Origin of the sequence: Exiguobacterium sp. s133, from assembly GCF_018618595.1 — a bacterium.
GTDB lineage: Bacteria > Bacillota > Bacilli > Exiguobacteriales > Exiguobacteriaceae > Exiguobacterium_A > Exiguobacterium_A oxidotolerans.
Genome location: NZ_JACSMK010000014.1, coordinates 1 through 56,310, shown reverse-complemented (window position 1 = coordinate 56,310; position 56,310 = coordinate 1). Strand labels below are relative to the sequence as shown.

57 protein-coding genes, 10 tRNA genes, 1 rRNA gene, 1 riboswitch and 1 other annotated feature (1 of these 70 only partly in view) are annotated in these 56,310 nt (G+C 47.4%); of the genes, 40 read left to right on the top strand and 28 right to left on the bottom strand.

Annotation, left to right across the window (positions count from 1 at the left end; all coding sequences use genetic code 11):
• Positions 1-1,258, bottom strand: the 5' portion of a protein-coding gene (locus KNP96_RS15420) for a GGDEF domain-containing protein (protein WP_214771711.1). It extends 419 nt beyond the left edge of the window; the window shows 1,258 of its 1,677 coding nt (coding positions 1-1,258); its start codon is at positions 1,256-1,258; its stop codon lies off the left edge, out of view.
• A 129-nt stretch (positions 1,259-1,387) separates the two neighbouring features.
• Positions 1,388-1,608: a binding site (T-box leader), on the top strand.
• A gap of 56 nt (positions 1,609-1,664) precedes the next feature.
• Between KNP96_RS15420 and argS the strand changes: the two genes are divergently transcribed.
• Complete coding sequence (gene argS / locus KNP96_RS15415; protein WP_088838135.1) at positions 1,665-3,347, top strand: arginine--tRNA ligase; 1,683 nt, start codon at positions 1,665-1,667, stop codon at positions 3,345-3,347.
• A gap of 29 nt (positions 3,348-3,376) precedes the next feature.
• A complete protein-coding gene (locus KNP96_RS15410) occupies positions 3,377-3,982 on the top strand; it encodes a hypothetical protein (RefSeq protein WP_088838133.1) in 606 nt (201 codons plus the stop codon).
• A 64-nt stretch (positions 3,983-4,046) separates the two neighbouring features.
• Here KNP96_RS15410 and KNP96_RS15405 read toward each other — a convergent pair whose 3' ends face one another.
• The 3 genes from KNP96_RS15405 to KNP96_RS15395 form a co-directional block, all read right to left on the bottom strand.
• Complete coding sequence (locus KNP96_RS15405; RefSeq protein WP_214771708.1) at positions 4,047-4,640, bottom strand: metallophosphoesterase family protein; 594 nt, start codon at positions 4,638-4,640, stop codon at positions 4,047-4,049.
• A gap of 63 nt (positions 4,641-4,703) precedes the next feature.
• Positions 4,704-5,114: a carboxymuconolactone decarboxylase family protein gene (locus KNP96_RS15400; RefSeq protein ID WP_088838130.1), complete on the bottom strand. Its 411-nt coding sequence runs from the start codon at positions 5,112-5,114 to the stop codon at positions 4,704-4,706.
• Between the two features lie 86 nt (positions 5,115-5,200).
• Positions 5,201-6,085, bottom strand: coding sequence for a LysR family transcriptional regulator (locus tag KNP96_RS15395; protein WP_214771705.1), 885 nt, complete (start codon positions 6,083-6,085; stop codon positions 5,201-5,203).
• Positions 6,086-6,200: 115 nt separating this feature from the next.
• On the opposite strand from KNP96_RS15395, the gene KNP96_RS15390 reads away from it, so the two are divergent.
• On the top strand, positions 6,201-6,983 hold the full coding sequence (locus KNP96_RS15390) for a 3-hydroxybutyrate dehydrogenase (protein ID WP_214771702.1): 783 nt from the start codon (positions 6,201-6,203) through the stop codon (positions 6,981-6,983).
• 48 nt (positions 6,984-7,031) lie between these two features.
• Here the strand turns inward: KNP96_RS15390 and KNP96_RS15385 are convergent, their stop codons facing one another.
• Positions 7,032-7,526: a YajQ family cyclic di-GMP-binding protein gene (locus KNP96_RS15385; RefSeq protein WP_214771699.1), complete on the bottom strand. Its 495-nt coding sequence runs from the start codon at positions 7,524-7,526 to the stop codon at positions 7,032-7,034.
• Between the two features lie 106 nt (positions 7,527-7,632).
• On the opposite strand from KNP96_RS15385, the gene pulA reads away from it, so the two are divergent.
• Complete coding sequence (gene pulA, locus KNP96_RS15380) at positions 7,633-9,642, top strand: type I pullulanase (protein ID WP_214771696.1); 2,010 nt, start codon at positions 7,633-7,635, stop codon at positions 9,640-9,642.
• A 137-nt stretch (positions 9,643-9,779) separates the two neighbouring features.
• Positions 9,780-10,262, top strand: coding sequence for a hypothetical protein (locus tag KNP96_RS15375; RefSeq protein ID WP_029331967.1), 483 nt, complete (start codon positions 9,780-9,782; stop codon positions 10,260-10,262).
• Positions 10,263-10,325: 63 nt separating this feature from the next.
• On the opposite strand, the gene KNP96_RS15370 is transcribed toward KNP96_RS15375, so the two are convergent.
• Entirely contained in the window at positions 10,326-10,499 is a 174-nt protein-coding gene (locus KNP96_RS15370; RefSeq protein ID WP_088838124.1) for a YycC family protein, read from the bottom strand.
• A 108-nt stretch (positions 10,500-10,607) separates the two neighbouring features.
• Here KNP96_RS15370 and KNP96_RS15365 point away from each other — a divergent pair, with 108 nt between their 5' ends.
• The 3 genes from KNP96_RS15365 to KNP96_RS15355 all read left to right on the top strand — a co-directional run bounded on the left by KNP96_RS15365 (position 10,608) and on the right by KNP96_RS15355 (position 14,802).
• Positions 10,608-11,408 carry a hypothetical protein gene (locus KNP96_RS15365; protein WP_214766404.1) on the top strand — a complete coding sequence of 267 codons (801 nt, stop codon included), beginning with the start codon at positions 10,608-10,610 and terminating at the stop codon, positions 11,406-11,408.
• Between the two features lie 68 nt (positions 11,409-11,476).
• On the top strand, positions 11,477-13,585 hold the full coding sequence (locus KNP96_RS15360) for an MMPL family transporter (RefSeq protein WP_214771694.1): 2,109 nt from the start codon (positions 11,477-11,479) through the stop codon (positions 13,583-13,585).
• A 101-nt stretch (positions 13,586-13,686) separates the two neighbouring features.
• Entirely contained in the window at positions 13,687-14,802 is a 1,116-nt protein-coding gene (locus KNP96_RS15355) for an NADH-dependent flavin oxidoreductase (RefSeq protein ID WP_214766408.1), read from the top strand.
• 160 nt (positions 14,803-14,962) lie between these two features.
• Here KNP96_RS15355 and KNP96_RS15350 read toward each other — a convergent pair whose 3' ends face one another.
• The 6 genes from KNP96_RS15350 to KNP96_RS15325 all read right to left on the bottom strand — a co-directional run bounded on the left by KNP96_RS15350 (position 14,963) and on the right by KNP96_RS15325 (position 21,559).
• Complete coding sequence (locus KNP96_RS15350; protein ID WP_214766410.1) at positions 14,963-15,538, bottom strand: 3'-5' exonuclease; 576 nt, start codon at positions 15,536-15,538, stop codon at positions 14,963-14,965.
• A gap of 127 nt (positions 15,539-15,665) precedes the next feature.
• Entirely contained in the window at positions 15,666-17,054 is a 1,389-nt protein-coding gene (locus KNP96_RS15345) for an MATE family efflux transporter (RefSeq protein ID WP_214771692.1), read from the bottom strand.
• A gap of 180 nt (positions 17,055-17,234) precedes the next feature.
• Positions 17,235-18,320 (bottom strand): site-2 protease family protein, encoded by a 1,086-nt coding sequence (locus KNP96_RS15340; RefSeq protein ID WP_088838115.1) that lies wholly within the window; start codon positions 18,318-18,320, stop codon positions 17,235-17,237.
• Positions 18,321-18,419: 99 nt separating this feature from the next.
• Complete coding sequence (locus KNP96_RS15335; RefSeq protein ID WP_371816420.1) at positions 18,420-18,971, bottom strand: maltose acetyltransferase domain-containing protein; 552 nt, start codon at positions 18,969-18,971, stop codon at positions 18,420-18,422.
• A 123-nt stretch (positions 18,972-19,094) separates the two neighbouring features.
• Positions 19,095-19,979: an SDR family oxidoreductase gene (locus KNP96_RS15330; RefSeq protein ID WP_088838112.1), complete on the bottom strand. Its 885-nt coding sequence runs from the start codon at positions 19,977-19,979 to the stop codon at positions 19,095-19,097.
• A gap of 227 nt (positions 19,980-20,206) precedes the next feature.
• Positions 20,207-21,559, bottom strand: coding sequence for an FAD-dependent oxidoreductase (locus KNP96_RS15325; protein ID WP_088838110.1), 1,353 nt, complete (start codon positions 21,557-21,559; stop codon positions 20,207-20,209).
• Positions 21,560-21,980: 421 nt separating this feature from the next.
• Here KNP96_RS15325 and KNP96_RS15320 point away from each other — a divergent pair, with 421 nt between their 5' ends.
• A complete protein-coding gene (locus KNP96_RS15320; protein ID WP_088838108.1) occupies positions 21,981-22,598 on the top strand; it encodes a YitT family protein in 618 nt (205 codons plus the stop codon).
• A gap of 72 nt (positions 22,599-22,670) precedes the next feature.
• Positions 22,671-23,231 (top strand): GNAT family N-acetyltransferase, encoded by a 561-nt coding sequence (locus KNP96_RS15315; protein ID WP_088838107.1) that lies wholly within the window; start codon positions 22,671-22,673, stop codon positions 23,229-23,231.
• Positions 23,232-23,670: 439 nt separating this feature from the next.
• Here the strand turns inward: KNP96_RS15315 and KNP96_RS15310 are convergent, their stop codons facing one another.
• From KNP96_RS15310 to KNP96_RS15270, 9 genes are all read right to left on the bottom strand, one after another.
• Entirely contained in the window at positions 23,671-25,062 is a 1,392-nt protein-coding gene (locus KNP96_RS15310) for a hypothetical protein (protein WP_214771690.1), read from the bottom strand.
• The gene (locus tag KNP96_RS15305) at positions 25,059-25,976 is read right to left on the bottom strand and encodes an FTR1 family iron permease (RefSeq protein WP_088838100.1); all 918 of its coding nucleotides are present in this window, start codon (positions 25,974-25,976) and stop codon (positions 25,059-25,061) included. The genes KNP96_RS15310 and KNP96_RS15305 overlap by 4 nt, the downstream gene beginning before the upstream one ends.
• A 16-nt stretch (positions 25,977-25,992) precedes the next feature.
• A complete protein-coding gene (locus tag KNP96_RS15300; RefSeq protein ID WP_088838098.1) occupies positions 25,993-26,733 on the bottom strand; it encodes a hypothetical protein in 741 nt (246 codons plus the stop codon).
• Positions 26,730-27,461 carry a glycosyltransferase family 2 protein gene (locus tag KNP96_RS15295; RefSeq protein WP_214771688.1) on the bottom strand — a complete coding sequence of 244 codons (732 nt, stop codon included), beginning with the start codon at positions 27,459-27,461 and terminating at the stop codon, positions 26,730-26,732. The genes KNP96_RS15300 and KNP96_RS15295 overlap by 4 nt, the downstream gene beginning before the upstream one ends.
• The gene (locus KNP96_RS15290) at positions 27,458-28,891 is read right to left on the bottom strand and encodes an alkaline phosphatase family protein (protein ID WP_088838095.1); all 1,434 of its coding nucleotides are present in this window, start codon (positions 28,889-28,891) and stop codon (positions 27,458-27,460) included. Before KNP96_RS15290 ends, KNP96_RS15295 begins: the two co-directional genes overlap by 4 nt.
• Positions 28,888-29,751 (bottom strand): lysylphosphatidylglycerol synthase domain-containing protein, encoded by an 864-nt coding sequence (locus tag KNP96_RS15285; RefSeq protein WP_214771685.1) that lies wholly within the window; start codon positions 29,749-29,751, stop codon positions 28,888-28,890. Before KNP96_RS15285 ends, KNP96_RS15290 begins: the two co-directional genes overlap by 4 nt.
• On the bottom strand, positions 29,730-30,650 hold the full coding sequence (locus tag KNP96_RS15280; protein WP_088838092.1) for an NAD-dependent epimerase/dehydratase family protein: 921 nt from the start codon (positions 30,648-30,650) through the stop codon (positions 29,730-29,732). The genes KNP96_RS15285 and KNP96_RS15280 overlap by 22 nt, the downstream gene beginning before the upstream one ends.
• A gap of 24 nt (positions 30,651-30,674) precedes the next feature.
• Entirely contained in the window at positions 30,675-31,859 is a 1,185-nt protein-coding gene (locus tag KNP96_RS15275; RefSeq protein WP_214771683.1) for a hypothetical protein, read from the bottom strand.
• Between the two features lie 153 nt (positions 31,860-32,012).
• A complete protein-coding gene (locus KNP96_RS15270; protein ID WP_088838088.1) occupies positions 32,013-32,546 on the bottom strand; it encodes a type III secretion system chaperone family protein in 534 nt (177 codons plus the stop codon).
• Between the two features lie 205 nt (positions 32,547-32,751).
• On the opposite strand from KNP96_RS15270, the gene KNP96_RS15265 reads away from it, so the two are divergent.
• The 3 genes from KNP96_RS15265 (at position 32,752) to KNP96_RS15255 (ending at position 37,765) form a co-directional block, all read left to right on the top strand.
• Positions 32,752-35,208, top strand: coding sequence for a CoA-disulfide reductase (locus KNP96_RS15265; RefSeq protein WP_214771680.1), 2,457 nt, complete (start codon positions 32,752-32,754; stop codon positions 35,206-35,208).
• Between the two features lie 481 nt (positions 35,209-35,689).
• Positions 35,690-37,135 (top strand): alanine/glycine:cation symporter family protein, encoded by a 1,446-nt coding sequence (locus tag KNP96_RS15260; protein ID WP_088838085.1) that lies wholly within the window; start codon positions 35,690-35,692, stop codon positions 37,133-37,135.
• 168 nt (positions 37,136-37,303) lie between these two features.
• Positions 37,304-37,765 (top strand): hypothetical protein, encoded by a 462-nt coding sequence (locus KNP96_RS15255; RefSeq protein WP_214771677.1) that lies wholly within the window; start codon positions 37,304-37,306, stop codon positions 37,763-37,765.
• 57 nt (positions 37,766-37,822) lie between these two features.
• On the opposite strand, the gene KNP96_RS15250 is transcribed toward KNP96_RS15255, so the two are convergent.
• Positions 37,823-38,635, bottom strand: coding sequence for an aldo/keto reductase (locus tag KNP96_RS15250; RefSeq protein WP_088838082.1), 813 nt, complete (start codon positions 38,633-38,635; stop codon positions 37,823-37,825).
• A gap of 158 nt (positions 38,636-38,793) precedes the next feature.
• On the opposite strand from KNP96_RS15250, the gene KNP96_RS15245 reads away from it, so the two are divergent.
• Positions 38,794-38,994, top strand: a complete 201-nt coding sequence (locus KNP96_RS15245; RefSeq protein WP_088838080.1) for a hypothetical protein — start codon at positions 38,794-38,796, stop codon at positions 38,992-38,994.
• Positions 38,995-39,036: 42 nt separating this feature from the next.
• On the opposite strand, the gene KNP96_RS15240 is transcribed toward KNP96_RS15245, so the two are convergent.
• Positions 39,037-40,344, bottom strand: a complete 1,308-nt coding sequence (locus tag KNP96_RS15240; protein ID WP_214771674.1) for a Na+/H+ antiporter NhaC family protein — start codon at positions 40,342-40,344, stop codon at positions 39,037-39,039.
• Between the two features lie 80 nt (positions 40,345-40,424).
• Positions 40,425-40,528, bottom strand: a riboswitch (SAM riboswitch).
• Between the two features lie 79 nt (positions 40,529-40,607).
• A complete protein-coding gene (locus KNP96_RS15235; protein ID WP_088838076.1) occupies positions 40,608-41,576 on the bottom strand; it encodes a metal ABC transporter solute-binding protein, Zn/Mn family in 969 nt (322 codons plus the stop codon).
• A gap of 169 nt (positions 41,577-41,745) precedes the next feature.
• On the opposite strand from KNP96_RS15235, the gene KNP96_RS15230 reads away from it, so the two are divergent.
• Entirely contained in the window at positions 41,746-42,705 is a 960-nt protein-coding gene (locus tag KNP96_RS15230) for an alpha/beta hydrolase (protein ID WP_088838074.1), read from the top strand.
• A 46-nt stretch (positions 42,706-42,751) separates the two neighbouring features.
• Positions 42,752-43,327, top strand: a complete 576-nt coding sequence (locus tag KNP96_RS15225; protein WP_088838073.1) for a histidine phosphatase family protein — start codon at positions 42,752-42,754, stop codon at positions 43,325-43,327.
• A gap of 3 nt (positions 43,328-43,330) precedes the next feature.
• Here the strand turns inward: KNP96_RS15225 and KNP96_RS15220 are convergent, their stop codons facing one another.
• A complete protein-coding gene (locus KNP96_RS15220; protein WP_088838072.1) occupies positions 43,331-43,822 on the bottom strand; it encodes a YwpF family protein in 492 nt (163 codons plus the stop codon).
• 143 nt (positions 43,823-43,965) lie between these two features.
• Here KNP96_RS15220 and KNP96_RS15215 point away from each other — a divergent pair, with 143 nt between their 5' ends.
• Positions 43,966-44,295: a hypothetical protein gene (locus tag KNP96_RS15215; protein ID WP_088838070.1), complete on the top strand. Its 330-nt coding sequence runs from the start codon at positions 43,966-43,968 to the stop codon at positions 44,293-44,295.
• Between the two features lie 100 nt (positions 44,296-44,395).
• Here KNP96_RS15215 and KNP96_RS15210 read toward each other — a convergent pair whose 3' ends face one another.
• Together KNP96_RS15210 and KNP96_RS15205 are read right to left on the bottom strand one after the other, a co-directional pair.
• Complete coding sequence (locus tag KNP96_RS15210; protein ID WP_088838068.1) at positions 44,396-45,847, bottom strand: nicotinate phosphoribosyltransferase; 1,452 nt, start codon at positions 45,845-45,847, stop codon at positions 44,396-44,398.
• A 16-nt stretch (positions 45,848-45,863) separates the two neighbouring features.
• Positions 45,864-46,397, bottom strand: coding sequence for a cysteine hydrolase family protein (locus KNP96_RS15205; protein ID WP_029331926.1), 534 nt, complete (start codon positions 46,395-46,397; stop codon positions 45,864-45,866).
• A gap of 164 nt (positions 46,398-46,561) precedes the next feature.
• Between KNP96_RS15205 and KNP96_RS15200 the strand changes: the two genes are divergently transcribed.
• The 3 genes from KNP96_RS15200 to KNP96_RS15190 are packed head-to-tail and all read left to right on the top strand — an operon-like array spanning position 46,562 to position 47,611.
• Positions 46,562-46,837, top strand: a complete 276-nt coding sequence (locus KNP96_RS15200; protein WP_029331924.1) for a 4a-hydroxytetrahydrobiopterin dehydratase — start codon at positions 46,562-46,564, stop codon at positions 46,835-46,837.
• Positions 46,827-47,324: a hypothetical protein gene (locus tag KNP96_RS15195; protein ID WP_214766433.1), complete on the top strand. Its 498-nt coding sequence runs from the start codon at positions 46,827-46,829 to the stop codon at positions 47,322-47,324. The genes KNP96_RS15200 and KNP96_RS15195 overlap by 11 nt, the downstream gene beginning before the upstream one ends.
• A 23-nt stretch (positions 47,325-47,347) precedes the next feature.
• Positions 47,348-47,611: a hypothetical protein gene (locus tag KNP96_RS15190; RefSeq protein WP_088838065.1), complete on the top strand. Its 264-nt coding sequence runs from the start codon at positions 47,348-47,350 to the stop codon at positions 47,609-47,611.
• Positions 47,612-47,679: 68 nt separating this feature from the next.
• On the opposite strand, the gene KNP96_RS15185 is transcribed toward KNP96_RS15190, so the two are convergent.
• A complete protein-coding gene (locus tag KNP96_RS15185; protein WP_214771671.1) occupies positions 47,680-48,426 on the bottom strand; it encodes a rhomboid family intramembrane serine protease in 747 nt (248 codons plus the stop codon).
• A gap of 68 nt (positions 48,427-48,494) precedes the next feature.
• Between KNP96_RS15185 and acpS the strand changes: the two genes are divergently transcribed.
• The 20 genes from acpS to KNP96_RS15085 form a co-directional block, all read left to right on the top strand.
• Positions 48,495-48,875 carry a holo-ACP synthase gene (gene acpS / locus KNP96_RS15180; protein ID WP_088838061.1) on the top strand — a complete coding sequence of 127 codons (381 nt, stop codon included), beginning with the start codon at positions 48,495-48,497 and terminating at the stop codon, positions 48,873-48,875.
• Entirely contained in the window at positions 48,853-49,929 is a 1,077-nt protein-coding gene (gene alr, locus KNP96_RS15175) for an alanine racemase (protein ID WP_214766435.1), read from the top strand. The genes acpS and alr overlap by 23 nt, the downstream gene beginning before the upstream one ends.
• Positions 49,930-50,068: 139 nt before the next feature.
• Positions 50,069-50,293 carry a hypothetical protein gene (locus tag KNP96_RS15170; RefSeq protein ID WP_012371670.1) on the top strand — a complete coding sequence of 75 codons (225 nt, stop codon included), beginning with the start codon at positions 50,069-50,071 and terminating at the stop codon, positions 50,291-50,293.
• 3 nt (positions 50,294-50,296) lie between these two features.
• On the top strand, positions 50,297-50,647 hold the full coding sequence (locus KNP96_RS15165; protein ID WP_029331914.1) for a type II toxin-antitoxin system PemK/MazF family toxin: 351 nt from the start codon (positions 50,297-50,299) through the stop codon (positions 50,645-50,647).
• Positions 50,648-50,846: 199 nt separating this feature from the next.
• Positions 50,847-51,173, top strand: a complete 327-nt coding sequence (locus KNP96_RS15160; RefSeq protein ID WP_088838058.1) for an STAS domain-containing protein — start codon at positions 50,847-50,849, stop codon at positions 51,171-51,173.
• Entirely contained in the window at positions 51,170-51,652 is a 483-nt protein-coding gene (gene rsbW / locus KNP96_RS15155; protein WP_029331912.1) for an anti-sigma B factor RsbW, read from the top strand. Before KNP96_RS15160 ends, rsbW begins: the two co-directional genes overlap by 4 nt.
• Positions 51,618-52,415 (top strand): RNA polymerase sigma factor SigB, encoded by a 798-nt coding sequence (sigB, locus tag KNP96_RS15150; RefSeq protein WP_012371666.1) that lies wholly within the window; start codon positions 51,618-51,620, stop codon positions 52,413-52,415. Before rsbW ends, sigB begins: the two co-directional genes overlap by 35 nt.
• 63 nt (positions 52,416-52,478) lie before the next feature.
• Positions 52,479-54,599: a Tex family protein gene (locus tag KNP96_RS15145; protein WP_214771668.1), complete on the top strand. Its 2,121-nt coding sequence runs from the start codon at positions 52,479-52,481 to the stop codon at positions 54,597-54,599.
• Positions 54,596-55,036, top strand: a complete 441-nt coding sequence (locus tag KNP96_RS15140; RefSeq protein ID WP_088838056.1) for a SprT family protein — start codon at positions 54,596-54,598, stop codon at positions 55,034-55,036. The genes KNP96_RS15145 and KNP96_RS15140 overlap by 4 nt, the downstream gene beginning before the upstream one ends.
• Positions 55,037-55,185: 149 nt before the next feature.
• Positions 55,186-55,260 (top strand) — tRNA-Asn (locus KNP96_RS15135).
• A 9-nt stretch (positions 55,261-55,269) separates the two neighbouring features.
• Positions 55,270-55,361, top strand: a tRNA-Ser gene (locus tag KNP96_RS15130).
• Positions 55,362-55,410: 49 nt separating this feature from the next.
• Positions 55,411-55,485 (top strand) — tRNA-Glu (locus KNP96_RS15125).
• A 4-nt stretch (positions 55,486-55,489) separates the two neighbouring features.
• Positions 55,490-55,565, top strand: a tRNA-Val gene (locus KNP96_RS15120).
• A 33-nt stretch (positions 55,566-55,598) separates the two neighbouring features.
• A tRNA-Asp gene (locus tag KNP96_RS15115) sits at positions 55,599-55,674 on the top strand.
• Between the two features lie 4 nt (positions 55,675-55,678).
• Positions 55,679-55,750, top strand: a tRNA-Gln gene (locus tag KNP96_RS15110).
• A 7-nt stretch (positions 55,751-55,757) separates the two neighbouring features.
• Positions 55,758-55,833: transfer RNA gene (locus KNP96_RS15105), tRNA-Lys, on the top strand.
• 17 nt (positions 55,834-55,850) lie between these two features.
• Positions 55,851-55,936: transfer RNA gene (locus tag KNP96_RS15100), tRNA-Leu, on the top strand.
• A gap of 4 nt (positions 55,937-55,940) precedes the next feature.
• Positions 55,941-56,017 (top strand) — tRNA-Arg (locus KNP96_RS15095).
• A 19-nt stretch (positions 56,018-56,036) separates the two neighbouring features.
• Positions 56,037-56,113 (top strand) — tRNA-Ile (locus KNP96_RS15090).
• A 134-nt stretch (positions 56,114-56,247) separates the two neighbouring features.
• Positions 56,248-56,310: ribosomal RNA gene (locus KNP96_RS15085) — 16S ribosomal RNA — on the top strand; the annotation flags it as partial.

Sequence of the window (56,310 nt, the reverse complement as noted above, 5' to 3'; positions counted from 1 at the left end):
AGTGTTCGGAAGCAAACTGGCGTGCCCCCTCTTCATAAAAAGCACGGCTGTTCGGGAGATCGGTCAAGGCATCCGTCCGGCTTTCGGCATACAATTGAAAGTTTTCTTGGGAACGCTCGAGTACGCGGCAAAATGTCCGAAGCAGGCGATAAATTTCATCCGCTTTTGCTTCATCATAAGCATCAGCGATTTGATGAAATAAAACGATTGAGACATCGACTTCTCCACTTGTGATGGAAGGAATCGCGAGCATCGAATGCCGATCGACGGGAAGCGAGAGTTGGACATCATTTCCCCAGTCGAACCGAAGGCCATAGAGAATCGGAGTCCGCAGATCATTCGCTGATAACGTATGAAATAAAGGTAAGACATCAACTGTCTTTTTTGTCCGAATGTCATAGATGATTTGTTTTCGTTGCTGCTGAATAGAAAGCCAGCCGTCGGAGAAATCAATTAGATGAGGTAAATCAATCAGTAAGGATTCAATCGCTTCCCGTTCAAAGCGTGAAACGAGCAACCGTTCCTTCGCATCGTCGAACCGTTTAGCGTTGTGTGTAGCTTGTAAGGATGCGCCACGCTGTTGTAGGAGTTGCTTGAATAAGAATAAAATTAAAGTCGAGACAGTCGCAGCAACTAACGGGTTTTCATCATAAAACCAAATCCCGAGAAGCGCGCTTAAAATACTGATTCCGTAAACGAGTGTCTGAAGTCGGATGAGGCGGGTCCAGTCATACTTTAAGTTTAAGAAACGATTGACGAATCGACATTGAAGATAGGAAATAAGAAAGACACCCACCAGATAACCGATAAACGGGATAAGTGATTCGGTATAAGTAAAGCCCGGGCCGGTCGGACCTCCAAGTAGCAAGTAAACGGAGGCGGGAACTGAGATATAGACGATGTCGAATAAGACGTTGACGGGGTACAGGTAGATGAATCGTTTTATCCGAATTTCTTTTTTATGCGAAAATAATTGGAAAATCAGGACACCGAGTTGACTCAAAATGACGGCAATCAATAAACCGTAATTAAGAAAAATGAATAAAATAATACCTTCTTGAAATGTATAATAAATCCCACCACGGCGGATGTTATCGAATTGGAAGAGGAGGACTAAAATGAGAAGATAACTTGCATTTCCAAGCGATATCGCTGGGTTCATATGGACGGGAAAGGCAAGCGATGCAAGAAACAGCAAAACAACAGTAAGTGCTAAAGTGATCCAGCTCATACGTGCTACTTTTCGATAGTAAACCATAGCGGAATAGACCCCTCTCTGTGGCGATCCTTCTGTATCTATACCCGATTTGTGGAAATTATGATAAGTGATTTACAAAAAAATAAGGTTGAGAGAAATCGAGTCATTGCGTATAATGTGAAAGATATCAAATCGTCGATGACGAAGAAAGTAACGGTTTTATCTTGTCAGCCAGCGAATCAGGAAACGGTGGAAGCCTGAATGGACAAAGAAATCGTGAAACGCACTTCAGAGACGCTATCCGAATCGTAACGATCAGGCGTAGCCGGGGGAACCCCGTTATCCCCAATTAAGGTGGGTGTCGAAAACGACACCAAGAAGAGTGGTACCGCGGTCATTCCGTCTCTTTGCGAGTTGCGCAAAGGGCGTTTTTTATTGGAAAAAATAAACTGTTGGAGGTAATACAATGAGCTACAAACAACAATATGCTGAAGTTTTACAAGGAGTCATCGGAGACGCATTGACACTTGAACAAATTGAGCAACTGATTGAACAACCGAAACATGAAGACCACGGAGATCTCGCATTCCCTTGCTTCTTGTTGGCGAAAGCATTCCGCAAAGCACCCAACATGATTGCAGTAGATGTCGCTGAAAAAATCGATAATCCACTCTTTGCGAACGTTCAACCAGTCGGACCATATGTCAACGTCTTCTTGAACCGTGAGGTCGTCTCGCAAGAAATCGTCAATCGTGTCTTAAACGAAAAAGCGGACTACGGATCAAGTGAGTCGAATGGGAAGACGATTGTCACTGACTTCTCTTCACCAAACATCGCAAAACCGTTCTCGATGGGACATTTGCGTTCGACGGTCATTGGAAATGCGTTGAACCAAATTTCACGTAAAAAAGGATATGAGGTCGTTGGGATCAACCACTTAGGTGATTGGGGCACGCAGTTTGGTAAATTGATGGTGGCTTACAACATGTGGGGTAAAGAAGAAGATGTCCGGGCTGAGCCAATCAAAGAACTATTGAAACTCTATGTCCGGTTCCATGAAGAAGCAGAAAGTAAGCCGGAACTTGAAGATGAAGGTCGGGCCTGGTTCAAAAAACTCGAGCAAGGTGACGAACAGGCAACCGTTCTTTGGAAATGGTTCCGTGAAGTTTCACTCGTCGAATTCAGCCGTGTTTACGACATGCTTGGTGTACAGTTCGACAGCCTGAACGGAGAAGCCTTCTATAATGACAAAATGCAGCATGTCATTGACTTATTAGAAGAAAAAGAACTGCTCGTCGAGTCTGAAGGCGCGATGGTCGTTGATCTTGAAGCAGAAGGTATGCCACCTGCGCTAATCAAGAAAAAAGATGGCGCGACGCTTTACGCGACACGCGACTTGGCAGCTGCGGTCTATCGTCTCGAGACGTACCGTTTCGAACAAGCATTTTATGTTGTCGGCGGAGAACAAGCGCTCCATTTCAAACAGTTGTTTGCGGTTTTGAAAAAGCTTGGTTTTGATAATGTTGACGGCATGCACCATGTACCATTCGGTCTGATCATGAAAGATGGCAAAAAGATGTCGACGCGTAAAGGGCGGATCGTCTTGCTTGAGGAAGTCCTTCAAGATGCAATCAACGTCGCAAAACAAAATATCGCCGAGAAAAATCCGAACCTTGCGAATGCCGACCAAACAGCACAACAAGTCGGCGTCGGCGCAGTCATCTTCCACGACCTTAAAAACGAACGCATGAACAATATCGAGTTTGATCTCGAGCAGATGTTGAAATTCGAAGGGGAGACGGGTCCATACGTTCAGTACACAAATGCCCGTGCCAACTCGTTACTCCGTAAAGGCGGCTATGATGGTGCAGCCTTCGACGGAAGTGCTGACGATTATGCCTGGGGGGTCGTCTCGATGCTTAACCAATTCTCGGCAGTCATTGACCGGGCGTTCGTGCGTCGTGAACCATCCATCATCAGCCGTTATGTCCTTGATCTCGCACAAAGCTTTAACAAATATTATGGTCAAGTACGTGTCCTTGAAGAGGATGCGGCAAAACAATCTCGCCTTGCACTCGTGAAATCGGTTACGATTGTATTGACGGAAGGTCTACGCCTCCTCGGTGTCGGCGCTCCAGAAGAAATGTAATAAAATTAAATTAAAGATGGGGTTAGCATATGAATAAAGAAACAAACGAACGGTTGCAGCAGGCAGCAGAACGAATCAAGAACGAAGACATGAAAGAAGCGATTGCGTTCATCGCTGATTTTCACGGGAGAGTGGCAACATGGTTGCCTGGAGAGTCTGTCGACTTCATCTTTGATGTCGTGACAGCACCAGGTGCCGATCTAATCGCACCCGTTAGTGGAGATGCACTCGAAACGAAAGTGAACTTCGAATTTTTCATGGGTAAAAAACAAACGCGTAAAAAATTAGGTGAACTTTTAGCGCTTTGGAAAGCACCACGTTCGAAGGAAACACTCAGTGAAATCGATGCGATTGGTCTTAAAAAATGGTTGGCCCGGAATGAATTCCGGTCGGAAGACAAGCCATGGGACTATCTCAACCGTCTCCACGTCTTATTGTTCCTCGATTCGATGACAACCGTCATCGATGATCATCAATTGACGACGTTATACGAACAACTTGTCGGCAAAACACCGGTCCCGACAAGCTTCGTCCGTCGTCAAGGAGAAGTACGTCGTGTCGTCGATAAATTCGTCGAGAAACATGAATTAACGCAGGTCGATTTAGTGAAAGCTTCACTCGTCCGTTACCTGTAATCAGAAAAGACCCTCGGATGAAAGCATGGAGATGACTCCAGCTTTTAACCCGAGGGTCTTTTTATCATGCTTGGCGGTAGACGATGGATTCTTCCTGTGTGTCGTAGAGCAACCATTCTCGCTCGACGAGAACAGGACCGACATTGACAGCATACCGTTCTTGTTTGATGGAAATCGGAACGTCCAGTTGCGTCGACAACCGGCGTCCGTCGCGAAACAAACCACGTTGATGACTATGACCGAAAAACAATAGTCGTTGTTCGAATTGGGAGGTGTTCGGTATTAACGTATAACTCCACTCGAACTGATCACCGTGTAAAAACAGGACATCGTGACCCACTTGCTTTGTCCGGGGGACCGACCGGAGTCGGTCAAGCAGTCCGGATACGCCGGTTGGGACGATTGAAAAAATCCGTTCTTCTTGGTTCCCGAGTAATGTTTCGAAATCAAGTAGCGCAACATAGTCGAAATCAAGCGTCACGACATCAGAGATGGACTCAAAAGTATGACGACGCGCTCTCTTTTTGCCGATATGGCACTCATGGACGTCGCCGAGCGAAAAAATCGTCGCTTGTGGAGCACGTTTACGGATATCCTGTAGCACGGCGCGCGTATCTGAAAATGAACTATGCAAATCGGCAATCAGTGCATATTGCATCTAGCATCTCTCCCTTATAATAGGATTATACCCTGCCAGATGCATTGTCCATCCTCCGTTCGCTTAGTCCGTTTCGACCGTGATACCACGTTCTGCGAAAACAGTTTTTGCGACTTCAAGGGCATTTAAGACACGAGGGAAACCTGTATAGGGCACGAGGTGCATGATGGCTTCGACGATTTCATTTCCTGAGAGACCGGCTGTTAACCCCGTGTTGATGTGTAAGGCAAGTTGCGGTTCTGTTCCTTGTGTGACGAGCGTCGAGATTGTGACGAGTGCACGGTCACGGTTCCCGAGTCCGGTGCGACTATACACTTCACCGTAAGCAAAATCTGTAATCCATTCGCCGACGGCAGGTGCGATGTCTTTTAATGACTCTGAGATTTTATCATGTGTGGATTGAGCTGAATTCGCATCTGTGAACTCACTTAATTTTTTGAGACCGACTTCGTGACGTGTTTCATGCGTTGACATAGTAAATAACTTCCTTTCTGAAGTAACGATACATTCCATCATAACGAAAGAAAAATCATGCTACAAATACATGGTTTTTATACATATCATTCTTTTTGTGAATAAGAATCTTGGACGAAACGAATCCACTCCCGTGTGACATACGACTGATAACGTCCGGTCGGGACAGCGACACCTAATTGCCAGGGTACGCGAGTTTCTAACGGAACTGTTTTGACCCCGTTGACTTGAATCCGGTTTGCGAGCGAACGGGGGAGAAGTGTCACGGCATTTTCTTCTGCGACGAGCAGACAAAGGAAATCCCACTGCGAACTGACATGTGTAACAGTCGGTTCAAAACCAGCCGTTCGGCAGGCGTTTAAAACGACGTTATGGAGAGAGAAGGTTTCATTAAACAAAACGAACGGCATCTGTGAAACTTCTTCTAACGCGATGGAAGCGCGTGAAGCGAGCGGATGGTGTTCCGGTAAAAAAAGGTGCAGCTCTTCTTCCATAAAGGGGTAAACGGTTAAGTTTTCATCTGCAGGAAAGACGGTCGCAATTAAATCGACGTCACCCGCGACGACGGCTTTCTCTAAGGCGTGACCGCCGGCCTCGACGATGTCGATTGTTACCATCGGGTACTGTTCTGAAAATTGATGCAACAGACGGGGGAAAAAGAGTGAACCGATTAACGGAGGAAGGCCAATCCGGATGGTTCCTTTTGTTAAGTGCATTACGTCATAGAGATGAGAGGGGAGATCAGAAAGTTGACGTAAGATTTTTTCACCTTCAAGAAGGAGTGTTTCACCAGCGTCTGTCAAAACGATTTGCCGTTTACTGCGATCAAATAGTGCAATATCGAGTTCTTCTTCAAGACTGCGGACCATCTTACTTAAAGTCGGTTGCGTGACATGAAGATAATCGGCAGCACGCGTGAAACTTTTAAACCGGGCGACTTCAGTAAAATATTCGAGTTGTCGAAAATCCATCGTATTTCCTCCTATTCCTAATGGTTATACATAGCATAATAAGGATTCATTTTTATTATTGTTTTTGCAAGCGTACAGTAAAAGAAGTGAAACCGTAAAGAAGGAGTAGATGGAAATGAAACAACTTGAAGGAAAAGTAGCGTTAATTACTGGAGCAGCTAGTGGAATCGGTCTTGAAATCGCTGAAGAATTTGCGCAAGAAGGCGCTAAGGTCGTGATTGTCGACTTGCAGGAGCAGGCAGCGAAAAATGCAGCAGAAGCACTGACGGATAAAGGATTTGACGCTTTTGCGGTCGCGGGTGACGTAACGAGTGAAGCAGCGATTAAAACAAGTATCGAACAGACGATGGCACATTACGGAAAAATTGATATCGTCATCAATAACGCCGGCATGCAACACGTCTCACCCATCGAAGACTTCTCGACAGAGACGTTTGATTTGATGCAAAGTATCATGTTACGGGCACCATTTCTCTATACGAAATACGTGTTCCCGATTATGAAAAAACAAGAATTCGGACGGATTCTTAACATGTCATCCATTAATGGTTTGATTGGCTTCGCCGGGAAAGCTGCATACAACAGTGCGAAACATGGCGTGATTGGCTTAACGAAAGTAGCAGCACTTGAAGGTGCGACATCCGGTATTACGGTCAATGCGATTTGCCCGGGTTACGTCGATACACCACTCGTCCAAAAACAATTGTCTTCACTCGCTGAAACGCGGAACGTACCACTTGAGTCTGTCTTAGAAGAAGTCATCTACCCGCTCGTCCCACAACAGCGTTTGTTGCAAGTGAAAGAAATCGCAGATTATGCAATTTTCTTATCAAGTGATAAAGCAGCTGGCGTGACAGGTCAAGCCGTCGTCCTTGATGGTGGATATACAGCGCAATGAGCATAAGTAAATCCCTTCCTCCGACTTGGAGAAAGGGATTTTTGCTGCTTAACGGAAATTGATGAACTGAACGTCGACAGATAATGGTAACTCACGGACGATCTGCATGACTTGTTGCAAGTCATCACGCGATTTAGCCGTGACACGGATTTGGTCATCTTGAATTTGCGTTTTGACTTTTAATTTGGATTCTTTGACGGCATTGTTGATTTTTTTCGCATCATCACGGTCGATTCCGCTCTTTAGGATGACACGTTGACGGACTGTGTTCCCGGCTGCCTGTTCGACTTTTTCATACTGTAAGTTCTTTGTCGGGACTTCGCGTTTAATCAACTTCGTCGTCAAGACGTCTTTGACTTGATCGAGTTTAAAGTCGTCATCCGAGATGAGGATTAAATCCTCTTTCTCAAGTTTCATGTCACTCTTCGAACCTTTAAAATCAAAGCGGTTCGTAATTTCCTTCAGTGCGACTTGCATCCCGTTTTTGACTTCCTCGATGTTGATTTGTGACACGATATCAAATGAATTATCTTTTGCTGCCATATGGCATCTCCCCTTTCGTTCTATTCTCTATTTTAGAGAGGAACAGGGGAAGCGTCCACCACTTTGAAATTTTGTTATAATGAATACCATGAAATGAAAGGGGTGCATGGCTTTGAAACAAACAGCAGATATGTTGACGCTCACGCCAAAGGAGATGGATGAGCGTTATGCCTATAGAGGAATGGACTTGGGTGCGACTTTTGAAGAGACGACGATTCGTGTTCGATTGTGGGCACCGACGGCGGAACGTGTGGTCATCCGTCTGTACCGGACGCTGCGTGCAAGAAAAGTAGAGGAAGTCGAACTGTCAGCCGCTGAACGGGGGACATTCGTCGCAGAACTCGATCGTGCTGTGTATGAAGGTTATTTTTATACATTTCAAGCCATCGTCGACGGTCAGAAAGTCGAAGCGGTCGACCCTTATGCAAAAGCAGTCGGAACGAACGGAAAGCGTGGTGCATTAATCGATCCGTCCAACGTACAACCGGACCGTTGGATTGAGGAGCGACCGATGTTCCATTCGTCACAAGATGCTGTCATTTATGAGTTGCACGTTCGCGACGCGACAAGTCATCCGGCGAGTGGTGTGGTCGAACGAGGTACGTTCCGCGGATTGACGGAAGCAGGTACGCGGACGAAAAATGGTGGATTGACGGGACTCGACTACTTAGCTGATTTAGGTGTGACGCACGTCCAATTACTTCCTATCTATGATTTCGGTTCGGTCAACGAAGCAGCACCAAACGATCCGGATAATTACAATTGGGGATACGATCCGGTCAATTTCTTTGCACCGGAAGGTTCCTATTCATCAAACGCAGATGATCCGAAAGCACGCATCCGTGAGCTCAAAGAATTGGTCCAGGCACTGCATGACCGTGGAATCCGAGTCATCATGGATGTCGTCTTCAACCATACCTATGAAGCAGAAAAGGTTCCGCTTGGTCAGTTCGTTCCGGGTTACTTTTACCGTCAAGCGGCAGACGGAACGCTTTCGAATGGTAGTTTCTGTGGCAATGACACAGCTTCTGAGCGTTTCATGATGCGGAAATTCATCATCGATTGCGTGACGTACTGGGCAAAAGAGTATCATCTCGACGGATTCCGGTTCGACTTGATGGGACTCCACGATATCGAAACGATGAACCAAGTTCGTCATGCACTCGATCGAATCGACCCGTCGATTTTAATCATCGGTGAAGGCTGGGATCTTGATACACCGTTACCGCTCGACCAAAAAGCGAACTATTTCAATGCCCCGCAGATGCCGGGGATTGCACACTTTAATAACGGCTTGCGTGACGGGTTAAAAGGAGATGTCCAAACACCGGAGAACCGCGGCTTTATCAGTGGGGCGTTCGATCGGACGAATGAAGTCAAGCGCGGGATTGCCGGGAACGTTTCATCGCAAGGCTTTGCGGATGAGCCGAACCAAGTCGTCTCCTATGTCGAAGCGCATGACGACTTAACAGTTTGGGACAAGCTCTCTGTCTCACGCCCGGAGGATACGGATGAAGTACGACGTAAGCGTCAAATGCTTGCCAATGCGATCATTTTGACGGGACAAGGGATTCCGTTCCTCCACGCGGGTCAAGAGTTCTTCCGGACGAAGGATGGGATTCGTGATAGTTTCAATGCGGGAGAAGTCGTGAATCGGCTTGATTATGAACGGGCAGAGACATTCAGTTCTTCCGTTGAATATGTCAAAGGGTTGATAGCGATGCGTCGTCAATATCCGATGTTCCGCCTTGAAAATACAGCGATGATTCGCAAACATCTCCGCTTCCTAGAAGAAGGGGAAGGCATCATTGCATATGAGCTGAAGCGGACGTATGAAGGTTACGTCGAGCGGCAACGCGTCTATCATAATGCGACAGATGAAGACGTAACGATTGAATTGCCAAGTGGTGAGTTCGAAGTGCTTGTCGAAAACGGGGCAGTCAAAATTCATGCGCCTCGTCTGCACGAGGAACGGGAATTATTGATTCCGGCACTGACAACGACCGTAGTGGCCGAGCGAAAAGCAGACTATAAAAAGTATGCGGTCGCGGGTGGCGCGGCATTGACGATCATCGGTCTCTTATATGCAGCAAACAAACGTCGAAAAAAAGAGTAACCTAGTATGGCAGTCGCGTTGCGGCTGTCATCTTTTCGTATTAATTCTTTTTAGATAATCCAGTTTTAATTCATCTGATGCGGGAAAATAGATTAAGTAGTATTTAGAGGATTAGTTTTCTGAAAGGGAGCGTCAGCATGTTTGGATTTGATGATATCTGGAAATTTTTCTTATCGTTTTTTCTGTTATTACCGATTGTGACATTAATTCATGAAATGGGGCATTATTTCTTCGCACGATTGTTCGGAGGAAATATGGAAATCAATATTGGGTCAGGCAAGTCATTGGTACGTGTCGGACCGATTCGTTTGAATCGAATTTACTTTTGGGATGGCTGGTGCCAGTATGAGGCACTCCGGCATGAAAATAAATTTACGAACATCATGGTGTACTTGGGTGGTTCGTTAGCGAACGTTGCAGGTATTTTAATCGTCAACGGATTGATTTATGCCGGAGTGTTCGAAGCATCGATCTTTACGTATCAGTTCGCTTATTTCTCCTTCTACTTTGTTTTCTTTTCACTCTTTCCGATTGATCATCCGAATGGATATCCGAGTGATGGGAAAGCAATTGTCAATGTCTTTCGGTACGGCAAGTCGGAGTATAATCCGCAAGCGTAAAAAAAGAGGCCTAGCGCCTCTTTTTTTCGTACGGATTGGAGTGCTGCTTGTCAGAAGTGGAGCTCAGTTTGTCTCCTCATCACTTGATTCAGTTGCAGCATCCGCTTGTTCGCTCTCGAGTTCGACTAACTTTTGGATTAAGATGTGACGCGGCATATGCATCAATTGTTCGAGTGGTACATTCAGACGCTTCGCGAGCTCGACTGCCGTATCAGCAGAAAGTTGTAATGGTTTCATGAAAAATCCTCCTTTTGATGATTGGTTCTAGTATACAAGACATACAACGTGAGCGCATCGACAGTAGCTAGAAATCAAGAAGGTTGATACCGTAGGAGGTAGGAAGTGATGTATATGTATAAACCAGCGGCTGAGCTGTTGCTCCATGAATCGGTATCGTTATTTGAACGAGTAGGAGAGGAATTCGTCTTGTTTCGAGAGCAAGGAGGATTTACGAAATGCGATGCGGATTTAAAAATAGTTTGGGAAACAGCCTGTGCTTATGTTCCATTCACGTGGTACCTCGAACCGAATGGAAGTCGTGCGTTCATCGTCTTCGAAGAAACGATTGTCTTCGGATTACTTGATTTAAAGAATGGTCAGATAACATATATGAATCGCCCGGATATCTGGGCGGATGCTTGGTTTAGTAACCTGTATGAGTGGAGTGGCAATCAACTGTTCTTATACGCAGCGGAAACGGATATCGTCCGCTTTGATTTGATGACGGAAGCAGGAACTTTTTCAGACTATGACGAAGCCCCTTTATTAGGGCGCATCGTCGAGCGTGGATACAATGAACAGTTGACGTTCGAACGATTTATTGCGCCGGCGACAATCATCTCGTACGATCCCGATCAGACGCGATACGTCATTTGGGATGCGGTCAAGCAAGAAGAACAAGTCATCCCGTTCTCGGACTATGAAGAATATTCACTCGTCGATAGTCAGAAACAATTGTTTTCTGTCACGGATGCGACACGATTTTACCTCTATGAGGACAAACAATTAAAGTTTAAATTTGAAGGGTGTCAGTCGTCCGTATTGTTAAAAAGTCTGTTGCTTGACGAACAGGCAAGACGACTAGCAATCGTTTCGACGTCACCGAATTTCGGAAACACGTGGGTTCAAATTTTTCACAAGACGTAAACACATCCTTTGTCGGTCGTACGAAGGATGTTTTTGCTGTCTAAGTAGAAAAAAGGAGGAGTCGACAGATGGAACGTCTTGGTCAGAAGATTGTTCGTTTTCGAAAAAGCATCAGTCTCGTCTGGTTGATTGCACTGATTGTCCTTGGGTATTTCGCCCTTCAGTTACCCGATCAATTGAAAGGGAACGGCTTCACCCGTGATGGGGAATTTCAACAAGTGGAGCAGGTGTTAGAACAAGAATTTAAGCAAGACCCCCATCAAATCATCGTCTTGTTTGAAGGGGATGAACAAACGATTCGCAAAGAAATGACGCGGCATGTCACGTTGTTTCGTGACATCAAAGGAGTCGGACAGGTCGTTGGACCAACCGAAAATCCACAAGCGATTCGGGACGGCAAAGGATATCTTACGGTCGGGACACCGGACATCGAACGGACATGGGCAAAAGCCATCGAAAACAAGCTGGATGTTCCGAGTGATGTAACTGTCCGTCTAACTGGAGAACCACTGATCGTCGACGACTTGAACACGGCCTCGAAAAACGATTTGGTTCGTGCTGAATTGATTGGTGTTCCAGCGGCTTTACTTGTCTTACTTATCGTCTTCGGGACACCCTTGGCAGCTGTCTTACCGCTCATCATGGGACTCGTTACGTTCATCTTCGGTGCCGGGATTCTCTATTTTGTCGCGGGACAACAAGAGTTATCGATTTTCGTTCTAAACGCCGTCGCGATGATCTCACTCGCGCTCGGAATCGATTTTTCACTGCTTTACGTCAATCGTTTTCGAGAGGAACAGGGCAAAGGGTATTCGATTGCGCGGGCAGCAGAAGTCTCTGTCGCGACAGCCGGTCGTTCGATTTTATTTTCTGGGATTTGCGTCTTTGTCGGGCTCGCTGGTCTGTTAGTCATCGATGTCGACGTCTTTCAAGCGGTCGCAATCGGGACACTCGTCTCGGTACTGGGCGCGGTCATTAGTGCCATCACGTTACTCCCTGCTTTACTCGCACTGTTCGGTGCAGGATTAGAAAAAGGACGGATTTTTAAGTCGGGCTCGGATCGTGGTGAACGACGCTGGCGGAATCTGGCGCGCTTCGTCATGAAGCGTCCTGTGGCGATTACGGTATTTTCATTGATATTACTCGTCCCGTGCTTGATTCCATTGCGTGATCTTGAGTTGAACATTCCGCAAGCGAGTGCCCTGCCGGAAGATTATGCATCAAGGCTTGCTTTTGAGTCATGGGAAAAAACGTTTGGGGATGACGGGACCGACGCAGTCGTGTTAGTCGAGGGAGACTTTTCGTCTGAAGCAGGACTCAGTCGTCTCGAGGACGCGACACGACAGTTTCAAACAGATAGCGGTGTGAAAGAAGTAATTTCCGGCGCGACCTTAGCCGAGCAGAACGGACTCGATTTGCAGCAAGCCGTTCAAATCGAGCAGGCGAAACAACAGTTGACCCCTTGGATTGCATTTGACGCGGACGTCGCCCGGGTGAACGTCAATTTAGCCGGTGACCCCGGTGATCAAGCCTCGCAGGACTGGGTCAGGAAAGTCCGGGAAATGGGCTTTACGATTGGTGGTCCTGCCGCATTCAATCAAGAAATCTACGATGAGATTTATGACAAGATGCCGCTTGCGCTCAGTGTCGTGTTACTCGCGACGTTCTTGATTTTATTGATTGCGTTTCGCTCGATCTTAATTCCGATTAAAGCGATTTTGATGAACTTACTCAGTCTCGGTGCGACCTTCGGATTGCTCGTCATTTTATTTGAATCAGGACTCGTTTTTCCGGCAGAAACGATTGGCATTTTGACGCCGGTCTTTATCTTCTCGCTCGTATTCGGTCTATCGATGGACTATGAAGTATTCTTAGTTTCACGGATGGAAGAATATTATGACGAGACGGGTGACAATGACGTCGCGACGGAAATGGGGCTTGCGAAGACAAGTAAAATCATCACATCGGCTGCCTTGATCATGATCGTCGTCACGGGAGCGTTTGCCTTCACGGGTGTCAGCCCGATTAAGCAACTCGGTGTCGGGATTGCGCTCGCGATCTTCATCGATGCGACGATCGTTCGGATGCTGTTAGTTCCAGCCTTGATGAAGTTATTCGGACACTGGAACTGGTGGTGGCCGGGCGGTCGACGGAAACGTCAAACGAAGCTCCACTAAACAAGCGAGCAGATTGGCTAGGCACATCATTAGGCATTTTGAAAAGTCCGAGCGTATACTGACGATATTCAAGTTAAGATTTCAGAGGAGGATATGTTTCAATGGCTAATGAAAAGATGTTTGATACGTTTACACTTCCAAACGGAGTGACACTGAAAAACCGCGTCATGATGGCGCCGATGACAAACTATGCGGCAGAAGAGAATGGTGAAGTTTCGGAAGCGGAACTCGCTTATTATGCAGCACGTTCAGGTGGCGTCGGTGCAGTCATCACAGCTTGTGCCAACGTCACAGCGGATGGACAAGGTTTCCCGAATGAATTCGGCGCAGAGCGTGATGAACTCATTCCAAGCTTAAAACGTCTTGCAACAACGATCCAAGACAAAGGCGCAAAAGCCATTCTTCAAATTTTCCACGCAGGCCGGATGGCACCACCAGAACTCGTCGGCGGGCAGACGGTCAGCGCGAGTGCTGTAGCGCCAGAACGTGAAGGTGCCATGACACCACGTGCACTCGAAGCAGAAGAAGTCGAAGCCATCATCGAAGCATTCGGTCAAGCGACGCGTCGTGCGATGGAAGCTGGATTTGATGGTGTTGAAATTCATGGTGCAAATACGTACCTGATTCAACAATTCGTCTCACCACACTCAAACCGTCGTGATGACAAATGGGGGGGCAGCCTTGAAAAACGTTTGGCATTCCCACTTGCTGTCGTCGATGCAGTCGAAGCGGTCGCAAAACAAGACCCATCGTTCATCGTCGGATATCGCTTCTCACCAGAAGAAATCGAAAACCCGGGGATTACACTAGAAGACACAATGCAGCTCGTTGATGTGCTCGCTAAAAAAGACTTAGACTACCTGCACGTCTCCGTCATGAACTTCTTTGCTGGTTCGATTCGTGATGAAAACGAAACACGTTCACCAATCACACTCGTTCAAGAGCGTGTGGGACAACAAGTTCCAGTCATCGGTGTCGGATCACTCCACACACCAGAAGAAGTCGAACGTGCCTTGACAGAAGTGCCGCTCGTCGCACTCGGTCGTGAATTAATCATGGAACCGAACTGGGTCGAAAAAGTCGAAGCAGGAGACGTCGCGTCGATTCGGACAGAACTTGATCCAACAACACAAGCAGAACTCGTGATGCCGGATGCACTGTGGCAAGGAATTATTAGCCGTCCAGGCTGGTTCCCGATTAAACAAACAACAAACTAAACAACGCGCTTAAAAAAAGGAGGATTCGACGATGTAGTCGAGTCCTCCTTTTAGCATGCAGACGTTTTAAAGCGCGTTCCGTCGTGGATCGCTTCCAAAGCGAAAAGCAACCATGAGCGTCATCTTATTGTATCCGAACAAATCGCCTATCAAATAAGAATTAATAAGCGACTTGTCCCATTCGTACACCACAAAATTCGTGGAGGGTGACGGGATGGTCAAGATTTGTCCGGTCGAGCATATCGTTTAGCAACAATGCGCAAATGTAGGCATCTTCCTTTGCATCGTGGTGTTTAAACGATACACCTAAAAACTCGGCCATCGTGTTCAATTTATGATTCGGCAGCCACGGATAAAGTTTACGGGATAGCTTGACGGTGCAGCCATATCGAAATGCGGGGATTTGATACAAGTCATACTTTTGAATTGCTTTTTGCAGAGCACCCATGTCAAATGCTGCATTGTGTGCAACAATCAGTTCGGCACCGGCAATCAAATCATATAAGCCGTGTTGTTCCATCGCTTCCGGTAAAGCAGGTTCGTTCCAAACGTCACTCGGACGGATGCCATGGACCCGAATATTTCCGGCATCGAATTCTTCTTCTGGATTGATCAAGACTTGATTACTCGTAACGACCTGACCGTTCGCGAGGACAGACCAACCGAATGCACAAATACTGCGACTGTTTCGATTCGCTGTTTCAAAGTCGATGGCTAATGTATAGGGTTGTACCATAATCATCACTCCTTTTCTTAGAGCATACCGTATTCAGACTTAGAATGCATGTTCGTATTTCGGCCCAAGCATCTTTTTTCCTCAAGAAACCCGCTCACATGACATGTGAACGGGACGGCGATGATAATTATTTAGCTTGAACGGCTTCAGGTGCTGGGTCTGTATATTCTTGGGGCTTAAAGAGCATGACCCGGTCGCGATAAGCAAAGACACTCGCAGTCAGGACTGCCATCAAGTCAGCAATCGGAAAGGCGAACCAGACACCGCTGACGCCGAAGAACATCGGTAAAATCAACACGAGTGGAATCGTGTAAAGTGTTTGACGTGATAAAGAAAGGAAAAGCGCGACACGGGCTTTCGCGAGTGACTGATACATGCCGTTAATGATCATCTGAATCCCATAGACAAACGAGACGGCGAAAAGAATCCGCATCGCGGTCGAACCATCATCGAGCAGTGCGGTATCATTCGTGAACATTCCGACCCAGAAGCGTGGGAAGAGTTGAATCAATAACCAAAGTGTAATCGATAATGACAGACCGTACCGCATCGCAAGTTTGATGGCGAGCGACATGCGGTCGAATTGTTTCGAACCAAAGTTGTAGCCGACGATCGGCTGCATCCCTTGGACGATTCCCATGATCGGCATCCCGACGAGCGCCATGAATTTGTTGATGACGGCGAAGGTCGCAAGTTCCGTCGTCCCCCCGTATCGGACGAGCATATGGTTGACGGTGATGAACAAAACGGATTGGGAGACTTGCATGATGAAGGACGACGAACCGATTTGCGACATCCGGACAACGAGCTTTGGTTCAAAACGGAAGGCTTCACGGTCTAATAGGAGACTTGTCTTTTTCTGTTTCGTAAAGAAGAATCGGAAAATCAAGATGGAACCGACGATTTGAGCGACGACGGTCCCGAGTGCCGCTCCTTTAATGCCCCAATCGAATCCGAAGATGAACAAAGGGGTCAGAATCGTATTAATGGCGACAGTTGTCAACATGACACGCATTTGGTAGTTCGCGCGTCCTTCCGCCCGTAACATCGCACTTGATGCCATCGTCAACATGAAGAATGGGGAACCGAACAGCAAAACACGCAAGAAATCGATGCTGTATGGCATGATTTCATCGGTTGCCCCGAAGACACGCAACAATGGCTCGACGAAGATGAAGGCGGAGACGATGGCGAGCATACTGACGACGAACACGACCATCAAGACATTCGCATATGCGCGACTGGCTCCGATTAAATTTTTTTGACCGAGTCGTTGGGAGGCAATCGCGGCACCGCCGATTCCAAGTGAATTAGCAATCGCCATCAAAACGAGTTGGACGGGAAACGCGATTCCGACGGCAGCGACAGCAATCGTCCCAATTCCTTGGGCGACAAAAATCGTATCGACGATGTTATAGAGCGCAGTGACGAGCATACCAATCATCGCCGGGAGCGATAATCCAATCAATAATTTATTGATGGGTGCATCTCCCAGTTGGGCAGTATTCTTATTCATCGGTAGGAGAGCCTCCTTTAAGGTAAGTACGTTGACTTTTACTCAGACTAGTCGCTTGGGTCGGCAGATGCAAGAAATCACTCCAGGCAATGTGCAAAGAGGAACTGTTCTGTCCTTGTGACGAATCGGTATGAAAACAAAAACACTCCGACAAAAGTACAGTGACGGAGTGTTTGCGCGTTAAGAGGGTAACGGTAAATAGCCTTTTGAGTATTCGAAAGCGAGGAAGAGAATCGCTCCGAGTGCCAAATAGGCAACTAACGTAATCGCTTGTTGTTTTTTCGGCATCTGGTGGTACTCAACCGATTTTTCCGCTTCAAGCAACGGTTCGATGCGTTGGTCGAGTCGACGCAGCAAGGCATCGTAATCATTCGCCGAATCATATTGATAGCGTAAGAGTTCGTCAGCAGCTGGTTTTGCTTCTTCCGGACTTGCACTCCGCAGACTTTGCAAGTCATGGCGTAAAGTCCATGCAATCGGATCATAGCTCGATGTAGCGGAGACTGTAGTCTCACCTGAGTCGAGTTGATCGCTCTCAGCCGGTTCAGCGATTGGCTGTTGTTCCTGTTCCGCTTTTGCTTGTAAAACACGGTTGCGGGCTGCCCGGTACAACATCAGGACGGATTGATTGTCTTCGTATTGTTTCGCAAAACGGTACCGTTTCCAGACGGCACTGCCGCCGAGGAAAGCGATCAACAATAAGATGATGCTGAAATGGGTGAGACCGTAGGCAATCAGGGCAGCGAGTCCTGCAATCCAGACGACGATCGGCAGACCAGCTAAAATCCGTCCGCCATCGAGCGGACTGACCGGGAGTAAATTGAATAGATTGAGCAGGGCACCTAAGTGGAAGATAACGAGCCAAAAATCATTTCCTGTCACGGCATATCCAATCAAAAGCGGGATAAGGGAGAGCAGTCCGGCGAGCGGACCCCCGTAGGCTAAGATTGCTTCTTGTTTCGGCGTTCGGAATGTATCTTTGATCCCGATGACGGCCCCCATGAACGGAACGAAAATCGCTGGTCCCGTCTTAAAACCCAGGCGTTTTGCAGCAGCTAAATGTCCCATCTCATGAATGAACAATAGGTAAAGCAAACCAACACCAAACCAAACACCAAAAATTTGGGCATAAAAGAGAAGCGAAATACCGAACGAAATCAGCGTTCCTCCGAACTTCGAAAATTTTAAGAGTGCAAGGACGACCTTTCCTTTCGAGAGCAAAAATGCTCCGGCGACGGCAAGGCCTCCCCAACGTTTTTTATCCATCATGAATTCCTTCTTCCATAAATATGACGTTCTGTCTCTAGTGTACGCCAAATTAAGAAAAAAAGTTTCATTTGCCGCCGGTTCAGTCTGTTTCCCATATCAAATCGTTTTGAGGATCTTAGCAGGGTTTCCACCCACGACCGTATTCGCAGGGACATCTTTAACGACGACGCTCCCGGAAGCGATGACCGCATTATCGCCAATCGTCACACCGGGATTAATGACAGCTCGTCCGCCGATCCAGACGTTATCCCCGATGACGACGGGTTTGCCGAATTCATACCCACTATTTCGTTCGACAGGATCTAACGGATGCGTCGCTGTATAGATATGGATGCCCGGAGCAAGCATACAGTTGTCACCGATCGTAATCGGGCAAATGTCGAGCAGCACACAATCGTAATTAGCATAAAACCGGGCACCAAGCGTGATGTTGTAGCCATAATCACATTTAAAAGACGGTTCGATGTAAAAATCCGTTTGTTCCGTCCGGAAAAGTTGTTGCAGGAGAGATTTTCGGTCGGGCAGCTCTTCGATGCTCAGTTGGTTGAATTGATGACAAAGCATCTGCGCCCGTTTCCGGTCCGCCACGAGCTCCGCATCCCCGGCTAAGTACAACTGACCTTGAATCATCTTTTCTTTTTCTGTCACATGAATCATCTCCTAACGGTATGTATATCTTCATTAGACTAAATCGGACGGGGAGAAGCAACTGATACCAAAAAAAGCGGTTTTGATGTCGCCATCAAAACCGCTTTTTACTCTGGCATTCAATTAAGCAAGTTCAATTCCGCCTGTCACACCATAAATTTGTGCCGTGACATAACTGGCATCGTCAGACGCGAGGAAGACATAGACGCTCGAAAGTTCGACCGGTTGACCACTTCGTTTGAGTGGTGTTTCTTGTCCGAATTCCGGAATGTTTTCGCTCGGTTGACCACCCGAGATTTGAAGTGGTGTCCAAATTGGACCCGGTGCGACCGAATTAACGCGGATGCCTTTTGGCGCAATTTGTTTCGCGAGGCCGCGTGTGAATCCATTGATGGCAAATTTTGTTGAGGCGTAATCAAGTAAGTTCTCACTCGGATTGTATCCTTGAACAGAAGTTGTCGTGATGATCGAAGCGCCTTCTTTTAGAAGTGGGAGAGCGGCTTTAACGACCCAAAACAGCGAGAAGACATTAATTTCATATGTTTTCCGGAGTTGTTCTGTTGACAGATCCATGATGTCCTCGACAGCTTGTTGTTTTCCGGCGACGAGTGCAAGGATGTCGAGTCCGCCAAGTGAATCATGTGCCTCTTTGACAAGTTGCTGACAGAACGATTCGTCACTTAAATCACCTGCGAGTAAGTACGCTTTTTGACCAGCTGCTTCGACAAGTGCTTTTACTTCTTCTGCATCTTGTTGTTCTTCCGGGAGATAGTTCAGGAAGACATCTGCTCCTTCACGGGCATAAGCAATCGCAGCAGCACGTCCGATTCCTGAATCACCGCCTGTAATCAACGCTTTCTTACCTTTTAGTTTACCTGAACCTTTGTAGCTTTCTTCTCCACAATCCGGAAGGGGTTCCATTTTTGCCTGGACAGCCGGTGGCTCCTGATACTGTTTTGGGAAATCATCGTTGAAGTGTTGTGTAAGTGGATTTTTAGACTGTGACATGAACTGATTCCTCCTAGGTAGTGGTTTGATTTGCATAAGAAGTATGTTCCCTGTCATTTCACGTTTAAACGTCAACTTATTAACCAAGTGAAGTTTTTATTAGAGCGAAAAGGCTGCTCGATAAGGCTATAGCAACAAATAACTGAATGCGAACGAAGGGCGAATAAAAAAATCGGAGTCCACAGGTGTGAACTCCGATTTTTACTAAAGATAAGGTGGATGAGCGATCAGACGCGTTCTGCTGTCAGCTCTTTCATCCCTTGTAGAGCTGCTTGATTCAGTAAGTTCCACGGTTTGTTGTAGTGCGGTTGGAAGAAGAAGTCGACGAAGGCCAGTTCTTCAAGCGTCATTTCATTTTGAATCGCGACCGATAACGTATTCATCGCTTGCGTCAAATCGACCTTCGAAATAATTTGGGCACCGACGACGCGATGAGAGTTTTGTTCAAAAACAAGTTTGAGTTGGACGTCTTCTGCAGTCGGCATAAATTCAGGTCGATACGCATCTGTGACGGTTGTACTCATGACTTCTAGTCCAAAGAATGGAGCAGCATCTTCCGTGACGCCGGTCGACGCGATATTTAAGTCATATAACCGGAGACCGGACGTCCCTTGCGTCCCTTGGTAACGAATCGTCGGGGCAAGTAAGTTTTTCCCGACGAGCGTTCCCATACGGACGGCGTTCGTCGCGAGTGGAATATAGGCATGTGTCCGGGCCGGATTGTAGTAGACGGCACAGCTGTCACCGGCAGCAAAGATATTCGGATTACTCGTCCGCATATAGTCGTCGACGATGATGGCACCGTTCGGTAACATATCGATTTGTCCTTTTAAAAGCTCCGTACTCGGACGGAAACCGACACAAAGAATGACGAGATCGGTCTCGAACGTTCCTTTGTCCGTGACGACTTGTGTGACGTTTCCGTCTACGCCGGTAAAGCTTTGAACAGTCTGGTTCAACTCGAGCTGAATGCCGCGATCTGTCAATTCACTTTCAATGATATCCGTGAATGAACGATCGAGGTATTTATTTAAAATCCGGTCGGCACTGTCGATGAACGTCACTTCTTTTCCGTATGCTTCAAACGCTTCAACGAGTTCAGCACCGATGTAGCCGGCACCGACAACTGTAATCCGCCCGGCATCCGTTGCTTTTTTGATGATGGTTTGAGCATGGTGGTAGTTTTTACAAAGTTCGATTTGATTCAGTTCAATGCCCGGTAACATCGGAATGATTGGCCATGAACCTGTTGTCATGATTAATTTGTCGTACGTATCGTGAACGGTTTCACCCGTCAGAAGATTTTTCGCAAGAATCGTTTGGTTCGTACTATCGATTTCAAGGACATCATGTTTCAAGCGCATCGTTGCTCCGAGGTCAGCCAGCTCGTCAGGTGAAGAGTAGAAGAGTGACTCGGCATGCTCAACGACACCACCGACGTGAAGGGCAATCCCGCAAGAGAGAAATGAGACGTTATCGTTTCGTTCATAGACTGTGATTTCAAGGTTTTCGTTCGTTGCCGTAAGCTCTTTGACTGCTGCTGTTCCTGCATGTGTACAACCGATGACTGCTACTTTCATGAGTAAAGTCCCCTTTTTGTTTAATTGTGATATTAATCACATTCGATTTGATAACCTTAGTGTAATACTTCACAATGTCGGTTTCAAGTAGTTTGTTCATAATTGAGCATAGTTTTGTCTGAATTGTGAATTTGTGAACAAAGAGGTAATGACTTATAACGTTTTTGTTAAAAGTCCGTAAAAATGTTTTAGTTTCTGAAGTTCGGGTTATAATAAGATGGAGAACTAAATGAAAGGGTGGAAACCGATGGATACCGAGAGGACCGATCATCTATTTAGCTTACCTGATTTTTAGCATCGCTGGTCTTACGTAAACAAGACAGTAATGGTTAAAAAAATCAGGGAGAGCGAAAATAGATGAATACCCAAACGGCAACAATAAAACCTCTCCCATGGAAGATACGGGAGAGGACAATAAAACATGAAACGAATCGCAACCATCTTAGCAGGAACGTTACTTATGGCGTTCGGCTACTATACTTTGAATGAACAGTTTGGATTAGCAGAAGGCGGATTTATCGGGTTATCTTTATTAGGACGGTATTTCTTTGACATCAATCCATCGATTTCGATGATCGTGCTCGACATTCCATTCTTTATTGGAGCACTTTATTTTAAAGGAAAACGCTTTGTCAGTGAGGCACTTGTCTCAGCAGGTGCATTATCGCTCTTTTATGAGATGTGGCATCAGCTCGATTTGTTCCATTTCCCGGAACAGGCCTGGCCGGCAACGTTAATCGCCGCCATTGCGAGTGGGATCATCACGGGATACGGACTTGGTCTTGTGTTGAAGAGTGGTGCTGCGACCGGTGGTGACGACCTTTTATCAATGGGCCTTAGCAAAGTGACAGGTTTATCGATCGGGACGATTTTATTTAGTCTCGATGCAATTGTTCTTGTCATTTCACTCGTCTACTTGCCAGTCAGTTTGACGCTTTATACGTTACTTGCAGTTGCCATCGCGGGACGCGTCGTCTCAGTCATGACACGCGAACCGGTTACTGTACCAGTAGTTAGACCAGCGCCACAACTGAAATAAATAAAATCCTTCCTGACATCAGGAGGGATTTTGTTTTAGGATAAAAAGAGATAACGAGAAGGGGGCTACCCAATGATTAGACAAGCGACTGCGGAAGACGCCGATCAAATCGCACCATTGATTGAACAGGCGATTCATGAAATTGCCGAGACACTGACCGGAACGCAGGAGAAGGAATTGATTTTGGAACGGCTTGCGCTGTTTGTGACGCAAACGGGAAACCGGTTAAGTCACGAGAACATTCTCGTCAAGGAGCTCGATGGGCGCGTCGTCGGCATCGTCATCGCATATGCGGGAGTGGATGCAGCGCAGTTGGATGAACCGATTAAACGTCAGCTCCTCGCGTGGACAGGTCAAGAGATACAAATTGATCAAGAGACGGAAGGAAACGTCTTTTATCTCGATACATTGTCGGTCGATCCGGCATATGGCGGAAGAGGAATCGGGTCTGAGCTGTTGCAGGCAGCAGCGGACGAAGGGGAGAAGCGTGGATTACGCGCGTTTACGTTAAATGCCGATCAGACGAATGCTGGGGCGCAACGTCTCTATCGACGTCTTGGATTCGTCCCGGTCAAGACGATTGAAATCAGTGGCGGACAATTTGATTACATGGAGCGACCGTATGCAACTTGAATGATGAGTGAAGTACTTTGAATTCATTTCAAGATTCGTTGATACGCAGACAAGACTTCGCTTTCCGCGGGCGAAACGTGAGCCTCCGCGTCGCCTGCGCGACTTACGGGGTCTCACCTGTTCCGCTTTTCCCGCAGGAGTCTTCGTCTTGTCTGCTTCTCAACGACGTTTTGTTAAGCTGTTAAAATCCATCCATCAAGAATCTGAAATCAAAAAATCACTCGCTTCACGCGACTCCTACAGGAAAAAGCGCAAGACGACTTGCGCTGTCAGAGACAAACAAGACCCGATTTTCTGCCTCATGGAGGCAGGAAAACTGGCTTGTGTCTCGCCTGAGGAAAGCGCGTGGAAAAGAGTGATTTTTTACGTTTACTTCAACTAATAGGTTAAGAAGCAATCATTTTCTAATCATCTGAAAAAAATAATGAAAAAAGAATTTTTATCTCGGAGCTTCTTCATTCAAGTTTAACCGGTACAACCGCGCCTCCGCATCCTCCGGTTCAAACCGGGGGTCACTCGTGAAGCAGAAAACCTCCGTCACTTCAATCGATACATCTGCCACCCGCAACTGTTTGAGTAATCGTCCGGTCAGGTAAACTTCCGCTGATTTAGGCTCCGCCCGCCATTTGCTGACAGATCCAATCGGAACGATCGTAGCGTCAGGACGTGCCATCAAAAACTGGCGGTCTTCTTCATCCGTAAAGATGGTCGCTGACGCCGGTAAACCGGTAATGGCATCCGCCAACTGGATAGTTGCCGGTTCAATTGTCGCTTGGCGGTACAAGGCGATACTTCCCATCACCAATTGAATACATAAAAATGGGACGAGCCAACGCACTGACAGATGGCGAACAAGCAGGAAGACGAGCAGTAAGACGAGAGGTAAAACATGGCGTGGTTTATCAATGTTTTGGGCCAACCAGACCCAAAGGAAATAACCAGTACCGGTGACGCTCCACCAAAGAGGAAGCGGACGGATTCGTTGGCAGAATAAGAATAGCCCTGAAGCAAGACCGAGCCAACTTGTAAATCCTAAACCATGCCAAACGATTTGTTTGAGTGTCAATCCAAGTCGTTCAATCAACGAGGCTTCGTCCGTTTGTGCCGTACCGCCCCAGTCCGAAAAGTGACCCGTCACGAAACTGAGTGACAATTGAGCGAAGGACGCGGGTCCCCCGACCGAGAAGGCGACCGGTAACAGCCAGGCAAGTTGTGCCAGGAGTAACGTCGCCAGTTCGGACAGGAGTTGCCAGTAGTCTTTTCGGGTTTGCCAAAGTAAAAAGAGTAACACGATTCCGAACGGCGCATAGGATAATCGTGTTGCCATCAACAGTCCGAATAAGAGGTACGGCAAAAGACGGAAATGACCGTGCCGAGCACGTTCGACACTCCACATGAACCAACAGAGGACACCAAGTGCAAGACCATCCGACATCCCGGTCGCAGAGATGACGACGAGTGAAGCAACCGAGATGACAGTGAAAGCAGCTAGTAAACGTGCCGTATCAAACGACTGACGTTTTAACAGCAAATATAACGGAATCAGTCCGCTCGTGAAGCCAAGCGTCGAGACGATGCCAAGCGCACGGACGGGTTCAAGCCCGAGTCGTGTGAGACCTGTCGCGAGTAAGATGAAAAACGGGTACCCCGGAAAATGTGGCTGCAAATTCGCCAAATCATACTGTCCAACCGCTAACGTAAAGTTGGCGATGTCGTAGCTTGCGACAAACGGGCTGACCAGATAAAGATGAACACCCAGCAATAGTGAGATGGCGAAACAGAGCGTGAAAAAAAGCGATCGTCCAAGTAGACGATCGCTCCGAACGGTCAAGAAACCTCCTGAAGTTTTTTGGCTGCTTTTGGTGTTCGATTTTGACGCATCAGCATGAAACCGGCAAACGCGAAGTAGCCCCACCAGGCGATCACTTGCTCAAGTGATGGATTATGGCTGTAGCCGAACATCGCACCCATAAACGTACCGATTTGTCCGCTGATTAATGTCGGATTGCCTGTATCGCGCAAATATTGAATTTGGTCGATGTAGTGTTCCGGCATAAACCCGACGATGTTATACAAGGCTGCCGGTGTTCCATCGGCATTCGTCAACAGGCTTCCGAGCAGTCCAAGATCTTGGAAACGTCCAATCGTTTGGACGAGCATGCCGGCAGCAATGAACAGAATCAGGATGCCTGTCACTTGGAAGAAACGTTTGACTGGAATCTTCATCGTTCCGGAAACGAACAGGTAACCGAAAATGAGTGCGAGCAAGAGACCAGACACGGCACCATAACTCGTCAAGACTTTCTCGATTTCACCGCCGGAAATGGCAGCGAAGAAGAAAACCGTCTCGATGCCTTCTCGGACGATGACGAGGAACGAATGGATGATCATCGTGATGGCACTGCCTGTCGAGACCGCCGCCGCGACTTTTGCTTGCGAGGCCTGTTGGTTTTCTTTCGCCTCTTTCCCCATCCAGAGCACCATGTGTGTCAGTAAGATGACGGAGATCATCATAATACCAAGACGCAAGTACGTGTCGCTGCCGAAGCTTGCGAAACTCGTAAAGACGACTTGGAATAAAAAGGCGACACCGAGGCTCGCGAGCAGCGCAAGTCCGACTCCGGCATAGACCCATTTTTTATATTGCGGTGCGTTGAGTCGATCGAGATAGCCGAGAATCAAACCGACGATCAAGACAGCTTCGAGACATTCACGAAGCGTAATTAAAAACGCTTGAAAATCCATCGTCCTTCCTCCCTAATCAGTGATGTTGACGTTTCTTTTTTCGTTGACCGATGATGACGATGACGATTAGAACGATGACAAGACCAATCGCAATCGTTTTCCAAATCTCATCTGTTCCGAAGGATTGTCCGAAAATCGAATCCTCTTCTTCAAATAAACCGGTTTTTTCTTCTCCGGGTAAAACGAATAGTGGTGTAATTGTATCTTCGATTAATGCAATGTTTTGATCAAATGTTTCTTTATCACTCGCTTTTTTCCCGACTCCGAACAGTCCGGGGTTCCCGAGCGCAGTAAGTGCATCGTCAAACGCAGTATACAATGCATCGGACGTTTTTGCATCTGTGCTTTCTTTGACATAAGGAGCAAGTACATCATATGTGCCGCGTGCTTTCGCAAGTAACAGCTTCGCCTGTCCGAAGTCTTCGAACTGCTCATCCGCAAAATGAAGACGACGTTCGATGTTTTGACGTAAGGCAACGCGATACGCCTGTTTGGCATTCTCTGCGTCTTCTTCCGCTAACGCAGCATCAATTTTTTCCTTCGCTTCAGGGAAGTAAAGTTTAAATTCTTTATCATACGCGTCAATCGTTTCCTTCGCAAGTGCATAATCTTTTTGATCGAGCTGTTCCTCAAATTGTTTATAAGCTTCCGCAAAAGCTTCTTTGCCCGGGTCACCATAGCTGTAAGCAAACGCCGATAAAGGAGTCGCGAGGAGACAGAAGAAAACAACGACCGGAAGGACTAAACGTTTTATCATCCGAGATGCTCCTTTCGTTCAAAACGTTCTTCAATCGGTAGTGCAACGATTGGTCGACGCCACTCTTTGTAAATGGCAGGGACCACACGTTGAATATAGTTCAAGCGGATAAAAGATTTTCCTGATTCACGTACCCGGTAACGAATCGGTACTTCTTTCAGACGGAATCCTTTACGGACGAGGTTCAACGTCAAGACTTGCGCGTAGTTGTAATCGTGGATGATTTCCGCGTGTTTGCAAGCAGCGCGTGAGAAAGCACGCATCCCGCTTTGTCCGTCATGAATTTTTCGTTTCAGTAAAACACATTGAAGCCACGTAAAGACGTGATTCCCAATATAGCGATAGAGGCGCATTCCGTCAATCGTCCCGAGGAATCGTGATCCGAAGACATAATCCGCATCGTTCGCTAAGATCGGTCGAACGACGTCCGGAATTTGATCGGCCGGGTACTCGTTGTCCGCATCAATCATCACGGCGACGGTCGCATCATGGTCATAAGCGCGATACAATCCTTCGCGGACCGCAGCGCCAAGACCACGATTTTGTTCGAACCGGTAGACTTGAGCACCGTTCAGGGTTGCGACGGTCGATGTAGCATCGGTCGATCCATCATCGATGACAATCGTTTCGACGGGGATTCCGTTAATCTCATCCGGGATTCGTTTTAAGACGAGTGGGAGAGAGGTTTCTTCATTGTGAGCCGGAAGGAAGACGACGATTTTCTTCATGAGCGTTCCTCCTTAAAAGCTTCCGTCAACAATACGCCACGACTGTCGTGCGGGATATCGGCACCAAGCAACTTCGTAATCGTTGGTCCAAGCGACAGGATATGCCGGTGTGTATCGACCTTGCGACCAGCATGAATGTGTTTGCCATACATCCAAAATGGGACGAAACGTTCTCCTTCGTCGAGGTGACCATGCCCGCCGATCCCGTCGGCTTGACCATGATCGGCCATGACGATCAGTGTCGCATCGTCTAACTTACCGAGACGATCGAGCTCTTCACAAAACTCTGCGAGTAGCGCATCGGCTTCCTCGATTTTTTGAATATATTCCGAGTAGAGCGTCCCGCGACTATGACCGGTTTGATCCGTTCCGATTAATTGGATTGCAAGCAAATCCGGATCTTCTTCGTGAACGATTTGCTTGGCCCGTTCGATGATGTTGCGGTCGGCGACATCATTATGCATGACGGCTGTCACGGTACTGACGTCGGTCGAACCGAACGCATCGACGAGGTGGGCAATCCCGAGAATCTTGCCGGATTTATTGACGGCACGCAACCGGTCGAAGACGGTATCCGTTTTGACACCGGTCGTATTCCAAACCATGTTGGAATGAATTCCGTGATCTTCCGGACGTGCTCCCGTGAACATCGAGCTGAAGCAGACGACTGTCCGGGCCGGGTAGACGGTTTCCATATTCGTATATTCCGTTCCTTCTTGACGCAATCGCTCGAGAAACGGAGTGTTCGCAGCCATGTATCGGTCTTTTCGCATCCCGTCGACAATCAAGACGTAGACTTTGTCTGAAGTCGGCAAGCTGACGTCTTTTGTCGGCTCAGTCGGAAGTTTCGGTTTCCAGTCGAAGAGATAATGGTGGAGAATCCAAGCAAATAGTAACAATCCGGCAGGGAACAAGACGTACGACCAGTCAAAGGTCGGATTGATTGACGCTGTTTGCCAGTAGGCAAGTAAGAGTGCGACTTTCGGTAGTTGTTCTTGCGCGTTACCACTCGTCGAGTCACTGTTCTTGAGGACGAGTTTCCAAAAACGCGTGAAGTTGAGCCAGTCCGTTCCAATCCGTAAATGGTAATAAATCGTTCCCCAGAAGAAAATCGTGAAGAAGAAATAAAGACCTGCTCCGTAAGCGAATAGGGGCAGGAGCCGTGTATCCGTTCCTTCAAGGAATAACCAGACGATGACGGGCATCCATAAATAATTACGAAGGAACAGCGGGAAATCAAATTTCCAGTACAGTACGAATAAAGGCAACGTCACTAAAAATCCGAAGCCGGCACCGCTCAGTGTCTGTTGGAACAAAAGGCAGTAGCTGAGGAAGACACCGATTGTAAAAATCGGGGTGAATGGTTTTCCTTCATTCAACAGATTCCACATACGGGCTGCGACTTTTTCAAAACGTGAAGCACTTTTCATGAAGATCCTCCTTTCTGTTGATTCTTGAATTGGCGAAACAGTAATGTGACACTACGGTGATGTCTGACCAAAAAATACAAAGGTGCGATGAAGGCGAACGCATATTTGAACGTGTGCGTCATCAAGGCAAGTTCATAAGGATGGTCGACGCCTGCCGTCTGTAGAACCGTTCCCATGGCGAGCTCATACGCGCCGAGACCACCGGGGGTGAATTGAGCAATTCCGGACAAGACACCGGCACTCATCGCGATTAAGACGAGGGGGAAGGGAAGGACAGCGTTCACGCCTAAGAATAAGCAGTAAACGGCGCCCGCTTCCAAACACCAAGCGAGTGTGCCATACCCGATTAATGCGTACATCGTCCGTAAAAAAGGGCGGACGACGACTAAGGCGAGTACACCGAGCACAATCGCGATACCTGCAGGAAGAGCTGTTTTCGTCGCGAGCAAGCCGAGCGAGACGAAGAGTCCGAGGACGACCAAATCAATGCCGCGCTGTGCGACAAGGATTGCCGTTGTCCGTTTTAAGGGACTAGCGATGGCACGTGCCGTCAGCAGGCGAACACCTTCGCCGAGTTTGACCGGTGACAAGTGATTGACGGCAAGGCCGAGATAGAGGCTCGTCAAATAGATTGGCAAGGGTGCCTGCCGCTGATCAGCCACGCGCCAGGCGACAGCGCGGACATAAAAAGCACCTGCATACAACAAGCTTGCGAGTAGCGTCCAGTAAGAGCGTGAAAGGGTGCGCAAGTAATCATAGAGGACAGGTAACTCGAGCACGAACCGAATTAATAAAAAAACAACCGCAAGCGTCAAGAGGACGCTTGCGGTTGTACGGATTACATGCGCCCGAGATGCCATGTAATCATCCGCTCGAGTCCTTCATTCAAGGTAACGGAGGGCGTGTAGTCGAATGCTTGTCGTGCAGCTTCCGTATTACTCCATGTCATCGAGACATCTCCTTCTCTTTGCTCGGTGAACGTTACCGGAACACCGTATCGCTCACTGAGGGACCTGGCAATCGTTCGGACCGACTCCGGTCGATTCGCCCCTAAATTATAAGTCCCGATTGCGCGCGCTTGAAGTGCTTGTTCCATCCCGCGTGTAATGTCATCGATGTACGTGAAGTCGCGTACCGGGTCACCGAACACGACAAGTTCTTGACCACGAAGCGCTTGTTCGATGAAGCGGTAAAGCGCCATATCCGGGCGTCCGGATGGTCCGTAGACCGTAAAGAAGCGGAAGATCGTAACCTGTAATCCATACAGGTTTTGATAGGCATTACAGAACGTCTCGGCACTATACTTCGCCGCGGCGTATGGACTGACGACTTGACCGGTTGCCTGCTGTTCGCTCAACGCACCTGTCTGCTCCCCGTAAACCGAAGAAGAAGAGGCAAACAAGACTTGCTGAATCTGATGTTGTTTTGCCGCTTCGAGGACGGTCACCGTCATATCGATATCTTCTTTGATGTAGCGATGCGGCTCACGTAAAGATCCGGGAACGCCAGGTAAAGCAGCAAGATGGAACAGGGCATCGAATTGACCGGATGAACACCAGGCATCGAGTCCGACGTGGACATCTGCTTCACAGATGTTTACGCCAAGTCGTGTCAGCTCCGCTGCCCGTTCGCGTTTCAAGTCGCTTGCATAATAATCGGTGAAGGCATCGATGATCGATACGGTATGACCACTAGTACGCAAACGAGTTGCAAGTGCAGCACCGATGAAGCCAGCGCCACCCGTAATTCCGATGTTCAAAGGAAGTTCCTCCAATCGTCTTGCTTAGTTGAACGTATCGAGCGCATCGACGATTTTTTTGCTCACCGTTTCCGCTTCTGCGTCATTTTTTTCGATGAGATCGTACCATGTGTTAGCGTCAGCAAGAACAGCGTCTGCCTCTTCTTTACCGAGACGATTTTCGAGGGTCGGCTTCATCGCGATGACGAACATGTTTGCTTCCATCGCTTCGACACGTGCTGTATCGACATCTTTCGCTTCGAGTGCTTCCATTGCTTCTTCATGATAACCGACGACTTTCTTCGTCAATGCTTTGGCGAAGAGACCTTCGATCTCTTCATAAGAGACGTCTGCTGGTTTTGTTTTTGAGAAGTCGTATTGTTCTTTTAGTTTTGCGACGGCGGCTTCATCGCCACCGGCAAGTGATTCCTCGATTGCGAGTAAGAATCCGTAGCCTTCTGCTTGTTCCATTTGTAACTCTTGTTCGTCGGCACCGGATTTAGCGCCATCCTCGATTTTTTGTGCATAACCGAGTGCTGCGAGATAGAATGAACGGTAAATCGACTTATCCGTCAACTGTTTTGCGACTTTAAAGTCAGCGACGTTTTCAGCCGAGATGGCGTCTTCTTGTGCTGCGAGACCGGACGTGATCGCTTGTGCGATGGCTTCTTCGTTTTTGAAGTCATAACTCGCATCGCGCTTTTCGGCTGTCGGGATGAAGACAGTTTCCGCCATGTTTTTGATATTTACTAACGTCGCCATGGCGTCATCCGTTTTTCCGGCCACGACTGCTTCTTCTGCTGTTGCTTGCATTGATTTTTGGAGTTTATAGAAGTAAGACTGAAGTCCTTTATCGACAAGCTGACGGGCAATGTTCTCATCCAAATCCTTTGATTCGACGCCTGCGAGGGCAGAAGTGACGACTTGTTCGATTTCAGGAGCGGCAGTTGCGACGCCACCTTTTAACTTCGATTCATAACTCGTCTGGACCATCTTCCAGTCGATGGCTTGTCCTTCTTTCGCTTTATCGAGTTCTGTCTTGATTGAGCTGAAGATTGTCAATTCATCCGTTAATGTCGTTGCGGCGATTCCGGCATTCGTATTTTTATCAGACGTTTGCTCCGTTTTGTCTTCTTTTGGAGCTGTCGTTGTTTCTTTTTCATCCGTTCCGCAAGCTGCGAGTAATCCGGCTACCATAAAGAGTGACGCTACTTTAAATCGTTTTTTCATCTGTCTCATTCCCCCAGGAAAAATAAAATTATCTACAAAATGATGTCGTTTTCACAATTCTCACTATAACGAGAATAATTCTCATTGTCAATTGAACTTAAAACAAAAAAAGGCTCCAGAGAAATCTCCGGAGCCATTTTTTAAAAATATAAATTATTGAATTTGGTCATACAATTTCGTTAAATACGCGTACACTTCGTCAGAAGCTTGGAACATCATGACCGAGTGGCCGAAGATGGCAGCCGGGTTGAAGCCGTGATCTAAGTCGATTGTTGAAGCAATCGTTACGTCGCGATCGCTATCGAGGACGACGCGGAAGTACTTGAACTCTTGGTTGAAGTCATTGATTGCGTTTAAGATAGGAAGATCTTCGACACCGTCTGGAACGTGCGTAACGGTACGAGCGAATAACTCAACGTCCGTCGTCGTTTTACTGAAGACGATCATCATCATCGGCTCAGCGCCAGCTGGTGTTTTTTCTTGTGTCATAAAGAAGACGTGTGTTTCATTTTCACGTGCTTCCATTGGAATGCCTTTTTCGACTAAGAACGCTTGGAATGCTTCCAAGTGTTGTTGTTGAACTTCCGTTACCCCGTTTTCGTTTGTTCCTTCTTGATTACGTTCTGGGTGAAGCGGTGTGACCTTGTTGTCCTCATTCGTTTCGTTCGAGTTACGGTCCTGGTCCATTTTAAATCCCCCTTATAGATACTGTAATCTCAGTTTCAAGCATTTTAAGAGGAATTGCAACTAATGTCCGTTATCATTTAAAGAAGAAACAGTTTGAAAATAAGACAAGTATGTGAAATGTAGAGCAAACTACTTGAAACCACATACCTTAATGGGTATATTGTAAAGCATAGAAAGTACGATTCGATTTAGGAGGAAAACAGACATGAAAACAATCATTGTTGGTGGAGTAGCAGGTGGAGCGACCGCTGCAGCACGATTACGCCGGTTGGATGAAACGGCGGAAATCATTTTGTTAGAACGTGGAAAAGAGATTTCGTTCGCGAACTGTGGATTACCGTACTATATCGGGGATGTCATCAAAGACCGGAACAAGCTACTCGTCCAAACACCTGAGGGGATGCATGCCCGGTTTAACTTGGATGTTCGGAATCTGTCGGAAGCGATTCAAATCAATCGTGAACAAAAAACGGTCACAATCCGTAAAGTCGATACAGGTGAAGAATATGAGGAGTCATATGACAACTTAATTCTTTCACCAGGAGCAAAACCGATGCGTCCATCAATTCCTGGTATCGAAGAAGCGACGAACATCTTTACGTTACGTAACATTCCGGATACGGACCGGATGCGTCAATATGTCGATGAGAACCGTCCCGCACGTGCCGTCGTCATCGGTGGGGGGTTCATTGGACTCGAAATGGCAGAAAACTTGGTCGAACGTGGTGCGAAAGTCACATTGGTTGAAATGATGGATCAAGTCATGGCACCGGTCGATCCGGAAATGGCAGCCATCGTCCATGAACATCTACGCGCAAAAGGGGTCGAGTTGATTTTATCGGATGGTGTCGCCCGCTTTGAAGAGGCAGGGAGACGTGTTGTCTTGACGAGCGGCAAGACGATTGAAACGGAAATGAACATCTTGTCGATTGGTGTCATGCCGGAAAGTAACCTTGCGGCGGAAGCAAAACTTGAGTTAGGAATCAAGAATACAATCAAAGTCGATGACACGTTACGGACATCTGATCCATCGATCTTTGCGATTGGTGACGCCATCGAAGTGAAAGATTACGTGACAGGAGAGGCGATGCATGTTCCACTCGCGTGGCCGGCGAATCGTCAAGGGCGTCTCGTTGCAGACATCATCGCCGGACGCGACGTCAAATATACAGGTGCGCTCGGTACAGCCGTCGCAAAAGTATTCGATATGACGGTCGCTTCGACCGGAAATAACGAAAAACGGTTGAAACAGTCTGGTCGCCGCTATGAAGCGGTTCATCTCCATCCGGGTTCGCACGCCGGTTATTATCCGGGTGCCAGTCCAATCTCAATGAAACTCTTGTTTGATCCGATTGACGGAACGATTTACGGCGCGCAAGCGATTGGGATGACGGGTGTCGAAAAACGGATTGATGTCTTAGCGACGGCAATCAAAGGCGGCTTGACGGTCCTCGACTTGCCAGACCTTGAATTATCATACGCACCACCGTATAGCTCGGCGAAAGATCCCGTCAACATGGCAGGATACATCGCTTCGAATATCGTGTTAGGGGACAGCGAAAACGTCCATTGGCATGAAATTGATCAAATCGTCGCAGCCGGCGGATTGTTACTCGATGTCCGTGAACCGTCTGAAAATGAACTCGGTTCGATTCCGGGCTCGGTCAATATCTCATTACCGACGCTTCGCACGTCCCTCGACGAGCTACCGAAGGATCAGCCGATCTACGTGACATGCCAAGTCGGATTACGGGGATATGTCGCAAGTCAGCTCCTCAAACAAAACGGCTTTGAGGTGAAGAACTTGAGCGGCGGATATAAAACATGGGCGACGGTCAATCGCGATCAAGAAGCGCGAAACCAAGCACGGGAGGAAACAGCAGTGACGACGATTAAAAGTGAGCCGAAACAAGCCGTGAAAGCAGAGCAAATCACGCTGCTCGATACATGTGGATTACAGTGCCCGGGACCAATCGTTGAATTAAAAACAAAGATTGATCAACTGCAGGACGGAGACCAAGTCTTCATTAAAGCATCGGATCCTGGTTTCTTACCGGACGTCCAGGCATGGGCAACAAAGCTCGGACATACCGTCCATACGGCAGAAATGAATCAGGGAATTGTCGAAGTTTTACTTGAAAAAGGGCAAGGACAAACGGAGCAACACGTGACAACGGCACCTGTCGCAAAAGCAGATGACGCGACGATGGTCGTCTTCAGTGGTGATCTTGATAAAGCACTTGCGTCATTCGTCATCGCACAAGGTGCACAAGCGATGGGCAAACAAGTCACGATGTTCTTCACGTTCTGGGGACTGAATGTCATTCGTAAGCCGGATGCACCAGCCGTCGACAAAGCACCGATGGAACGCATGATGGGGATGATGATGCCGAAACATGCCGGTGATCTTCCATTATCCAACATGAACATGGCAGGCGCCGGTCAAAAAATGATGAAAAAAGTCATGAAGGACAAACAAGTCGATGCGCTAGAGACGATGATGGCAAAAGCGCAAGCAGCAGGCGTCCGGATGATTGCGTGTACGATGTCGATGGACATCATGGGGATTAAAAAAGAAGAATTGTTAGATGATATCGATTATGGTGGGGTCGCAAGTTATCTTGGTGCGACAGACGATGCCAACTTAAATCTATTCATCTAATAAAGAATCGAAAAGAGCCCTTCCGCGAAAAGTGGAGGGGCTCTAAGTGTTTGTCTAAAGATGGAGGGGGTGACTAATTCAGATGAACATCCATCCTTGTGACGGACGTTTCCTTGTCCCATAGAAGTTGAGGATGGACGTTTCCGTCCTCCGTTAATCGAATGGCCGATGATTCTACTTCCACGGAATCATCGGCCATTTCGATGTAAATTCTTCTTTTTCACGATGGCTTAGTGTGTATTTGGGACACGCATGAAAAAGTCCTGATTCCGTTTAATTGGTAGCCGTCCCTCCTTTTGAGTGAGGCCGTTCTTTTTTTGTTCGTAAACGAAAAACCTCACATCTAATGTGAGGAAATGGATAGAAATGCCTCGTAATCAGAAGTTGACTGATACAACTGTATTTGATTTTTCAAAAAAACTTTCGTATTATAGAACACATGTGAAGAAATGTTACATAAGAGAGAAGTGGGGGAGCCTGTATGGAGAAACAACTGATGGATATCGTAACGAATATTAGTGATGTATTATGGTCGAGCGTCCTGATCATCTTACTTGTTGGCTTAGGCATTTATTTTACGATTCGCATGGGATTCGTCCAATTCCGGATGTTACCTGAAATGTTACGGTTACTGTTCCAGGGAACAGATAAAGGAAAGGATGGCGTCTCACCATTCCAAGCGTTCGCGATCAGTACGGCTGCACGTGTCGGGACCGGGAACATTGCCGGTGTTGCGACAGCCATCGCACTAGGTGGACCCGGTGCCGTCTTTTGGATGTGGCTGATTGCCTTGATCGGTTCAGCGTCAGCATTCGTCGAAAGTACACTTGCTCAAATTTATAAAGTCCGTGATGAGAAGGCATGGCGTGGGGGCCCTGCCTACTACATGGAAAAAGCGCTTGGCCAACGGTGGCTCGGAATCGTCTTCAGTATCTTGATTACAATCTCGTTCGGGTTTGTCTTTAACTCGGTTCAATCGAATACGATTTCATTGTCACTTCAAAGTCAGTATGGCATCGATAAGATGTGGATCACGATTGCACTCGTTTTATTAACATCACTCGTGATTTTCGGTGGAGTACGTAGTATTGCAACGGTCTCTGCATTCCTTGTTCCGATCATGGCGGGCGGATACATTTTAATCGCCCTCTTCATTATGATTACGAATCTTGAATTGTTGCCGAACGTCTTCGGCTTGATTTTCCAAGAGGGACTTTTAGAGTTCAAGACGCTTGCTGGCGGAGCAATTGGTGCTGCAGTTCTTAACGGAATTCGTCGTGGTCTGTTCTCGAATGAAGCCGGTATGGGTTCTGCTCCGAATGCTGCTGCGACGGCTGAAGTGTCACACCCCGTCAAGCAAGGTTTGATTCAATCATTCGGTGTATTTGTTGATACGTTACTCATTTGTTCGTCAACAGCGATGATCATCCTCGTCAGTGATGTCGCGACGAAAGACGCGAACGGAAAAGCAGTTGCCGGGATCGAACTCGCGCAAAACGCACTCTCGACTCAGGTCGGAGTGTTTGCGACGACGTTCATGGCACTTGCGATCTTCTTGTTCGCATTTAGTTCAATCATCGGAAACTATTATTACGGTGAATCGAACATCAGCTTCATTAATGACAATAAAACACTGATGATGGCTTACCGTGTCATCGTACTCGGGATGATTGTCTTCGGTTCAGTCGTACAGACGGCAGGTCTTGTCTGGGCGCTTGCTGATATTTTCATGGGCTTGATGGCAGTCGTCAACTTGTATGCGATTTTCCGCTTATCTAAAATCGCGAAACTCGCACTTGATGATTACCTCGAACAACGAAAATCCGGAAAAGATCCGCGTTTTTATGCGAATTCGATTCCGAACTTACCAGGTAAAGAATCTCTTGAGGCGTGGGAAACGGACGAATCAAAAGAAAAAGCGATTTAATCAAAAAGAACCGGCATTTTGCTGGTTCTTTTTGCATGTAGACAACGTGCTATCAGAAGGTGAGAGCGTTTTTTTTCGTTGCTTTTTAGTACGCAGATTCTAAAAAAATTACTAAAGCATCGAAAAAATGGGAATAGCTATTAAAGAAACGAAGAAAGGAGAGGGAGGATGGAAAACGTACATTACGTTCGTGTCGCGGATGCCGTTTGGGATTCGTTTGGTGACGACCCGCATATCATCATGGACTGGATTCTTTTTATCCATGAGACGCAGCCGGATTATGAACAGCTATTTGCTCTGGAAGACACGGCAGCTCTCTATCACTTGATGAATCAAATCGATATCTATATCGATCAAGAGACCCATTACAACTTAGGTCGAGCGATTGTCGGTGAAGAGTTGATTGTCAACGAAACACAAGCAGCAATTGTCGGGATTCTCCCTCTTCCGTTAATCATCATCTCAGCAGAAGTCATGCGAAATTTTGATCGTCGGTCACTTGAGACGATTTATGATGAAGCGGGGCAACACGGAAAATTCGACGACGTGTGGGAACAGTTTGCTGATTTACGCGCATACTTCAGCAAGGCTGAAACGACAGAAGAGACGATTCTTATTTATTACGCTTAAAAAAAGACTGCTACGGGATAGGTCCCGTCAGCAGTCTTTCGTGTATCGGTCAGTGGATTAAAAGTCAATTTCGTCAGGGTCCGGTCCGAGGCGGACTTCTGTCGCGAGACGATCGATTTGTTCGAGGTCGTCTGCATCGAGTTGGAAATCAAACACATCGAAGTTTTCAGCAATCCGTTCTGGTGTGACTGATTTCGGAAGCGCAACGATTCCGTTATCGAGGTGCCAACGTAGAACGACTTGTGATGGGCTCTTACCATGTTTTTCAGCAATCTCTTTGAAATCATTGATTTCAAGGAACTTACCTTGCATGAGTGGGCTCCATGCTTCGACTTGAATGCTGTGATCTTGCAAGTACTCATGCAATTCATGCTGTGGAAGTTGTGGATGAAGCTCGACTTGGTTGATCATCGGCGTCATGAGTCCTTCTTCAGCAAGTGTATCGAGATGATGTTCTTTAAAGTTCGATACACCAATCGCCTTGATTTTACCTGCTTCGTACAGCTCGACCATGGCTTTCCATGCTTCGACATAACCTTCGACCGGCCAGTGAATGAGATAAAGATCGAGATAATCGGTTTCTAGTCGCTCAAGTGACTCAGCGAAAGCCTCTTTCGTCCGTCCGGCACGAATGTCATCGTTCCAAACTTTAGACGTCAAGAAGAGTTCTTCACGTTTCACGCCGCTTTCTTTGATTCCTTTTGCGACACCACGTTCGTTTTTGTAGACGGCAGCCGTATCGATATGACGGTAACCGACGCGAAGTGCTTCTGCGACGGCAGCCGGTGCTTCCGTCTCTTCATCGACTTGCCAGACACCGAACCCGATCTGTGGAATCGTGATACCATTTGAAAGTTTTGCGTATTGCATGTATATACTCCTCCTTCAATGAAACTAGAATATGGATTTGCCTGTTCAGTTTAGCATGAACTTAGCGGAACATCTGTTTTGATGCTCATAAGCAGGGAATATAGAATGGGAAAGAGAAGAAAGTCTACTGATGCATAAACGAAGAGAGGTGTAATATCATGGTGAAATCGATTAAAAAAGTACCAAAAGGAGTTTGGACAAGCATTGCAGCACTATTAGGTGCTCAAGCCACGTTCCTCTTCCTTGGTGCCCGCAAGACAGGACGCAATCCGTGGGTATGGGGTGGAGCAGGACTCGTTCAATTTCCGCTTCCGGCGATTGCCTATTTCATTTTGAATCGTCAAGAAAAACAAAAATAAAGTGAACCCCCGTCGCAGACGAAGCGACGGGGGTTGTTTGTTTTACGACATGTTGTTTTTCTGTGCGGCATCGCTCTTCCGGCGTGGGAAGCCGAAGAAGATTGCCAGTGATCCACAAACGAACAGTAAAAATGGATAGAACAAATAAGGAATCAGTTCGGGTGACGCCGTTTTCGTCAATTCAGCGGCAATCAAAAGTTGCGCTCCGTACGGGATGATTCCTTGAACACCACAGGAAAAGAGGTCGAGGATACTGGCTGACTTCTTCCGGTCGATGTCATACGTATCCGCGATTTCAGCAGCGAGCGGACCGGCGACAAGAATCGAAATCGTATTATTTGCTGTTGCGAGATTCGTTGCACTGACGAGGGCAGCCATACTGAACTCAGCTCCCCGGCGTTTCGAAATCTTTCGTGTCAGCGTTTCTTTGAGATAAGCAATTCCACCGTTATAGGTGATCAGGCTGACGAGTCCACCCATCAGCAACGTCAAGATTGAGATTTCTGCCATCCCCATCAATCCGTCAGACATCGCGAGGACAAACCCACTTACTCCGAAACTACCGTCGATCATTCCGATGATGCCTGTCAATAACGTCCCGCCGAGTAAGACGAGAATGACGTTGACACCAAAGAGTGCGAGCGCGATGACGGAAAGATACGGAATCAGCTTATAAAATTCAAATGCTTTCGCTTCGACGACATCTCCGGAACCTGACACGAAAGCGAGTAAGATGACAGTGATGACGGCAGCAGGCAAGACGATTAAAAAGTTCGTTCTGAATTTATCACGCATGTTCGTTTTTTGTGTCCGGACAGCGGCGATTGTCGTATCTGAGATAAACGATAAGTTATCACCGAACATTGCTCCACCGACGACGGCAGCAGCGGCGAGTGCGACATTGACACCCGTCGCGTCATGAATCCCGAGTGCGATCGGTGCAAGGGCAGCGATTGTGCCGGTCGAAGTTCCCATCGCCATCGAGATGAAAGCGGCAATGATGAACAATCCACTCATTAAAAGAGACTGGGGTAGGAAACTGAGTGCAGCGTTGACGGTCGCATCAATGGCTCCGATTGCATTCGCTGTTCCAGAAAATGTGCCAGCGAGTAAAAAGATGAAGACCATGATCATGATGTCCGGATTTCCGGCACCGCGGGCAATCCGCTCGACGGTCTGGTTGATGTCTCCCTTAGATGTCGCAGCAGCAAAAATCAAGGCGATTAAAGCTGCAATCAAGATGGGGAATTTGTAAAAGTCGTTATAGAAGATTCCTGCACCGATGAATAATACAAGGAAAACGAACAAGGGGAACAACGCCCATTTGTTCGGCGTAACCGTTTCGTTCATGTGAATCACTCCATTTCTTCAGCATACAAAAAAAGACCCCTTCGCAAGAAAGAAGGAGGTCTTTACTGAAAAAGACGCTCTTCTTATCTCTCAAGCCATAGCTTGCTGGATTTGGCACAGTACGAATCAATCGTCCGCTGCCGAAACATCATTGGGCCAGTCCCTCCGTTTCTCGCGATAAAAAGAAGTCATTTAGTTGTTTAGTCGTTGTTTAAAACACGTTTATTACCCTAACGTATCTTTTAATGCTTGTCAACTGTACCTTACTGCAGTGCTTGTTTGAGCGTCGTCACGTTTTCGTTCATCAAATCAAAGTACGATTGATCTTGTTGATCTTTTGCGACGGACTCGAGGTTATGAATCGTAATCGATTCGGCACCGATTTCTTTTTGGATGACACGGGCGACCTTTGGCGACACCGTCTCTTCGAAGGCGATATAGTTTAAGTCATGCATCTCTGCTTCCTTGACGATGGCAGCCAGCTGTTTTTGGGACGGTTCGTCAGACGGTGAAATACCGGCAATCGGCAGTTGCGTGAAACCGTAACGTTCCGCCAAGTACCCGTATGCGGCATGCGTGACGAGAAGCTCCTTTTTCGAACCGGAGTCAACAGCTTTTTGTAAATTTTGGTCGAGTTCATCTGCTTGTTTGTTAAAGAGTGCGAGGTTTTTATCAAACGTTTCCTTCCGGTCAGGTGCTTCCTTTGCTAACGCGGTCGTAATCGAGTCAGCCATTTTCTTGGCGTTGTTCGGGTCGAGCCAAACATGCGGATCGTATTGTCCATGATCGTGCGACTCTTCTTCAGCCTCGTGATCATCATGGTCATCGTGTGCGTCTTCTTCGTGCGTATGAAGCGAAGCGGAAGCTTCGAGTAAGTCGATATTTTTACTTGTCTCGACAAAACGAATGGAATTACCGGCTAAACTTTCCTTAATCTTTTCAGAGTACGGCTCAAGGGTTGTGCCGGTAAGTAAAAATAGATCGCCTTTCGCAATCGTCGTCAGTTGCTTCGGAGTCGGCTCATACGAATGCGGGTCGGCGCCAGGGGGAACGATTAATTCGACCTGGACGTCCTTTCCGCCGATTTCTTTGGCGATGGCTGCCGTGGCGAACGTCGACGTATAAATTTGCAATTTACCGTCTTCGTCTGAATTTGAAGTCGATGAGCCGCATGCGGCGAGCAGACTGGCAGTTACTGTCGCGATGGTTAACGCTGGAATGATTTTTTTCATATATGAACCCTCCAAGATAATTAAAACGTAATTGTTCCGATTTGGACTTTCTAACTATATCCGACGGAAATTAAAGCGTCAAGTCGGAATGTTGTGAAGTTCTAGTTCAAAATAAATCGGGTAAGAGAAGAGTAGAAGTGAAATCGGAATGAGCCTTGGAGGTGATGAGGTGAAACGTGAAACAGCATGGTTGATGGGTGGCGCCGCTATTTTGACGACGGCTGCTGCTGGTGCGAGTATTTGGAATAATTATGGAGCCTTACTCAGATGGACGGAGCCGGTCTTGCCGCTTACCGAAAAGCAATTAGCACCACGAAATCTTTTATACAAGACGGTCAATCAGCAGGACTTGACGTTAGATATCTATTATCCACCGGGAGAAGGGCCGTTTCCGGTCGCGATTTATGCTCATGGCGGCGCATTCGTTCGTGGAAACCGTGATGATGTGTTTAGTTTTGCTCCAATCATCGACCGGTTTTTAGAACTCGGGATTGCCGTTTGCAGCATCGACTATCGTTTATTTGAGGATGGCAGCTACTTTCCGGACAACCTGGAAGATGTTCGAGATGCCTTATGTTTTTTAAATCAACAAGCGGATGAATTACGCATCGCGCGCGGTCGCATGCTTTTATGGGGTGATTCAGCAGGTGGAGCCCTAATGTTGACGACGGCGCTTGCCCCGACTGAATTTATCGGCGAACAGGCGGAGGCGCATCTTCCTTTAATCAGTGGAGTCATCGCCTTGTATCCGCCGACGAATTTTCTGTTGTTTAAATTCATTCAAACCTGGATTGCCCATATCAAGTTTTATGGGGGTGGACGTGAAGAATGGCGACAGTTGATGATGCGTGTCTCCCCGGCGACACATTTAAGTTCCGACTCGCCGCCGATCATGCTGCTGCACGGAAAAAAGGATCCGATTGTCCCGTTTGCTCAAGCACTCCACTTTGTTGAGAAGGGGGCGGATGTCGGGGCGGATGTTCGATTATTCTCTTTCCCGAATGGCACACATTCGCTGGCGAGCTTTGCCCAAACTGAAAATCCACTCAAAATTGAACGTTTGCTCGAACGAATCGAAGCCTTCAGTTGTCAAGTGCTTGTCTTACCGAAACGAGAGGCGCTTCATTAGGAAACATGATACAATCAGTCATATTTCTTTAGAAGGAGACTGCAATATGACGGAAATTTGTTTAGTACGACACGGTCAAACGGACTGGAACTTAAACGAGCGGATTCAAGGACGTGAAGATATACCGCTTAACGAGACCGGTAGAAAACAGGCGGCTCTCAGTGCTGCCTACCTGGCAGAAGAACAGTGGGACGTCTTGATTTCAAGTCCGCTATCGCGAGCTGTCGAAACTGCTGAAATCATTGGTCAATCGATCGGTCTAAGCTTGACGGAAACGGATGAACGGCTTGTCGAGCGCGAATTTGGAACGGCTTCCGGTGAACCGGTCGCCGGAATTTACGAAGCAGTGCAGGCAAATGATGCAGAGCGCGTCCCGGGGCTTGAAACGGAAGCGGAAATTCAACAGCGTGTCTTCAGTGCGGTTGAAGAACTGACAGAAAAATATCGAGGAAAACGCCTCTTAGTCGTCTGCCATTCGCATACGATTAAAGCGGCACTCTCCTCGATTGATGAGACATTCAGTTACCGGACGCCGTTAAAAAATGCATGTGCGAATTACATTCGTTTTTCCGACCGTTATGAGATTGAGCGGATTAATGTAGCGGACCATATCACAATTTGAACATCATCCTTCGACGGTTGCCGGATGTTCTTGTAAGTACTGTTTAAACGTTTCTTTCGCGATGCTCGTGATATGAGCACCACGTTTAGAGCGTCGGTCTTTATATTCTTGAATCAGCTCTTCGCCAGTAAAGTTGTCTTCGACGACTTCACGCAAAATCGATTCGGATAAATCATTTTTCATCATGACCATCTTACCGGTAAAGAGATAAGAGACGCCTTCGCTCAATTGCGTACTTTCATAAGGCGTGACGATCATGGCGGCGGGGTCATTGTCCGGCCGTGAAATCGTGATTTCAATCAAAGCGCGCAGCTTTTTCTCGAACAGTTCTTTCAAAATCGGTTGATCGGTGTCGGTGACGACGATTTCAGCGACCCACTGGGCGGTTTGGTCGGTACTCACCGTCAGCCCATCTTTAATCTGAACGGGGATTGTCGTATCTCGCCCTGATTCATCCATGAGAATACGTAATGTACACAATTTAAAGGTTTTCAAAAAGAACTCCTCCTTTTGTTGTTCGTACGTGATTTTCTTCAGTATAACGTGAGTCTGTCGCCTGCGCGAAACTTTTCGTAACGTCTTCGAGTCGAACTATGTTTAAATGGAACTAGAAATCAGAAACAGGAGGACCGTTTATTATGCCGCAAGCACTTATAGGAATATTAGGAATCGTGGGGATTATCTTACTTGCCCATCACATCATCATGTATTGGCATGCTGAGCCAAAAGATCGCCCGACGCTTGCGTACCGCATAGCGCTCCTGATCGCCTGTTTGCTTCTTATCAGTGGAAGTGATCATTTAATTAGTATCTTTTACGCCGATTCTCTTGCTGAGTTCGGTCAACGGATTACCTATATCGTCTTCATCGGAGGTGCGCTTGGTTTTGCGTGGTACTTTCGTCAACAAATGGAACAAGCGACAGCCAAAATGACTGCTCACCCAAACGAAACAGCCCACTTCAGTTGAAGGGGCTGTTTTTAGCGTATAGAAAAATGAGAGGGAGATGAAAAGGTAGCCTTTCAAGACGTCCGTCAAGAAGCTTGATTCTTGAGGCTGCTTGATTTTGTTATTTTACACCACTTGCGAGGCGTGTTTTCCGAATCATGTCGAGTTTCAGTTTCCAGAGACGGTCGCTGAACGTGACGGCATAGATTTCAGGTAGACGTAGACGTTTGTACTCTTCCCACAGGCGTCCGATTTGCTGTTCGTGGAACTGACGACTTTCTTCAATCGTCGGAACGGTATACACGAGTTCACCGTCCTTAAAGATCGGTGCAAGTAACCGTTCAACCTTAAAGTTTTCAATCCGGTTCCGGAACGACGGGTCACGGACGTCAATCAAATCGACGAAGTCGAGTTGACTCGGATCTTCATCGAGTAACGTGATGTAGTCGCCTTTGAACTTGTTCGTTTCCGGGTCGACGATGCGGTACGCCTCCTTGATATGCGGTGTCGTCGTCTTCGCTTTTGAAGACGAAACTTTGATGACGGGTGCAAGTTCGCCGTCAATTTCGCGGGCGACGAGTTTATAGACCATGCCGAGCGCCGGTTGTTCGTACGCCGTGATGCCGCGTGTTCCGACGAGGAAGGTGTTTGCCTGTGCCCCTTGGATGCGAAGGTCTTGAATGACATATTCGTCTAAATCACCAGACAGGACAATTTCGACGTCGAGTAAGCCGGCTTCATCAAGCATCTTCCGGGCGCGTTTTGATAGGTAGGATAAGTCGCCGGAATCGATTCGAATCCCGCGTAACTTATGTCCGTCTGCTGCGAGTTCTTTTGCGACCGTGATCGCGTTCGGGAGTCCGCTTTTAAGCGTATCGTACGTATCGACGAGCAGTGTCGCCTGATCCGGATAATGCGATGCGAACGTCCGGAAAGCCGTCAACTCATCATCATGAAACTGGATATCTGCATGCTCCATCGTTCCACCACATGGGATACCAAAGTCGCGGCCGGCCGACGCGAGGCTTGTCACGTCGAACCCGGCTAAATAAGAGGCACGTGTTCCGAAGTAAGCAGCATCGATTCCTTGGGCGCGGCGTGAACCGGCTTCGAGGAATTTCGCGCCTGGTGCCGACTGCCGAATCCGTGCGTATTTTGTCGCAATCAACGATTCGTGATTGGCGATGTTCAAGATGGCCGTTTGCAGTAACTTCGCCTCAAAAATCCGTGCTTCAATCCGGACTAATGGTTCGTTCGGGAAGACGATTTCGCCTTCTTTGACACTCGAGAGGGAGCCATTGAATTTAAAGTTACGTAACTCATCCTTGAATTCATCCGGGAACCCGATCATCGTTTGAAGATACGTAATGTCTTCTTCTGTGAAGTGGAGTGTCTGGATATATTCGATGATATTTTCAAGACCGGCGAAGACGACATAACCACCTTCGAATGGATTGCTGCGGTAATAGACGTCAAAAACAGCACGTTCATTATGGCGCCCTTCCTTCCAGTAGATATACATCCATCTCGGAAGATAGAGGTCAGTATGAAGTGCAAGATTACGTTGTAACATGAAGACAGATCCCTTCTTATTCGCCGACGACTTCTGCGCCGATCGATTGTTTAAAGTGTGTGAGTGCCCAGTCGTGGCCGGCCGCATTGAAGCTGGCGACGGCGTCAGCATGGACGACGATTTTATAGCCGAGATTGTACGCGTCGACAGCAGTGTGCAAGATGCAGATGTCTGTACAAACGCCGACGAGGTGAACTTCTGTGATATGCCGTTCACGAAGACGTAAATCTAGGTCCGTCCCAGCAAAGGCGCTATAGCGCGTCTTGTCGATGACATGATCCGCAACACGTGCCATCTCTGCGACCTGTCCGAATAAGTCCCGTCCGTGTGTTCCCCGAATATTATGAGGCGGGAAGAGGACGGTTTCCGGATGGAATGTGTCGCCTTCTTCATGAAGGTCGTTTGCAATGACGACATAATCGTTCGTCGAAAATTCATCCATGAGCGATGCGATGCGTCCTTCGATGAGTTGACCCGGTTTACCGCAAGTCAGCTTACCTTCATCGGCGACGAAATCAAACGTATAATCAATAACGATAAGAGCGCGCATGAGCGATAGCCCCTTTCCTGAATGGGATATAGTGTTCTCTTTCACATTGTACTCTATCTCACTTCGAAGGCAAAAGGAAGAAATCGAACGAGTAGAGGTATAAGAAGTAAGGAAAGTAGGGTATAAGGTATAGGACGAAAACGATAGTAGAGGAGGAGAATGGAATGGAACGGTTGAATGAGTATGAGGTAGAAGAACGTTTAGAAGGTCTGAATGACTGGAGCGTCGTCGATGACGAAATCGTACGCATCTACACATTGGATTCTTTTCCGGCGGCACTTGATTTTGTTCAAGAGGTCGGTTCTTTAGCAGAACACTTGAATCATCACCCGCGGATCATGATTGATTATAAACAGGTGACGCTCGCCGTGACGACACATGATGCCGGCGGGTTGACTGGGAAAGACTTCGAACTCGCGGAGGCCTGTGATGCCATCTAAACTATTCATTACATTCGGTAGCGGTAACTTTGTCGACCAAATTCGCTCGCGTGATGCTCAAATTCGGGCAGCGGGTGGAAGCGGAGAAGCATTACTCTGGATTGAAACGGACGGAAAGTCACCGTTTCAAAGCGGGAACAGCTATACACTCCTCGAAACGCGTGGTAATTTTGATGAGAAGGGGACGATTTTTTACTGGTCGATTCCGGCAGATCAAAATAGCGGCGATCTTTTCATCCATCAGGTCATGTCGGACCCGAAAGTACTCGGGGCAGAATATGGCAGTTTTCAAGCCTTACGGATTGCCCGCGTCGAACGGGCGACGGATCTCGTGTTATTGATTCAATTCAAGGACGAAGGAGATGCGTCACGTTACGCAAAATCAGTTGAACGCTTGACGGTTGATCAGTATGCTGAAGAGGCAGGGAAGTCGTTTGCGCCTTCTCCAATTATGAAACGTTATCAACTTGTACCACCATTACATTAAAATGACACAGGGGGAAGAACCAGATGAAAAAGAATTATTTTGTACTCGCAACAGTAGGTGGCGCACTAATCGGAGCAACACTCTCATTACTTCATAAAGATACACGCCAAGCACAAATCGAAGCGACGAAGCGTGCGTTTGGCGGAGCCGGCACACAACTTTCGGCAGTCAAACAAGATCCAAAAGGACGTTTTGAAGAAATTCGTGCCCTCTACACAGATAATCAAGAAACCATCCATAATCTGATTGACGATGTGAAGGATCTTGCGGAATCTTTCCGGAAGTAAGAATAAGAAAAAAGCGCCGAGTCTGTTTTCCGTAGTACGGAATCAGACAAGGCGCTTTTTTTTGTAGATTAGATGAATCGCGCGAGTAGACCGAAAACGGCAAAGGCAACGATGACATAAAACACGATGCGTCCCGTTTGACCGGATCCTGTCGAGTGAACGACATGACCACCGAACGTCGCCCGTTGACCCGTATTAAACGGACGTGTGAACGGAACAGCGCTTTTTCCGAAGATGAATCCAGCTAGGAATCCGAGGAGGAAACCATACAAGTGACCGAAGACGGAAACGTTCGAGCCGATCAGTGTAAAGACGGCCGTGATGGCACTAAAGATGTAGACGAGTCGTGCATCTTCGACAGAAATGATCGTCCGACGAAAACGACCGAGATAAACGTAAAAGCCAAGCAAACCTAAGATGGCTCCAGATGCTCCCGCCTGTCCATAAAATAAGTTATCGCTCAACGTGACATACGTCAACACGTTAGCGAGCGTTCCTACAAGCAAGTAAAAGATGGCAAATTTCACATGCCCGATCATCCGCTCGAGCGCAGGAGCGAAAATAATCAACGCAAACGTATTAAAGGCAATGTGCCAAAAATCGTAGTGTAAAAATGTCGCCGTGACGACACGCCACCATTCGCCCTTCGCGATGAATAAATTAATCGCTGAACCATAACTGAGTGGAGAGAAACCAAAGCCGAGTAACTGATTCAACTGCTCGATGACAAACAGAGCGACTTGGATTAAAATGAACAACGAAACGACCGGATAAGAACGTGTGAACGTTTGTAGATTTTCCGTTCGACTAAACATGACAACACCTCGCTTCACTTTCATTCTATATGAAGTGGACGAAGAATAGAACTGTGGAGGCGTAGGGAATGATTTATGGTATCGGTCTTGACTTGATTGAATTAGAACGCGTTCGTCTGACACTCGAACGTCAACCCCGGATGCTGACACGTATTTTGACGGATCGTGAACAAGCGCGGTATGAAACATTGGCGAACGGACGCCGACTTGAATATCTCGCGGGACGGTTCGCTGCAAAAGAAGCGTTTGTCAAAGCACTCGGCACGGGGATTGGGCGAGAAGTGTCTTGGCGCGATCTTGAAGTACTAAATGAAACATCAGGTCGCCCTATCATGACGGGGCCGTTTGACGGTATGATTCATGTATCGATTACGCATTCGGATCATTATGCGGCAGCACAAGTCTTATTAGAAAAGAGGGATGGCGATGTACCGACCGACGTGGATTGAGATTGATCGTGCTGCGATTGCACACAATGTACGCGAGATAAAGGCAAGAATCGGCGACCAATCGATGATGGCCGTCGTCAAAGCGGATGGCTACGGGCACGGTGCGATCACTGTGGCAGAAATTGCATTGGAAAACGGGGCTGACTTACTTGGCGTCGCTCTTCTTGAAGAAGCAATCGAGCTGCGCGAAGCAGGTATCCAAGCACCGATTCTCATGCTCGAGACGTTATTGCCGGAGCATGTCTCCGTCGCTTCGAATTATGATGTGGCGGTTCCTGTATTTTCAGCCGAGTGGTTACGGCAAGCAAAACAACATCTGACGGAAATCGATTCGCTTCGGATTCATATTAAGGTCGATAGTGGGATGGGACGGCTCGGTCTGCAAACGATGCAAGAACTGGATGAACTTTTAATGGAGCTCGATTCTGATTTGCTTGAGCTCGAAGGAATTTATACACATTTCGCGACAGCGGACGAACTGTCGAGCCGTCTGTTCGAACAGCAACGGACGACGTTTCTCGGCTTCGTCGAACGCGTACCGCACGTGCGATATATCCATGCGGCGAATTCTGCTGCTGCGATTCGACTCGCAGGTCAGGATGACCCGTTTAATATCGTCCGCATCGGGATTGCCCTTTACGGCGCGATGCCGTCTGACGAGATGATTCCATATTATGATTTCCTTCAGCCGGCATTTTCATTGAAGAGTCAGCTGATGCAAGTCAAGTGCGTCGAACCCGGACAGACGATCAGTTATGGGGCGACGTACACGGCACCGACGGACGAATGGATCGGGACCGTCCCGATCGGCTACGCCGATGGGTGGTCGCGACGTTTTCAAGGGTACTCACTCATCGTCGACGGTCAACCGTGTGAAATCGTCGGTCGTGTCTGTATGGACCGGTTAATGATTCGTTTACCGCAGGAATACCCTGTCGGCACAGAAGTGACGTTAATTGGAACGGGCGCACCGATTGATGAAGCAGCACACTGGTTAGGGACGATTAACTATGAAGTCCTTTGTCAATTTTCAAAACGTGTGCCGCGAAAATAAATTTAAAAAACCATCAATATGATGGCAAAAAAATGTTATTTCTTTGAATTTTGATTGTATTTTCTGAATTCGACTGATATATTGAAGTAGAAAGTGAGTCGTTCGTTAAGGTTTCAGTGAATCTGGAGGTGCCATTATCTTGGTCCAACAACGGGAAAAGCAGTTTGTTGAGCGAAATGTAGCGAAGGAGACGATTGGGATGAAGTCGAACCATACGACCGAAGAACGCAAGCGTCAGCTACGTGAGGAATTGAAGCGTGGTTACGAAGAAATGGCAGCAATCAATTTATCAATCGTTGGTGAAATGTTCCAGATTGAAACGGAGGCGGAGTTCTCGCTCCTACGTCAAGTAAGCGGGGTGTAAGCTTTGATAGTCAAACGTGGCGACGTGTTTTATGCAAATTTGTCACCTGTGGTCGGATCGGAACAAGGAGGAGTACGTCCTGTCCTTGTCCTACAAAATGATATTGGTAACCGATTCAGCCCTACTGTTATCGTGGCTGCGATCACGGCACAGATCGACAAAGCCAAACTACCGACCCATGTGGAAGTATATCGAGAGCGACACGGATTAGAACGTGATTCGGTCATCCTACTTGAGCAGGTCCGTACGATCGATAAGCGCCGTCTGACGGATAAGGTGACACACCTGGATCCTGAGACGATGATGAAAGTGAATAGTGCCGTTGCAATCAGCTTAGGCTTGATTGATTTTTAGGCACCTACATAGAAGCACGAGAAGAGTCGATACATTTGTATGCGACTTTTTTTGACTAAATTTTTAAAAATAGGTTTAGAAGTGTTTTAATGCGGGAAATATACTTAAGTGACTTTTTTTAAGGAGCCACTTTATTTACAATCAACTGATGAAACAGAGAGAAATCATATAGCATATTTCCTTGAGGAGGAACTTGAAGATGGATTTAACAATTAGAACAGAGCAACTAGATGGTCAGACGCATCTCTATATCGTAGGAGAGATTGATACGTATACGGCACCAAAACTTCGTCAAGAACTCGTTCCCGCTGTAGAAGCAAATGATGTCGTCGTTCACTTGGATGAAATTCATTACATGGATTCGACAGGTCTCGGTGTATTCGTCGGAGCGCTTAAAGCATCGAAGAAAAATGGTACATCGTTTACGCTTGTTGGTGTTTCAGAACGTATTCGTCGTCTTTTTGAAATTACAGGTCTTTCAAGCATCATTACAATCGACAGTGGTGTACGAGGTGGCACGCAATGAAAAACGAACAACTTGAAATGACACTACCTGCAAAACCTGAATACGTGGCAATCGCGCGTTTGACGGTTTCAGGTGTCGCAAACCGCATGGGCTATACGTATGATGATATCGAAGACATCAAAATTGCTGTTTCTGAAGCATGTGCGAATGCTGTTCAACATGCTTATGAAGACCAGCAAGACGGATCAATGGGCTTAACATGTAACGTTTACCCGGACGATCGTCTTGAAATCATCGTCAAAGACAACGGTGTGACATTTGATAAAGATAGCGTCAAACGCCAAAGTGAACCAATTACGGATTCGCACGATCTAGACTCACTGCATGAGGGGGGACTAGGGATCTTGATGATTGAGGCATTGATGGATCAAGTCACGATCGAAAAAGCAAACGGCGTCACTGTCCATATGACAAAATATATGAATAGAGATGAGGTGGGTCAAAGTGCCAGCAAAGTCTCAACAACGCCATCACAGTGATGACGAAGTCCTTCGACTGATTGATCTGTATCAACAAGATGACCAAGATGAAGAAGTCCATGCCGCGCTACTCGCCCGTTACTCGGATCTCGTCGAGGCGCTCGCCCGTAAATTCTCACGTGGCCGTCCGATTCATGATGATCTCGTTCAAGTCGGGATGATTGGATTGCTTGCCGCACTTCGTCGTTTCGATAAAGAGTTTGGACGAAGTTTCGAATCGTTCGCTGTCCCGACAATCATCGGCGAAATCAAGCGATTCATTCGGGATAAAACATGGAGCGTCCATGTTCCGCGTCGAATTAAAGAGCTAGGTCCTAAGATTAAGAAAGCTGTCGAAGAATTGACGACTGAACTACAACGTTCACCGCGAATCGACGAAATCGCTGCGCGTCTTGAAGTGTCAGAGGAGGAAGTGCTCGAAACACTCGAAATGGGTAAAAGCTATCAAGCGTTATCCGTTGATAGCTCGATTGAAGCGGATCAAGAGGGCAGCACGGTCACTTTACTTGATTTAGTCGGTAACCAGGAAAATGGTTATGACTCGGTCGACCAGAAGCTGATTCTTGAAAAAGCATTTGCTGTACTGACAGACCGTGAGCGTTCGATTCTTGAATGTGCGTATTACCGCAACATGAGCCAAAAAGAAACGGGAGAACTTCTCGGTATTTCGCAAATGCACGTTTCGCGTTTACAACGCCGGGCGTTGCAGAAATTACGAGAAGCGATCAAAGTAGAACCGAATGAAGTATTCTCGAAAGACTGATGCCATGGCGTCAGTCTTTTTTTCTGTCGATTCTTCGGTATAATGAGGGGGAGGTGAGGAAAAATGGAGAAGAGAATCGCAACAGAATTGAATTTACGACCCCAGCAAGTGAAAGCCGTCTTACAGTTGACGGAAGATGGAGGAACAATTCCATTCATCGCACGTTATCGTAAAGAGCAAACTGGTGAGCTCGACGAAGTCGAAATCAAGGCGATCCTCGATCGACATAAAAGCATCACGCAACTCGAAACTAAACGTGACGATGTCCTTCGGAAAATCGAAGAGCAGGGTGTGATGACCGAGGCATTGAATCAAGCGTTGCGTGAAGCGACGACGTTACAACAGATTGAAGACCTATACTTACCGTTCCGTCCGAAACGACGGACGAAAGCGGAAATTGCACGAGAGGCAGGGCTCGCGCCACTCGCAGAGTGGCTCCGTTCGCCGAAACCCTATGAAGAAGCGGGCTTCAAAAAATTGTTCGCAGGGCTTGAAGAAGCAGAGGCAGTCGCTGGTGCAGAAGCAATCATCGCGGAAGAGTGGGGCGAACAAGCAACTGTCCGCGATTACATTCGTCAAGTGACACACCGTGCTGCAGAAATCGTGACGAAACAAAAAAAGGATGCCGTCGATGAGAAAAAGGTCTTTGCCCAGTACTATGAGTACAACGAGCGGGTCCGTCAAATCGTGCCGCACCGGATTTTAGCAATCAACCGGGCGGAAGCCTTAAAAATCGTGTCCGTGAAAGTCATGTTAGACGAGCAGCAAGTATTGCCATACTTACTTCGTCCTTTTAATCGGTTGCCCGAACAAAAGCGCCTGCTTGTTGAAGAAGCAGTCAAAACAGGATATAAAAAATCTGTTTTCCCGGCAATTGAGCGTGAAATCCGAAATGAATTGACGGAGAAGGCGGAGAACCAAGCGATTGAAGTCTTTGGTAAAAACTTGCGCCAACTCTATATGCAACCACCGATGAAAGGGAAAGTCATGTTAGGACTCGACCCGGCTTACCGGACAGGGTGTAAGTGGGCAGTCATTGATCCGACGGGTGAATTAAAAGAAGTCGGCGTTATTTACGTCACGATGTCTGAACAAAAAGCGAAGGAAGCCCGTACTAAATTATCAGAACTGGTGAAGAAATATGGTGTCGAGCTGATAGCGATTGGCAACGGGACGGCATCCCGTGAAACCGAATCCTTTGTAGCGGACTGGATTAAAGGGCATACGGAAGTCGCTTTTACGATCGTCGACGAAGCGGGCGCAAGTATTTACTCGGCTTCAGAAATCGCGCGTACGGAGTTCCCGGACCTCCAAGTCGAGCAACGTTCAGCGATCTCGATTGCCCGTCGTCTTCAAGATCCGTTAGCTGAACTTGTTAAAGTCGATCCTCAATCAGTCGGGGTCGGTCAGTATCAGCATGACGTGACACAAGTGAAACTGAAGGAAACACTCGACTTTGTCGTTGAGACCGTCGTTAACCAAGTCGGTGTCGATGTGAATACGGCGTCTGAGTCCTTGCTCGGGTATGTAGCGGGAATCACGAAGGCGACAGCGAAAAAAATCGTCGAACGACGTTCTGAACTCGGGGCATTTGCTTCACGGAAAGAACTGTTAAAAGTGCCGCGTCTCGGAGCGAAAGCATACGAGCAGGCAGCCGGTTTCCTTCGTATTCCTGAAGGGACGCATCCGCTGGACCGGACACCGATTCACCCGGAACAGTATAAAACTGTCGAACAACTGTTTAAGCAGCTTCAGTTAGCGCTGACGACCGTCGGGACGGAAGAACTCCGCACGAAGTTAGCGGAACTTCCAGTGAAGGATACGGCAGAACAACTCGAGATTGGTGAACCGACGCTCCGAGATATCATTGAAGCCTTGCAGCGTCCGGAGCGCGATCCGCGGGAGGCGCTGGATAAACCGATTTTACGACAAGATGTTTTATCGTTAGACATGATCCAGGTTGGGATGGAGTTCCAAGGGACCGTCCGGAACGTGCTCGACTTTGGAGCATTCGTCGACATCGGTGTAAAGGAAAGTGGACTCGTCCACATCTCGAAGTTAAGTAAACGACGCGTCAAACACCCGCTCGACGTAATCGCCGTCGGAGAAATCGTGACGGTCTGGGTGACGAGTGTCGAACCGGAACGTGGCAGAATCGGTTTAACGATGGTCAGTCCATCATGACGAACGAACAATTACAGCAATACGTCGAGCAGCTTTCGCTCGACGTGTTTGCTTTACCGTTTAGACACAAGGCCGTTTTTAATGAAAGACTACGCACGACAGGTGGCCGTTATTTTTTGACGGATCATCATCTTGACTTTAATCGACGCTATGTAACGGACGCCAAAACCTTTCGTGGCATCGTAGTTCATGAACTTTGTCACTATCATCTTCACCTCGCAGGACGGGGACATCGTCATCAAGATCAAGACTTTAAAGACTGGTTGATGAAGTATGGTGGCTTACGGTACAGTCCGCGATTAGACGGAGACGAAAAAAAATCGCATCAATACGAATGTCATAAATGCGGTACATTATATAGAAGGAAAAGAAAGATGAATCCGGAGAAGTACCGCTGTGGGAAGTGTCGTGGAAAGATTTTTTACAAAAGTAGTTGACGTTCATTTCGGAGCGTGATAAATTATAGAAGTCGTCAAAACGACAGCAACTAAACAACTTATCGTCACTAAAAACTTTTTTAAAAAAGCATTGACGGCAAGAAAGAAAGTTGCTACTATATAAAAGTGCTCCGAAACGAACACAACATTCCGCAATAGCTCAGTGGTAGAGCAACCGGCTGTTAACCGGTAGGTCGTAGGTTCAAATCCTACTTGCGGAGCCATTATCTTTTGGAGATGTACCCAAGTGGCTATAAGGGGCGCCCCTGCTAAGGGTGTAGGCCGGGAAACTGGTGCGAGGGTTCGAATCCCTCCATCTCCGCCAGACCTCTTATGTGAAAATGTTACTTAAGAATAATTATTGCATATTTTATGGCCCGTTGGTCAAGCGGTTAAGACACCGCCCTTTCACGGCGGTATCACGGGTTCGATTCCCGTACGGGTCACCATAATGGAGGATTAGCTCAGCTGGGAGAGCATCTGCCTTACAAGCAGAGGGTCGGCGGTTCGATCCCGTCATCCTCCACCATTTTCAATTTCATACTTAACGTAACAAAAATGTGGTCCTGTGGTGTAGCGGTTAACATGCCTGCCTGTCACGCAGGAGATCGCGGGTTCGAATCCCGTCAGGACCGCCATTTTTGGGCTGTGGCCAAGTGGTAAGGCACTGGATTTTGATTCCAGCATGCGAAGGTTCGATCCCTTCCAGCCCAGTTTTCTCGTGTCATTAGCTCAGTTGGTAGAGCATCTGACTTTTAATCAGAGGGTCGCAGGTTCGAATCCTGCATGACACACCATTTTAAATTTTAATATTGCGGTCGTGGCGGAATGGTAGACGCGCTAGGTTGAGGGCCTAGTGGTGGCAACACTGTGGAGGTTCAAGTCCTCTCGACCGCACCATATCGCACCCTTAGCTCAGCTGGATAGAGTACTTGACTACGAATCAAGGGGTCGGGAGTTCGAATCTCTCAGGGTGCACCATATTTTGTTTGCTTTTGACGGGCCTATAGCTCAGCTGGTTAGAGCGCACGCCTGATAAGCGTGAGGTCGGTGGTTCGAGTCCACTTAGGCCCACCATTTTTCAAAACAAACAATGACGAACTTTGAAAACTGAACGATGAGGCAAAAACGTATCTTCGGATACAAACAATGAATGAAGCGCAAGCTTCGTCAACGTGACTTTTGGTCACAAAAACGAGCAAGTCAAACACTTTATGGAGAGTTTGATCCTGGCTCAGGACGAACGCTGGCGGCGTGCCTAATACATGCAAGTC

What these genes read in the sequence shown, in the direction of transcription:
- argS (WP_088838135.1), top strand. Translation starts at nt 1,665, where the DNA reads ATGAGCTACAAACAACAATATGCTGAAGTTTTACAAGGAGTCATCGGA.
- KNP96_RS15410 (WP_088838133.1), top strand. Translation starts at nt 3,377, where the DNA reads ATGAATAAAGAAACAAACGAACGGTTGCAGCAGGCAGCAGAACGAATC.
- KNP96_RS15405 (WP_214771708.1), bottom strand. Translation starts at nt 4,640, where the DNA reads ATGCAATATGCACTGATTGCCGATTTGCATAGTTCATTTTCAGATACG.
- KNP96_RS15400 (WP_088838130.1), bottom strand. Translation starts at nt 5,114, where the DNA reads ATGTCAACGCATGAAACACGTCACGAAGTCGGTCTCAAAAAATTAAGT.
- KNP96_RS15395 (WP_214771705.1), bottom strand. Translation starts at nt 6,085, where the DNA reads ATGGATTTTCGACAACTCGAATATTTTACTGAAGTCGCCCGGTTTAAA.
- KNP96_RS15390 (WP_214771702.1), top strand. Translation starts at nt 6,201, where the DNA reads ATGAAACAACTTGAAGGAAAAGTAGCGTTAATTACTGGAGCAGCTAGT.
- KNP96_RS15385 (WP_214771699.1), bottom strand. Translation starts at nt 7,526, where the DNA reads ATGGCAGCAAAAGATAATTCATTTGATATCGTGTCACAAATCAACATC.
- pulA (WP_214771696.1), top strand. Translation starts at nt 7,633, where the DNA reads ATGGCTTTGAAACAAACAGCAGATATGTTGACGCTCACGCCAAAGGAG.
- KNP96_RS15375 (WP_029331967.1), top strand. Translation starts at nt 9,780, where the DNA reads ATGTTTGGATTTGATGATATCTGGAAATTTTTCTTATCGTTTTTTCTG.
- KNP96_RS15370 (WP_088838124.1), bottom strand. Translation starts at nt 10,499, where the DNA reads ATGAAACCATTACAACTTTCTGCTGATACGGCAGTCGAGCTCGCGAAG.
- KNP96_RS15365 (WP_214766404.1), top strand. Translation starts at nt 10,608, where the DNA reads ATGTATATGTATAAACCAGCGGCTGAGCTGTTGCTCCATGAATCGGTA.
- KNP96_RS15360 (WP_214771694.1), top strand. Translation starts at nt 11,477, where the DNA reads ATGGAACGTCTTGGTCAGAAGATTGTTCGTTTTCGAAAAAGCATCAGT.
- KNP96_RS15355 (WP_214766408.1), top strand. Translation starts at nt 13,687, where the DNA reads ATGGCTAATGAAAAGATGTTTGATACGTTTACACTTCCAAACGGAGTG.
- KNP96_RS15350 (WP_214766410.1), bottom strand. Translation starts at nt 15,538, where the DNA reads ATGGTACAACCCTATACATTAGCCATCGACTTTGAAACAGCGAATCGA.
- KNP96_RS15345 (WP_214771692.1), bottom strand. Translation starts at nt 17,054, where the DNA reads ATGAATAAGAATACTGCCCAACTGGGAGATGCACCCATCAATAAATTA.
- KNP96_RS15340 (WP_088838115.1), bottom strand. Translation starts at nt 18,320, where the DNA reads ATGGATAAAAAACGTTGGGGAGGCCTTGCCGTCGCCGGAGCATTTTTG.
- KNP96_RS15330 (WP_088838112.1), bottom strand. Translation starts at nt 19,979, where the DNA reads ATGTCACAGTCTAAAAATCCACTTACACAACACTTCAACGATGATTTC.
- KNP96_RS15325 (WP_088838110.1), bottom strand. Translation starts at nt 21,559, where the DNA reads ATGAAAGTAGCAGTCATCGGTTGTACACATGCAGGAACAGCAGCAGTC.
- KNP96_RS15320 (WP_088838108.1), top strand. Translation starts at nt 21,981, where the DNA reads ATGAAACGAATCGCAACCATCTTAGCAGGAACGTTACTTATGGCGTTC.
- KNP96_RS15315 (WP_088838107.1), top strand. Translation starts at nt 22,671, where the DNA reads ATGATTAGACAAGCGACTGCGGAAGACGCCGATCAAATCGCACCATTG.
- KNP96_RS15305 (WP_088838100.1), bottom strand. Translation starts at nt 25,976, where the DNA reads ATGGATTTTCAAGCGTTTTTAATTACGCTTCGTGAATGTCTCGAAGCT.
- KNP96_RS15300 (WP_088838098.1), bottom strand. Translation starts at nt 26,733, where the DNA reads ATGATAAAACGTTTAGTCCTTCCGGTCGTTGTTTTCTTCTGTCTCCTC.
- KNP96_RS15295 (WP_214771688.1), bottom strand. Translation starts at nt 27,461, where the DNA reads ATGAAGAAAATCGTCGTCTTCCTTCCGGCTCACAATGAAGAAACCTCT.
- KNP96_RS15290 (WP_088838095.1), bottom strand. Translation starts at nt 28,891, where the DNA reads ATGAAAAGTGCTTCACGTTTTGAAAAAGTCGCAGCCCGTATGTGGAAT.
- KNP96_RS15285 (WP_214771685.1), bottom strand. Translation starts at nt 29,751, where the DNA reads ATGGCATCTCGGGCGCATGTAATCCGTACAACCGCAAGCGTCCTCTTG.
- KNP96_RS15275 (WP_214771683.1), bottom strand. Translation starts at nt 31,859, where the DNA reads ATGAAAAAACGATTTAAAGTAGCGTCACTCTTTATGGTAGCCGGATTA.
- KNP96_RS15270 (WP_088838088.1), bottom strand. Translation starts at nt 32,546, where the DNA reads ATGGACCAGGACCGTAACTCGAACGAAACGAATGAGGACAACAAGGTC.
- KNP96_RS15265 (WP_214771680.1), top strand. Translation starts at nt 32,752, where the DNA reads ATGAAAACAATCATTGTTGGTGGAGTAGCAGGTGGAGCGACCGCTGCA.
- KNP96_RS15260 (WP_088838085.1), top strand. Translation starts at nt 35,690, where the DNA reads ATGGAGAAACAACTGATGGATATCGTAACGAATATTAGTGATGTATTA.
- KNP96_RS15255 (WP_214771677.1), top strand. Translation starts at nt 37,304, where the DNA reads ATGGAAAACGTACATTACGTTCGTGTCGCGGATGCCGTTTGGGATTCG.
- KNP96_RS15250 (WP_088838082.1), bottom strand. Translation starts at nt 38,635, where the DNA reads ATGCAATACGCAAAACTTTCAAATGGTATCACGATTCCACAGATCGGG.
- KNP96_RS15245 (WP_088838080.1), top strand. Translation starts at nt 38,794, where the DNA reads ATGGTGAAATCGATTAAAAAAGTACCAAAAGGAGTTTGGACAAGCATT.
- KNP96_RS15240 (WP_214771674.1), bottom strand. Translation starts at nt 40,344, where the DNA reads ATGAACGAAACGGTTACGCCGAACAAATGGGCGTTGTTCCCCTTGTTC.
- KNP96_RS15235 (WP_088838076.1), bottom strand. Translation starts at nt 41,576, where the DNA reads ATGAAAAAAATCATTCCAGCGTTAACCATCGCGACAGTAACTGCCAGT.
- KNP96_RS15225 (WP_088838073.1), top strand. Translation starts at nt 42,752, where the DNA reads ATGACGGAAATTTGTTTAGTACGACACGGTCAAACGGACTGGAACTTA.
- KNP96_RS15215 (WP_088838070.1), top strand. Translation starts at nt 43,966, where the DNA reads ATGCCGCAAGCACTTATAGGAATATTAGGAATCGTGGGGATTATCTTA.
- KNP96_RS15210 (WP_088838068.1), bottom strand. Translation starts at nt 45,847, where the DNA reads ATGTTACAACGTAATCTTGCACTTCATACTGACCTCTATCTTCCGAGA.
- KNP96_RS15205 (WP_029331926.1), bottom strand. Translation starts at nt 46,397, where the DNA reads ATGCGCGCTCTTATCGTTATTGATTATACGTTTGATTTCGTCGCCGAT.
- KNP96_RS15200 (WP_029331924.1), top strand. Translation starts at nt 46,562, where the DNA reads ATGGAACGGTTGAATGAGTATGAGGTAGAAGAACGTTTAGAAGGTCTG.
- KNP96_RS15195 (WP_214766433.1), top strand. Translation starts at nt 46,827, where the DNA reads ATGCCATCTAAACTATTCATTACATTCGGTAGCGGTAACTTTGTCGAC.
- KNP96_RS15190 (WP_088838065.1), top strand. Translation starts at nt 47,348, where the DNA reads ATGAAAAAGAATTATTTTGTACTCGCAACAGTAGGTGGCGCACTAATC.
- KNP96_RS15185 (WP_214771671.1), bottom strand. Translation starts at nt 48,426, where the DNA reads ATGTTTAGTCGAACGGAAAATCTACAAACGTTCACACGTTCTTATCCG.
- acpS (WP_088838061.1), top strand. Translation starts at nt 48,495, where the DNA reads ATGATTTATGGTATCGGTCTTGACTTGATTGAATTAGAACGCGTTCGT.
- alr (WP_214766435.1), top strand. Translation starts at nt 48,853, where the DNA reads ATGTACCGACCGACGTGGATTGAGATTGATCGTGCTGCGATTGCACAC.
- KNP96_RS15160 (WP_088838058.1), top strand. Translation starts at nt 50,847, where the DNA reads ATGGATTTAACAATTAGAACAGAGCAACTAGATGGTCAGACGCATCTC.
- rsbW (WP_029331912.1), top strand. Translation starts at nt 51,170, where the DNA reads ATGAAAAACGAACAACTTGAAATGACACTACCTGCAAAACCTGAATAC.
- KNP96_RS15145 (WP_214771668.1), top strand. Translation starts at nt 52,479, where the DNA reads ATGGAGAAGAGAATCGCAACAGAATTGAATTTACGACCCCAGCAAGTG.
- KNP96_RS15140 (WP_088838056.1), top strand. Translation starts at nt 54,596, where the DNA reads ATGACGAACGAACAATTACAGCAATACGTCGAGCAGCTTTCGCTCGAC.